General features: G+C 40.3%; 53 protein-coding genes and 1 tRNA gene (2 of these 54 cut by a window edge). 19 read left to right on the plus strand and 35 right to left on the minus strand.

The genetic code is table 11. From position 1 onward, the window contains the following. The 8 genes from pnp to PSR9079_RS20075 all read right to left on the minus strand — a co-directional run. Nucleotides 1–819, minus strand: the 5' portion of a protein-coding gene (pnp, locus tag PSR9079_RS20040; RefSeq protein ID WP_145240442.1) for a polyribonucleotide nucleotidyltransferase. The gene continues 1,308 nt to the left of window position 1, outside the view; the window shows 819 of its 2,127 coding nt (coding positions 1–819); it begins with the start codon at nt 817–819; its stop codon lies beyond the left edge, outside the window. Nucleotides 820–1,172: 353 nt separating this feature from the next. Next, on the minus strand, nt 1,173–1,442 hold the full coding sequence (gene rpsO, locus PSR9079_RS20045; protein ID WP_016707659.1) for a 30S ribosomal protein S15: 270 nt from the start codon (nt 1,440–1,442) through the stop codon (nt 1,173–1,175). A gap of 108 nt (nt 1,443–1,550) precedes the next feature. Continuing rightward, nucleotides 1,551–2,501: a tRNA pseudouridine(55) synthase TruB gene (gene truB, locus PSR9079_RS20050; protein WP_149983005.1), complete on the minus strand. Its 951-nt coding sequence runs from the start codon at nt 2,499–2,501 to the stop codon at nt 1,551–1,553. Continuing rightward, on the minus strand, nt 2,485–2,943 hold the full coding sequence (gene rbfA / locus PSR9079_RS20055) for a 30S ribosome-binding factor RbfA (RefSeq protein ID WP_145240438.1): 459 nt from the start codon (nt 2,941–2,943) through the stop codon (nt 2,485–2,487). The genes truB and rbfA overlap by 17 nt, the downstream gene beginning before the upstream one ends. Before the next feature lie 111 nt (nt 2,944–3,054). Continuing rightward, complete coding sequence (gene infB, locus PSR9079_RS20060) at nt 3,055–5,712, minus strand: translation initiation factor IF-2 (protein ID WP_149983006.1); 2,658 nt, start codon at nt 5,710–5,712, stop codon at nt 3,055–3,057. A gap of 25 nt (nt 5,713–5,737) precedes the next feature. After that, nucleotides 5,738–7,237: a transcription termination factor NusA gene (nusA, locus tag PSR9079_RS20065; protein ID WP_145240434.1), complete on the minus strand. Its 1,500-nt coding sequence runs from the start codon at nt 7,235–7,237 to the stop codon at nt 5,738–5,740. Nucleotides 7,238–7,275: 38 nt separating this feature from the next. After that, the gene (gene rimP, locus PSR9079_RS20070) at nt 7,276–7,731 is read right to left on the minus strand and encodes a ribosome maturation factor RimP (RefSeq protein ID WP_145240432.1); all 456 of its coding nucleotides are present in this window, start codon (nt 7,729–7,731) and stop codon (nt 7,276–7,278) included. A gap of 320 nt (nt 7,732–8,051) precedes the next feature. Then, nucleotides 8,052–8,128, minus strand: a tRNA-Met gene (locus tag PSR9079_RS20075). Between the two features lie 335 nt (nt 8,129–8,463). Here PSR9079_RS20075 and PSR9079_RS20080 point away from each other — a divergent pair. Beyond that, a complete protein-coding gene (locus PSR9079_RS20080; RefSeq protein WP_149983007.1) occupies nt 8,464–8,928 on the plus strand; it encodes a globin family protein in 465 nt (154 codons plus the stop codon). Nucleotides 8,929–8,945: 17 nt separating this feature from the next. Here the strand turns inward: PSR9079_RS20080 and PSR9079_RS20085 are convergent, their stop codons facing one another. Beyond that, entirely contained in the window at nt 8,946–9,758 is an 813-nt protein-coding gene (locus tag PSR9079_RS20085; RefSeq protein ID WP_149983008.1) for a DUF4124 domain-containing protein, read from the minus strand. A gap of 111 nt (nt 9,759–9,869) precedes the next feature. Here PSR9079_RS20085 and PSR9079_RS20090 point away from each other — a divergent pair, with 111 nt between their 5' ends. From PSR9079_RS20090 to PSR9079_RS20105, 4 genes are all read left to right on the plus strand, one after another. Further along, nucleotides 9,870–11,423: a cryptochrome/photolyase family protein gene (locus tag PSR9079_RS20090; RefSeq protein WP_149983009.1), complete on the plus strand. Its 1,554-nt coding sequence runs from the start codon at nt 9,870–9,872 to the stop codon at nt 11,421–11,423. Between the two features lie 115 nt (nt 11,424–11,538). Then, nucleotides 11,539–12,552, plus strand: coding sequence for a phospholipase (locus PSR9079_RS20095; protein WP_149983010.1), 1,014 nt, complete (start codon nt 11,539–11,541; stop codon nt 12,550–12,552). 56 nt (nt 12,553–12,608) lie between these two features. Beyond that, on the plus strand, nt 12,609–13,742 hold the full coding sequence (locus tag PSR9079_RS20100; RefSeq protein ID WP_246175620.1) for a peptidylprolyl isomerase: 1,134 nt from the start codon (nt 12,609–12,611) through the stop codon (nt 13,740–13,742). Beyond that, nucleotides 13,739–14,281 (plus strand): hypothetical protein, encoded by a 543-nt coding sequence (locus tag PSR9079_RS20105; protein ID WP_149983012.1) that lies wholly within the window; start codon nt 13,739–13,741, stop codon nt 14,279–14,281. The genes PSR9079_RS20100 and PSR9079_RS20105 overlap by 4 nt, the downstream gene beginning before the upstream one ends. A 140-nt stretch (nt 14,282–14,421) precedes the next feature. On the opposite strand, the gene PSR9079_RS20110 is transcribed toward PSR9079_RS20105, so the two are convergent. Beyond that, entirely contained in the window at nt 14,422–14,868 is a 447-nt protein-coding gene (locus tag PSR9079_RS20110) for an Hsp20 family protein (protein ID WP_145240418.1), read from the minus strand. 286 nt (nt 14,869–15,154) lie between these two features. On the opposite strand from PSR9079_RS20110, the gene PSR9079_RS20115 reads away from it, so the two are divergent. The 4 genes from PSR9079_RS20115 to PSR9079_RS20130 all read left to right on the plus strand — a co-directional run bounded on the left by PSR9079_RS20115 (nt 15,155) and on the right by PSR9079_RS20130 (nt 20,265). Further along, entirely contained in the window at nt 15,155–15,652 is a 498-nt protein-coding gene (locus PSR9079_RS20115; protein ID WP_145240416.1) for a TlpA family protein disulfide reductase, read from the plus strand. A gap of 123 nt (nt 15,653–15,775) precedes the next feature. Beyond that, entirely contained in the window at nt 15,776–17,854 is a 2,079-nt protein-coding gene (locus tag PSR9079_RS20120; RefSeq protein WP_149983013.1) for a TonB-dependent receptor plug domain-containing protein, read from the plus strand. Nucleotides 17,855–17,993: 139 nt separating this feature from the next. After that, complete coding sequence (locus PSR9079_RS20125) at nt 17,994–18,257, plus strand: GrxA family glutaredoxin (protein WP_149983014.1); 264 nt, start codon at nt 17,994–17,996, stop codon at nt 18,255–18,257. A 160-nt stretch (nt 18,258–18,417) separates the two neighbouring features. Then, nucleotides 18,418–20,265: a DEAD/DEAH box helicase gene (locus tag PSR9079_RS20130; protein ID WP_145240410.1), complete on the plus strand. Its 1,848-nt coding sequence runs from the start codon at nt 18,418–18,420 to the stop codon at nt 20,263–20,265. 159 nt (nt 20,266–20,424) lie between these two features. On the opposite strand, the gene PSR9079_RS20135 is transcribed toward PSR9079_RS20130, so the two are convergent. The 5 genes from PSR9079_RS20135 to PSR9079_RS20155 form a co-directional block, all read right to left on the minus strand. Then, nucleotides 20,425–21,738, minus strand: a complete 1,314-nt coding sequence (locus PSR9079_RS20135) for an ABC1 kinase family protein (protein WP_149983015.1) — start codon at nt 21,736–21,738, stop codon at nt 20,425–20,427. 153 nt (nt 21,739–21,891) lie between these two features. After that, on the minus strand, nt 21,892–23,451 hold the full coding sequence (locus PSR9079_RS20140; protein WP_149983016.1) for an AbgT family transporter: 1,560 nt from the start codon (nt 23,449–23,451) through the stop codon (nt 21,892–21,894). A 162-nt stretch (nt 23,452–23,613) separates the two neighbouring features. Then, nucleotides 23,614–23,889 carry a YfcL family protein gene (locus tag PSR9079_RS20145; RefSeq protein WP_145240403.1) on the minus strand — a complete coding sequence of 92 codons (276 nt, stop codon included), beginning with the start codon at nt 23,887–23,889 and terminating at the stop codon, nt 23,614–23,616. A 36-nt stretch (nt 23,890–23,925) separates the two neighbouring features. Continuing rightward, nucleotides 23,926–25,041, minus strand: coding sequence for an ATP-NAD kinase family protein (locus PSR9079_RS20150; protein ID WP_149983017.1), 1,116 nt, complete (start codon nt 25,039–25,041; stop codon nt 23,926–23,928). After that, entirely contained in the window at nt 25,031–25,585 is a 555-nt protein-coding gene (locus tag PSR9079_RS20155) for an elongation factor P hydroxylase (RefSeq protein ID WP_149983018.1), read from the minus strand. Before PSR9079_RS20155 ends, PSR9079_RS20150 begins: the two co-directional genes overlap by 11 nt. Before the next feature lie 260 nt (nt 25,586–25,845). Between PSR9079_RS20155 and PSR9079_RS20160 the strand changes: the two genes are divergently transcribed. After that, entirely contained in the window at nt 25,846–26,550 is a 705-nt protein-coding gene (locus tag PSR9079_RS20160; protein ID WP_149983019.1) for a 2'-5' RNA ligase family protein, read from the plus strand. Between the two features lie 13 nt (nt 26,551–26,563). Here PSR9079_RS20160 and PSR9079_RS20165 read toward each other — a convergent pair whose 3' ends face one another. Next, nucleotides 26,564–26,917 carry a DUF4112 domain-containing protein gene (locus PSR9079_RS20165; RefSeq protein ID WP_145240395.1) on the minus strand — a complete coding sequence of 118 codons (354 nt, stop codon included), beginning with the start codon at nt 26,915–26,917 and terminating at the stop codon, nt 26,564–26,566. A gap of 34 nt (nt 26,918–26,951) precedes the next feature. After that, nucleotides 26,952–27,602, minus strand: coding sequence for a glutathione S-transferase family protein (locus PSR9079_RS20170; protein WP_149983020.1), 651 nt, complete (start codon nt 27,600–27,602; stop codon nt 26,952–26,954). Nucleotides 27,603–27,711: 109 nt separating this feature from the next. Between PSR9079_RS20170 and PSR9079_RS20175 the strand changes: the two genes are divergently transcribed. Beyond that, a complete protein-coding gene (locus PSR9079_RS20175; RefSeq protein ID WP_149983021.1) occupies nt 27,712–28,557 on the plus strand; it encodes a LysR family transcriptional regulator in 846 nt (281 codons plus the stop codon). A 17-nt stretch (nt 28,558–28,574) separates the two neighbouring features. On the opposite strand, the gene PSR9079_RS20180 is transcribed toward PSR9079_RS20175, so the two are convergent. Then, nucleotides 28,575–30,575, minus strand: coding sequence for a winged helix-turn-helix domain-containing protein (locus PSR9079_RS20180; RefSeq protein ID WP_149983022.1), 2,001 nt, complete (start codon nt 30,573–30,575; stop codon nt 28,575–28,577). A gap of 128 nt (nt 30,576–30,703) precedes the next feature. On the opposite strand from PSR9079_RS20180, the gene PSR9079_RS20185 reads away from it, so the two are divergent. Further along, nucleotides 30,704–32,713, plus strand: a complete 2,010-nt coding sequence (locus PSR9079_RS20185; protein ID WP_149983023.1) for a fused MFS/spermidine synthase — start codon at nt 30,704–30,706, stop codon at nt 32,711–32,713. Nucleotides 32,714–32,794: 81 nt separating this feature from the next. On the opposite strand, the gene aroC is transcribed toward PSR9079_RS20185, so the two are convergent. Both aroC and prmB read right to left on the minus strand, forming a co-directional pair. Further along, entirely contained in the window at nt 32,795–33,892 is a 1,098-nt protein-coding gene (gene aroC, locus PSR9079_RS20190) for a chorismate synthase (protein ID WP_149983024.1), read from the minus strand. Nucleotides 33,893–33,959: 67 nt separating this feature from the next. Further along, nucleotides 33,960–34,895 (minus strand): 50S ribosomal protein L3 N(5)-glutamine methyltransferase, encoded by a 936-nt coding sequence (gene prmB, locus PSR9079_RS20195; RefSeq protein ID WP_145240383.1) that lies wholly within the window; start codon nt 34,893–34,895, stop codon nt 33,960–33,962. 147 nt (nt 34,896–35,042) lie between these two features. Here prmB and smrB point away from each other — a divergent pair, with 147 nt between their 5' ends. Together smrB and PSR9079_RS20205 are read left to right on the plus strand one after the other, a co-directional pair. After that, nucleotides 35,043–35,600 carry an endonuclease SmrB gene (smrB, locus tag PSR9079_RS20200; protein ID WP_145240381.1) on the plus strand — a complete coding sequence of 186 codons (558 nt, stop codon included), beginning with the start codon at nt 35,043–35,045 and terminating at the stop codon, nt 35,598–35,600. A gap of 36 nt (nt 35,601–35,636) precedes the next feature. Further along, on the plus strand, nt 35,637–36,560 hold the full coding sequence (locus PSR9079_RS20205) for an AEC family transporter (protein WP_149983025.1): 924 nt from the start codon (nt 35,637–35,639) through the stop codon (nt 36,558–36,560). Between the two features lie 3 nt (nt 36,561–36,563). Here PSR9079_RS20205 and PSR9079_RS20210 read toward each other — a convergent pair whose 3' ends face one another. The 4 genes from PSR9079_RS20210 to sixA all read right to left on the minus strand — a co-directional run bounded on the left by PSR9079_RS20210 (nt 36,564) and on the right by sixA (nt 38,685). Beyond that, entirely contained in the window at nt 36,564–37,301 is a 738-nt protein-coding gene (locus tag PSR9079_RS20210) for an SDR family oxidoreductase (RefSeq protein WP_149983026.1), read from the minus strand. 28 nt (nt 37,302–37,329) lie between these two features. After that, nucleotides 37,330–37,803, minus strand: a complete 474-nt coding sequence (locus PSR9079_RS20215; protein WP_149983027.1) for an ASCH domain-containing protein — start codon at nt 37,801–37,803, stop codon at nt 37,330–37,332. Next, on the minus strand, nt 37,784–38,134 hold the full coding sequence (locus PSR9079_RS20220) for a RidA family protein (RefSeq protein WP_149983028.1): 351 nt from the start codon (nt 38,132–38,134) through the stop codon (nt 37,784–37,786). Before PSR9079_RS20220 ends, PSR9079_RS20215 begins: the two co-directional genes overlap by 20 nt. Nucleotides 38,135–38,208: 74 nt before the next feature. Next, nucleotides 38,209–38,685, minus strand: coding sequence for a phosphohistidine phosphatase SixA (gene sixA, locus PSR9079_RS20225; protein ID WP_179959228.1), 477 nt, complete (start codon nt 38,683–38,685; stop codon nt 38,209–38,211). Nucleotides 38,686–38,865: 180 nt separating this feature from the next. Here sixA and PSR9079_RS20230 point away from each other — a divergent pair, with 180 nt between their 5' ends. Together PSR9079_RS20230 and PSR9079_RS20235 are read left to right on the plus strand one after the other, a co-directional pair. Next, complete coding sequence (locus PSR9079_RS20230) at nt 38,866–41,586, plus strand: insulinase family protein (protein ID WP_149983029.1); 2,721 nt, start codon at nt 38,866–38,868, stop codon at nt 41,584–41,586. A gap of 157 nt (nt 41,587–41,743) precedes the next feature. Then, complete coding sequence (locus PSR9079_RS20235) at nt 41,744–43,876, plus strand: putative bifunctional diguanylate cyclase/phosphodiesterase (protein ID WP_246175623.1); 2,133 nt, start codon at nt 41,744–41,746, stop codon at nt 43,874–43,876. An 8-nt stretch (nt 43,877–43,884) separates the two neighbouring features. Here PSR9079_RS20235 and PSR9079_RS24290 read toward each other — a convergent pair whose 3' ends face one another. Beyond that, entirely contained in the window at nt 43,885–44,193 is a 309-nt protein-coding gene (locus PSR9079_RS24290) for a hypothetical protein (RefSeq protein WP_149983031.1), read from the minus strand. A gap of 86 nt (nt 44,194–44,279) precedes the next feature. On the opposite strand from PSR9079_RS24290, the gene PSR9079_RS20245 reads away from it, so the two are divergent. Beyond that, complete coding sequence (locus PSR9079_RS20245) at nt 44,280–44,756, plus strand: DUF4234 domain-containing protein (RefSeq protein WP_149983032.1); 477 nt, start codon at nt 44,280–44,282, stop codon at nt 44,754–44,756. Nucleotides 44,757–44,803: 47 nt separating this feature from the next. On the opposite strand, the gene PSR9079_RS20250 is transcribed toward PSR9079_RS20245, so the two are convergent. From PSR9079_RS20250 to efpL, 7 genes are all read right to left on the minus strand, one after another. Continuing rightward, nucleotides 44,804–46,123: a DUF58 domain-containing protein gene (locus PSR9079_RS20250; RefSeq protein WP_149983033.1), complete on the minus strand. Its 1,320-nt coding sequence runs from the start codon at nt 46,121–46,123 to the stop codon at nt 44,804–44,806. Then, entirely contained in the window at nt 46,120–47,103 is a 984-nt protein-coding gene (locus PSR9079_RS20255) for an AAA family ATPase (RefSeq protein ID WP_149983034.1), read from the minus strand. The genes PSR9079_RS20250 and PSR9079_RS20255 overlap by 4 nt, the downstream gene beginning before the upstream one ends. After that, nucleotides 47,100–48,245, minus strand: a complete 1,146-nt coding sequence (locus PSR9079_RS20260; protein ID WP_149983035.1) for a hypothetical protein — start codon at nt 48,243–48,245, stop codon at nt 47,100–47,102. Before PSR9079_RS20260 ends, PSR9079_RS20255 begins: the two co-directional genes overlap by 4 nt. Beyond that, entirely contained in the window at nt 48,235–49,701 is a 1,467-nt protein-coding gene (locus tag PSR9079_RS20265) for a hypothetical protein (protein ID WP_149983036.1), read from the minus strand. Before PSR9079_RS20265 ends, PSR9079_RS20260 begins: the two co-directional genes overlap by 11 nt. Continuing rightward, complete coding sequence (locus PSR9079_RS20270; RefSeq protein ID WP_149983037.1) at nt 49,691–50,635, minus strand: stage II sporulation protein M; 945 nt, start codon at nt 50,633–50,635, stop codon at nt 49,691–49,693. The genes PSR9079_RS20265 and PSR9079_RS20270 overlap by 11 nt, the downstream gene beginning before the upstream one ends. Further along, nucleotides 50,632–51,360: an RDD family protein gene (locus PSR9079_RS20275; RefSeq protein ID WP_149983038.1), complete on the minus strand. Its 729-nt coding sequence runs from the start codon at nt 51,358–51,360 to the stop codon at nt 50,632–50,634. Before PSR9079_RS20275 ends, PSR9079_RS20270 begins: the two co-directional genes overlap by 4 nt. Before the next feature lie 402 nt (nt 51,361–51,762). After that, entirely contained in the window at nt 51,763–52,335 is a 573-nt protein-coding gene (efpL, locus tag PSR9079_RS20280) for an elongation factor P-like protein EfpL (RefSeq protein ID WP_145240366.1), read from the minus strand. A 202-nt stretch (nt 52,336–52,537) separates the two neighbouring features. Between efpL and PSR9079_RS20285 the strand changes: the two genes are divergently transcribed. Beyond that, nucleotides 52,538–52,924, plus strand: coding sequence for an MmcQ/YjbR family DNA-binding protein (locus PSR9079_RS20285; protein WP_149983039.1), 387 nt, complete (start codon nt 52,538–52,540; stop codon nt 52,922–52,924). Between the two features lie 53 nt (nt 52,925–52,977). On the opposite strand, the gene PSR9079_RS20290 is transcribed toward PSR9079_RS20285, so the two are convergent. From PSR9079_RS20290 to fadI, 3 genes are all read right to left on the minus strand, one after another. Next, nucleotides 52,978–53,496 carry a GNAT family N-acetyltransferase gene (locus PSR9079_RS20290; RefSeq protein WP_149983040.1) on the minus strand — a complete coding sequence of 173 codons (519 nt, stop codon included), beginning with the start codon at nt 53,494–53,496 and terminating at the stop codon, nt 52,978–52,980. A 145-nt stretch (nt 53,497–53,641) separates the two neighbouring features. After that, the gene (gene fadJ / locus PSR9079_RS20295; RefSeq protein ID WP_149983041.1) at nt 53,642–55,936 is read right to left on the minus strand and encodes a fatty acid oxidation complex subunit alpha FadJ; all 2,295 of its coding nucleotides are present in this window, start codon (nt 55,934–55,936) and stop codon (nt 53,642–53,644) included. Continuing rightward, nucleotides 55,936–57,246, minus strand: coding sequence for an acetyl-CoA C-acyltransferase FadI (gene fadI, locus PSR9079_RS20300; RefSeq protein ID WP_145240359.1), 1,311 nt, complete (start codon nt 57,244–57,246; stop codon nt 55,936–55,938). The genes fadJ and fadI overlap by 1 nt, the downstream gene beginning before the upstream one ends. Before the next feature lie 285 nt (nt 57,247–57,531). Here fadI and PSR9079_RS20305 point away from each other — a divergent pair, with 285 nt between their 5' ends. Further along, nucleotides 57,532–57,671 carry the beginning of an AAA family ATPase gene (locus PSR9079_RS20305; RefSeq protein WP_064667661.1) on the plus strand. It continues 817 nt past the right edge of the window, so only the first 140 of its 957 coding nucleotides appear in the window; the start codon lies at nt 57,532–57,534; the stop codon falls past the right edge of the window.

Below are 57,671 nucleotides of genomic sequence, written 5' to 3' on the forward strand. Positions count from 1 at the left end.
TTTAGCTACGCCAAGTGCTTCTTTACGAGCCACTTTATCAGTGATGCGGTAAGCTTCGCCTACTTTATCAGCTGCGATTGCTGCTACTTTATCTTCTAAAGCAACGTTCTTTTCAGGTGCTGCCCAATCCCATGTAGGCTTGCCAGCTTCTGCTTTGAATTCGTTGATTGCGTTGATGATAGCTTGAGATTGCTCATGACCATATACAACCGCACCTAGCATAACGTCTTCTGCAAGTACGTCAGCTTCTGATTCAACCATAAGTACTGCGTTATCAGTACCAGCAACAACTAAATCAAGTTGGCTTTCTTCAAGCTCTTTTAGCGTTGGGTTAAGTACGTATTCGCCGTTAATGTAACCAACGCGCGCTGCACCTATTGGACCACTGAATGGGATACCAGAGATAGCAAGTGCTGCTGAAGTACCGATCATCGCAACCATATCAGGTTGAATTTCAGGGTTAACAGAAACAACAGTAGCAATAACTTGTACTTCGTTTACAAAACCATTTGGGAAAAGTGGACGAATTGGACGGTCAATAAGACGTGCAATAAGTGTTTCACCGTCGTTAGGACGACCTTCACGCTTTAAGAAACCACCAGGGATACGACCTGCAGCGTACATACGCTCTTGGTAGTTAACTGTTAGTGGGAAAAAATCTTGGCCAGGTTGTGCTTCACGCTTACCAACAACAGTAACTAATACTGATGTGTCGCCAATACTTGCTAGTACTGCGCCGTCTGCTTGACGAGCGATTGCACCGGTTTCTAGGGTAACTGTATGTTGACCTAGTTGAAATTCTTTAATAATTGCTTGCACTTAAAATGTTCCTTAAATGTGTTCTAATAAGTTGCCATCAAAGTACCAATTACAGTACATAATTGTATTCAGTTGGAAATCAATTAAGTACTACAATTGGCAATGATGTGAATAAGCGTAGATAAACCTTTTTATCCACGCGCATAGTATATAACAAAGTAATGCAAAATTGCGAGCTTAGTCCCTAGATAAAAGTGGTGATAATAGGCGCGCTAAAAAGTGTGCTTTGCTGTCACTAACTATGTGGCTTTTATTTGATATTTCAAGAGAATTAATTGTTGTGGACAGAGAGAGTGAGAAATTTCAGGCACAAAAAAAGGAGCTATAAAGCTCCTTTCTATGTAATCTAGTTCTTAGCGACGTAGGCCAAGTTCTTGGATTAACGCAGTATAACGTGCAATGTCTTTACCTTTAAGGTAATCAAGCAGTTTACGGCGAGTGCTTACTTTACGAAGCAGACCACGACGTGAGTGGAAGTCATGCTTGTGATCAGCAAAGTGACCTTGAAGCTTGTTGATATCAAAAGTAAGAAGTGCAACTTGTACTTCAGGTGAACCAGTGTCGCCTTCTGCACGTGCGAATTTTGCGATGATATCGATCTTTTCTTGATTGCTTAGTGACATAGTAACTCCAAAAATAAAATTTAAAAGGTGTCTTAGCCGATCACTAATTCAGCCAAAACGATTAGCGGGCGTATTCTACCAGCTACGGCAATAACTACAAGCTAAACTTTACGCTGTTGTTTCTTGCTGATTTGATAAGCCACGTTTTGACTTTAAATGGCCATCAGGATTACGTTCACCAGTGCCAATAAACACACCATCAGCGAGCACTTTAATTGCCCCTTCTGGCAGTTCAATATCAAGTACAACCGCCTGACCATGGCTAAAAGAACTACCTTGCTCTTTACTGAGCTTAACCACAGGTAGACCAACTAATGCGGTGTCCATTGGCAGTAATAGTTCATCAAGATAAGTAGAAGGCGTAAGCTCTTCTTGTTTCGCTTTTACCAATAACGCTTCTAACTGCTCAAGTGACACCATTTTGTCAGCAGGGTAATGCCCTACCGCACTGCGATGCAACATGATCACATGCGCGCCACAACCCAGATTTTCGCCTAAGTCATCGACGATAGTACGAATATAAGTACCTTTTGAAACGTGGGCGGTCATTTGCACTTCGTTACTAGCTTCATCGAACTCATCTAGTGTTAAACTAAATACGTTGATTTTTCTGCACTTGCGAGGTACTTCAATGCCTTCACGCGCATATTTATATAAAGGTCGGCCTTCATATTTTAACGCTGAATACATTGACGGGTATTGATCTGATTCACCTAAAAACTTAGCAATTTCTTCGCTAAGTTGCTCAGCCGTCACATTGACATCTTTAGTACTGACAATTTCACCATCAGAATCTGATGTTGTCGTACGTTCACCTAATTTAGCGCGAACTACATAGGTTTTGTCAGTATCGAGTAAAAACTGAGTAAATTTAGTCGCTTCACCAAAACAGATAGGCAGCATACCCGTTGCAAGAGGATCAAGGGCACCGGTGTGCCCCGCTTTTTGTGCAAAATACACACTTTTAGCTTGCTGTAGCGCTTTATTTGATGAAATGCCTATTGGTTTGTTTAACAACAAAATACCGTCAACTGGACGGCCTTTACTGCGCTTTGCCATCTGTATTAGTGCCTTCTTCGCTGTCTGTTTCGTCGATATGCTCTGCATCATCTACGCTATCAACTTCGTCATCTACATGCTTTGCTTTATCTTCACGAATAATAGAATCAACAAGGTTTGAAATACGCATGCCTTCCATCAGTGAATTATCAACCACAAACTTAAGCTCTGGCATAATACGGGCACGAATGCGTTTGCCAAGTAGTGAGCGAATATAACCGGTCGCTTCATTTAATACTTTAGCACTTTGCTTTGCAGCATCTTCATCTTGGGTGTTAAACACAGTAATAAAGATTTTTGCATAAGATAAATCACGTGATACTTCTACAGCAGATACTGTAACCATACCTAAACGTGGATCTTTAATTTCACGTTGCAAAATAACAGCAATTTCTTTTTGAATTTGCTGAGCAACACGATCAGTACGAGAAAACTCTCTCATTAGACTCTACTCTAAAAATTATAACTCATTGAGAAATATAAATAAGTTATTTAAATAATGGATACACAAATGGGGGCTGAGCCCCCATTTATTATCTTAGCTTACGAACAATTAAAGTGTACGTTGTACTTCAACTGTTTCGAATACTTCGATTTGGTCACCAACGCGAACGTCGTTATAGTTCTTAACGCCGATACCACATTCCATGCCGTTACGAACATCAGCAACGTCGTCTTTAAAGCGACGAAGTGACTCAAGCTCACCCTCGTAGATAACCACATTATCACGAAGTACACGAATTGGTGCGCTACGTTTAATAACACCTTCAGTAACCATACAACCAGCGATAGCGCCAATTTTAGGTGACTTGAACACGTCACGAACTTCAGCTAGACCAATGATCTCTTGCTTGAACTCTGGTGCTAACATACCAGACATAGCTTGCTTCACTTCGTCAATCAAGCTATAGATAACGCTGTAGTAACGTAAGTCTAAGTTCTCAGACTCAATTACTTTACGTGCCGATGCATCAGCACGAACGTTAAAGCCAACCACGATTGCATTAGATGCTGCAGCAAGGGTTGCGTCAGTTTCAGTGATACCACCTACGCCTGAGCCTACAATCTTCACTTTAACTTCATCTGTTGACAGTTTAGTCAATGAATCAGAGATTGCTTCGATTGAACCTTGAACGTCTGCTTTAAGTACCACATTAACTTCAGATACATTGCCTTCAGTCATGTTAGTAAACATGTTTTCAAGCTTCGCTTTTTGCTGACGTGCTAGTTTAACATCACGGAATTTACCTTGACGGTAAAGTGCAACTTCACGGGCTTTACGCTCGTCTTTAACTACTGTTGCTTCGTCGCCCGCTGCTGGAATACCAGATAGACCTAAAATCTCAACTGGGATTGAAGGACCTGCAGACTTGATGTCTTTACCGTTTTCATCGCGCATTGCACGAACACGACCATACTCAAGACCACATAATACAATGTCACCTTGGTTAAGCGTACCAGATTGTACAAGGATAGAAGCAACTGGACCACGGCCTTTATCAAGACGAGATTCAATAACAACACCAGCAGCCATACCCACAGTTGGAGCAGTAAGTTCTAACAACTCAGATTGGTTTAATACCGCTTCAAGAAGGTCATCAATACCTAAACCAGTTTTAGCAGAAATATGCACATACTGTGTATCACCGCCCCACTCTTCAGGAATAACGTCTAGTTGAGCAAGCTCATTCTTAACGCGATCTGGGTCTACGCCTTCTTTATCCATTTTGTTAACAGCGATAATCAAAGGAACGCCAGCTGCACGCGCATGCTGAACCGCTTCTTTAGTTTGTGGCATTACACCATCATCTGCTGCAACCACTAAGATTACGATATCTGTCGCTTTAGCACCACGAGCACGCATTGACGTAAACGCCGCGTGACCTGGAGTATCCAAGAAAGTGATCATGTTACCATTTACGTCAACATGATAAGCACCGATATGCTGTGTGATACCACCGGCTTCGCCAGAGGCCACTTTTGCTGAACGAATATAATCAAGCGTTGACGTTTTACCATGGTCAACGTGACCCATTACAGTTACTACTGGTGCACGTGGCTCAGATTTACCATCTTCATGACGGTCATTTAGTACTGTTTGCTCTAATTCGTTTTCTTTAACAATGATAACTTTGTGGCCCATTTCTTCTGCAACTAACTGTGCAGCTTCTTGGTCGATCACTTGGTTAATGGTAACCATGTCACCCATTTTCATCATTGTTTTTACAACTTCAGCGCCCTTAACGGCCATGCGTGATGCAAGCTCAGCAACTGTAATTGTTTCGCTAATACGCACTTCGTTTTTCACGTCAACCGTTGGCTTTTGGAAGCCATGTTGTAATGAAGCTGGTGCTTTTAGCTTGCTTTTCTTGCCTCTCGAAGGAACAAATTTCTCCTTCGCTGGGGCTTTTTTCTTTTTCTTCGCACGGCGTGTGCCTTGCTCATCACGCGCATCAGCAACATCTTCTGCTTCACGTGCGTAAGTAGAAGTCGTAAGGTGGTGATCAGCGGTTTCTTCGCGCTTCTTACGTTCTTCTTCTTCTTTCTTCCAGCGAGCTGAATTTTCTTCTGCTAGCTTTCTTGCCTCTTCTGCTTGACGTTTCGCTTCTTCTTCAGCTTTCTTCAATGCGGCCTCTTCTGCTTCTTTTTGCAGACGCTCAGCTTCAACGCGATCTTTTTCAGACTTCGCGGTTTGTTCTGGGGTCATCTGCTTCTGTTTTGCTACACGTTCAGCATCTGCTTTACGCTTAGCTTCTTCTTTCACTTTACGGTCAGCCTCTTCTTTGGCTTTACGCTCTGCGTCTTGTTTTGCTTTAAGCTCAGCTGCTTCTTTTGCAGCTTGTTGCTCAAGTTCACGACGAGCGGCTTCTTCTGCTGCTATACGTGCTTGCTCTTGCTCTTGCTCAACCGCGCTTTTCTTCACGTAAGTACGTGTTTTACGTACTTCAACTTGTACTGACTTTGCTTGACCTGTAGAACCCGTAACACTTAATGTGCTTTTGCTCTTACGTTGCAATGTCATACGCGCTGGGCCATCTGAGCCTGTGCCGCCGTGTTGCTTGCTTAAGTGATCAAGTAACGTTGCTTTTTCTGCTTCAGTTACATTATCACCCGCTTGCTTAGTGATACCGGCTTGCGATAATTGTTGAAGCAATTTATCAACAGTTGTACCAATATCCCCGGCTAGTTTTTCAACATTTACTTCTGCCATAGTCTCTAATACCTCCGTTAATAAATTACTCGTCTGCGAACCAACAAATGTTGCGCGCAGCCATAATTAGCTCACCCGCTTTCTCTGGAGAAAGCTCTGTGATATCGACTAATTCATCAATACCTTGCTCTGCTAAATCTTCTAGCGTAACAACCCCTTTGCTTGCCATAACAAACGCAAGGTGACGCTCTAACCCTTCAAGTGCTAATAAGTCTTCAGCAGGCTCTGCACCATCAAGGCTTTCTTCTGTTTTAAGTGCTTTAGTCGTTAATGCATCTTTTGCACGTGAGCGTAACAAATCAACAGTATCTTCATCTAAGCCATCAATTTCTAAAAACTCAGACGCAGGCACATAGGCAACTTCTTCAAGGGTTGAGAAACCTTCGTTGATAAGTAATGTTGCAAAGTCTTCATCGATGTCTAAGTTTTCAGTGAATAAGTTAATTAACTTATCAGATTCAGCTTCGTTCTTAGCGCGCATCTCTTCAACTGTCATTACGTTTAGTTCCCAACCAGTTAACTGGCTAGCAAGACGTACGTTTTGACCGTTACGACCAATTGCTTGTGCTAGGTTATCAGCTTCAACAGCGATATCCATTGAATGGGTGTCTTCATCCATTACAATTGAAGCAACTTCAGCAGGTGACATTGCATTAATAACGAACTGGGCTGGGTTGTCATCGTAAAGTACGATATCAACACGTTCACCACCTAATTCGGTAGAAACAGCTTGTACACGTGCACCACGCATACCAACACACGCACCAATTGGGTCGATACGTTTGTCGTTAGATTTCACGGCGATTTTAGCACGTGAACCTGGATCACGTGCCGCTGCACGTAGTTCAATCATCTCTTCGCCAATTTCTGGCACCTCAATGCGGAATAATTCCATCAGCATTTCTGGCTTAGAGCGTGTTACAAATAACTGTGCACCACGCGCATCAGGTTTTACTTCATAAAGTAAACCACGGATGCGATCGCCAGGACGGAAATTTTCACGTGGTAACATGTCATCACGGTAAATAACCGCTTCAGCATTGTTACCTAAATCTAATACGATTGCGTCACGCGTTGCTTTTTTCACAACACCTGTTACTAACTCGCCTTGTTGATCTTTATAAGCTTCTACAACAAGTGCGCGCTCAGCTTCACGTACTTTTTGTACGATTACTTGTTTCGCCATTTGTGTAGTAATACGGTCAAATTTAATTGACTCGATTTGCTCTTCGATGAAATCACCAATCTTAAGATCTGGGTCATCAACCTGAGCCGCTTCTAACGTGATTTCGCTGTAAGGGTTTTCCAGTGAGCCATCTTCAAGTACTGCAGCAATCTGCCAACGACGGTAAGTGTCGTAGTCACCTGTTTTACGGTCAATTGCAACGCGTACTTCAATTTCACCAGTGTGTTTTTTCTTAGTCGCAGTCGCTAATGCGAACTCTAACGCTTCGAAAATCTTTTCTTTTGGAACCGCTTTCTCATTGGAAACGGCTTCAGCAACCAATAATATCTCTTTTGCCATGGGTTATGCCTCGCTTGCCCTATTCCTTCGCACTCGGATTAAAACTTTGCGATGATGTTCGCACGTTCAATGTTGCTGAGCATAATTAACTGCTCAGTACCGTCATATGAAAGTGTGATCATATCACTGCTAACTGCTATTAGATCGCCTTTAAAATTACGACGACCATCTTGTGGAAGCTTAGTACGCACACGTACTTCCTCTCCTTGTGCCTTCTCGTAGTGATCTTGTTTGAATAATAGACGATCAACACCAGGAGACGATACTTCCAAATCATATTCATTTGTAATCGGGTCTTCGACATCTAAAATTGCGCTTATTTGACGACTTGCATCAGCACAATTATCAACCGAGATCCCCGCTTCGTGATCGATATAGACCCTAAGCGTAGAATGGCGACCCGCTTGCACAAACTCTAGACCATGTAATTCAAAGCCTAACATTTCAACTGACGGTGAAAGCATGGTTAATAAATCTTGCTCAAGTTTTGTCACGAAAATTCTCCATACAAACAAAAAAAGGGCTTATAGCCCTAAAATACTTAGCTTTTACCTTGATTTAAAATCAAGAGGTGCAGATACAACAACGCCCCGAACCAAGCGGGGCGTCACACCTAAAGCATAAAACTGTGTGGCCATGGGCCAAGCTTGGTTGCGGATAGCTAACACCATCTAAATTAAACCCAAAGGCTTAAACGCAAAACGCGCATTACATAGAATGCGCGACTTCAAATCAGTAACTAAAATCGCTACTCAAAAGCATGGCTTCAAGAATTGAGAAACACCAATAAAATTAATGACTTATCTCAAAAGCTTGGTTGCGGGAGCCGGATTTGAACCGACGACCTTCGGGTTATGAGCCCGACGAGCTACCAGGCTGCTCCATCCCGCGCCAACTGGTATCAAATATCTGATACTTGCCTAGCAGCTAATTAAGTGAGCTAGACAATGGCGGCTATTATAAAGAGGCTTGGCGGAATTAGCAACCAAAAACTGGTAAAGAATGACTAGATTATAAAGTACAAAATTATAGGTCAGAACAATTCGCTATAACTGAACACCAAGTGCGATTTTTAAAAACCAACATAAAGGCCCTAGCCTTATTGGCATTAATAAAGCACGCTATCGCGCAATTTCCATCGATTTACTCACTCTTTCCTACACAGCGTCTATACTAAGTTTTTAATGGCAATCTGCATATTTAAGGCTATTTAGAGAGGGCTTATTATGAGTATTTCTGCTCATCATCAAAAAATGTTATTACGAAGTATCGCAATAATAAAACCCAACTTTCACTGTTTTACTGTTACCTTTCATGTGCAATTAAAACGTCATGCATTGACAATGCAATGGCCTAGCAGTGATGAAATAAGTGAAAAAAGTTATTTGTTGTATTGCTCATTGGAACGCACTATTACCCACTTAGATCGCTTATTGTCTGTATTACCTTTTATTCATTATCATGCCAACAACCTAAGTAAATCTGGCCTCACTTGTCAGGATGTTGATTTATTATGTGATGCTTTTATAGCTGCGCTAAAAATTCATTTGGGCCGAGAATTTACGCTAAACCTAGAACAAGCGTGGCGTTATGCACTCAGGATGTTTAACAGCATAGTGAAAAGCTATTTATTTAATACCAGTAATATTGTTGCAATTAACAAGTCCGTGCAGCAGCAAGTGAATTCATAACAAATAACCTATATGCATTATTCTATACTGGCTAACTCTTGTAGAAGACGATCTATTTGGTGCTGTTCAACATCGATTAAAGTTGCATATTTTGATGTTAACGCACTCATTTTTCTAGATAAGGAGTTATCAAAAGTCGCATCAGTTAAGTTATTCGGTTGCTCTTTAGCCTGAGCTTCGAGGGCTGCTATTTGGCGATCCATTTGAGCTTGGTAAGTATCTATTTTTGATTGTCGCTGTTCAACATCTCGTTTGATTTCTTGTGCCCGAATGAACGAATCAATACCTTTGCTCTGGGTTGATTGTTGGTCAATTTCAGACGTGTTTTTCGACGCAGGCAAAGCGTGTTTTTCTTTTAAGAGTCGATCAATATCCCGCTGTTCACGTGCAATTAAAACGTTATAGCGCTCTGAAATACTGGTCATTTGATTAGCTATTGCAGTTTCTTTTTTTGCACCAGATAAATTATTTAACTGCGCATCTGATTGCTCACCTAAGGCGGCAATTTGCTGATTCATTTTCTCGCTTAAGCTATCAATTTTATCTTGATGCTGTTGAATATCAGCATCAATTTGCCGAGTCCGAATATAACTATCAACGCCCGAGGTATCAATATTTTCATTAGCAACAATCTGACTAGATAAGCTTGGGTTTTGCTCTTTTACAGAGATTAGTTTCGCATCATCACCACATGGAAATTGACTAAATTCCACGACGCCTTTTTTTTCACACTGATAGACTGTGGCATGCAAAGAACTAACATGGCAAAGTGCAATGAGACAAGGTAAAACAATTTTAAATTTGCAAATAGCATACTGATATTGATTCATAAGGCGACACTCCTTTGTTTACGTATTAATACCTATACCACGACTATCAGTATTAATAAATGCGATCTAATCGACAATTTAATTCGTATAAAACAATTTTGAGCAAAATTAATGATCTATAAAACTCTGAGATTTATTTTTGGCGACCAACTTAATGCCAATCACAGTTGGTATAAAGAAGAGGATCAAACACAATACCTTTATGTCATTGCTGAATTAAAACAAGAAACAGATTATGTAAAACACCATATACAAAAGGTAGCGGCGTTTTTTGCGGCAATGGAGAACTTTGCGACTGCGCTCAAACAAGCACAATTAAATGTGCTTCATTTAACACTCGATGATACCCACGATGACGCATGCATTACCTCATTGCTAACACGCTTGGCGAAGCAATATCAGTGTCAACAAATCCAATATCAGTATCCTGATGAGTATAGATTAAAAACTCAACTGCAAGAGTTTGCAAACAGCAGTGACTTTAATGTTAGTGCCACAGACAGCGAACATTTTTTATTACCTTTTGCTGATATCAGCGACCATTTTAAAAAAGATAAGCATGTGAAAATGGAATTTTTTTATCGCATGATGCGCAAGCGCTTTAACATATTGATGCAAGATAATGCTCCACTAGGCGGGCAATGGAACTTTGACCAAGACAATCGTAACAAATTAAAAAAAACTGATTTAGCTGCTATCCCTGAACCAAAAATATTTACCAATAATATTGAAGCTATTTTACAGCGCATAAAAAAACACCAGGTAAATACCCTTGGCCATTGTTCAGCAACTTTATTATGGCCAACCAGTCGTGCTCAAGCAAAACAATTACTCGATTACTTTTGCACTCATCTACTCCCATGTTTCGGAAAATTTCAAGACGCGATGACCTGTCAGAGCTCATACAAATGGAGCTTGTATCATAGTCGTATCGCGTTTGCACTTAACACAAAAATGCTGCACCCAATGCAAGTTATTAAGCAAGTACTGGCTGAGTTTGCGGCACGCCAAGAACAGATCACGCTTGCCCAAATTGAGGGGTTTATTAGGCAAATTTTAGGTTGGCGAGAATATGTAAGAGGTATTTATTGGCAAAATATGCCTGATTACGCGAGTAAAAATGAACTTGAGGCTGCTCGTCTGTTACCAGATTATTTTTGGAGTGGCAAAACAAAAATGAACTGTATGAAACAGGCAGTCACGCAGAGCTTAGAGACCGCCTACGCGCATCATATTCAACGCTTAATGATCACCGGAAACTTTTGCTTATTAACCGGTATTGATCCAAATGAAGTTGATAGCTGGTATTTGGGCATTTACATCGATGCCATTGAATGGGTAGAAATGCCTAACACCCGTGGTATGAGTCAATTTGCAGATGGCGGCCTAATCGCCACAAAACCGTATGCCGCAAGCGGTAACTACATAAACAAAATGAGTGATTACTGCACCAGCTGCCACTATAACGTAAAACAAAAAAGTGACGACACGGCTTGCCCTTTTAATAGTTTATATTGGCAATTTATGCACACCCATGAAGCCCGCTTAGCTCGTAACCCACGTATTGGCATGGTCTATAAAAATTGGCAAAAACAAGATACATCACAACAGCACGCTATTTTAGAGCGAGCGCAATGGTGCCTAAATAATATAGAAAAACTCTAACAAAAGTATCATATCAGGTAATGTTGTTAATTAAATGTTTAATTAATTTGTAATTATAGTGTAATCACCCTACTTTCTAATATTAGAAATTACTCCACAACACTATGAGAACACGATGAAAAAACAGTTTTTAACGGCATTATTACTGATCAGTACAAGCCAAGCACAGGCATTTAGCCAAGAAACACATAAACGTATCGTCATCGATGCAGTGAACTATATGCAGCAGCACCCAAGCAGCACACAGTTTTCGGCATTAAGCAAATACGCTCAACAAAATAATATGACGGTAACCCAGTTAGCCGAAGTACTAGGCCAAGCAGCCTATGATGTGGATGACTTTGAAGACACCTTCTTTTGTGGTGCTGTAACGGGGTCATGTGTTCAAGCACCAATATGGGGAGCAGCAGAGAGTATTGTTAAATATACCAGCTATTGGCATTTCCAAAACCATACCCAAGGGGCTGATCAACACGGTAACGACTTTGGTGGCTACAATTACCAAAAACTCACGGTATGGGGCACCGTTGATAACTTGGCTTCAAGCTGGTTAAAAGGTGACTACCTTGATGACGGTCAAGGCGGTGAAACAGGCTGGTTTAATGCCGATTCATCAAAGTACAACTGCTATGGTATTACTGAAGCTAATTACCGAATTGACAGCCAATCAAATTACAACATGTACGATGACTTTGAAGAAATGCCTTTTCAGCCAATTGATAATTTAGGTCAATACTGGTATCAAAGCTATTTGCAAAGTGGCAACCCACAAGTGTTAGGTTTTGTTTTCCATACCACTGACTTACTACAACCACACCATACTTGGACCACATCTGATCTCAATCATTCAAGCTGGGAAAGCTGGGTAAAAGACTACTATGATCAGGAACAACTCAATGACTCTGCCCTTATTACACAAGCCATGCAAACATTTTCAGCACTGGATATAAACAGTCAAGACGTACGCCCTTTACTGACACAAGGTGGCGCTTTTTCTTATGCTCAAGGCGGTATTGTGCTTAATTCACAAGACCATTACGACCGCTTAAATACGGCAAAACAAGTGATCCCACATGCGATTGCCATGGTTGTGCACCTACTTAATCATGCCATGGTCGTGCGCCAATGAAAGCGCTGAGCAGTTGTATTTTGTTATTATTAGGACTGCTTTATAGCAGCCTAACAATGGCATCATTTAACCAATATAACGATGCTGAAGTGCGTTTAATGCAGCAAGTTTATCAACAACACAATGCCAACATTAGTCGCAAAGACGTTCGTAAACATATGTTTGAAAATCAATTTTTATTATATCAAGCAGAACAACATATGCCTGAGCTGCTTGAACGTCAATCTGCGGTAGGCTTTAGCACGCAGTACCATGTTGAGCGTTATTTGATGAACATATTTGACACGCAACTAAGTTTATCAACATCCTATGTTAAAGGAGGTAATCTCACACAATATAATGCCCAGTGGCTGCTCAAAGTATTGCCTAGCTACCCTGCTGATGGCCAATACAACGCTGAACAAATCAATAAAATGCAGCGCACCGAGCTCAGAGGGCTCTTTACAACCGCCGTCAATCTTTATGAGTTTATAGCCCCTTTATCTATGCAAGTACGCTTTCGACTGCACCAAGGTGAAAGTGACTTATTCAAAACTGAAGTAATAAAAAAGCAACAATTTGAGGCGTTGCTTTTAAAAGCAACGCCATTACTTTTAAAGCAAGGGGTCAGTATCGCGCACCTAGAAGAACTAGCAAAAGGCGATATTTTAAGGCCTTCGATTCAAAGTTGGCTAGGTATTAAAGACATGATGCACGTTCAAAGCCCAATACTCGACAGTCTTGAACAACAAATATCCGATAAAGAAATAAAAAATTATTATCAGGCAAATAAAGCGCGCTTTAAATACCTTAGTGAAGTGACAGCTTACGGCGCTGCGTTTACTGAGCGAGAGCAAGCGGTTCGCTTTAGAAATACAGTACAAGCAAGCTCTTTTACAGATGCATTATATATATCACAGCAAACCGACATTTATGCTAAGTATCACAATAAACTAACTCGCAAAAATAAAAGTAATTGGGCTGTGCAACTGGCTTATACGCTAAAAGCAGAAGAATTATCTGCGGTGATGCGCTCACCTGAAGGTCTATGGGTCGTCATCATTAGTAATAACCATCAGTATAACTACTTTAGCGCTACTGACGAAACGGTTCGCTATCAAGCTAAAAAAGCCATCGCAATACAAAAAGCGCAGCAACGCTATCAGCAAAATTGGCTGGCTTGGCAACAACAAAATGCAGTAAAACTATGAATAAAAAAGCTATCTACATAATTACAGGCGTCGCTTGTTTAGGTTTTTTAGTAATAAATTTAACAACAGAGCGAAAACGTGAAATAGCTCCCATCCGCGCTGCTGATGATTTAACGCCAGTAACGCCCGCACCACAAATAAATAATGCGTTGGCACCGACAGCTATTAATCCAGATATGACTGCTGAAGCGGCGATTGATAGTCACACCTCATTAAAAAATACTAATGCCAGTCAACAACTGCCGCCCATTACTACACCGAGTTACTTGCCTGTCATCGCAAAAAATCCAATCAGTGCGAGTCAGTTTCAAGGCGACTTAACCGATCATCAAGCTTACCTCGATTTTCATAAACAGCAGCAAACTCAGCTCGAGCAACGCTTTGTAATAGCTGCTCAACAAAAAATAACTAACCTTGAAAGCTTGCTCGAAAAAGGCCGTCAAAAAGGCCTCCCTCAACGGCAGCTGCAAGTTGCTATTGATAAAATTGCCGCCTTAAAAGACATGCAAGCCAAATTAAAAAGTAAAGATACAAACTGAACACAGCATCATTAATCATCTGCGATTAATGGTGCGCTAAGCGGATCCGATGTTTAAGCAAAGCTAAAAAAGCCGCCTCAACTGAGGCGGCTACTAAAAGTAACAAGTAAATTAGGGGAAAAACACTGTCAAAGGGATGGTTATTTACCTTCTAGCAAGTTACCACTGCCAATTTCAATTTTACGTGGTTTAAGTGCTTCAGGGATCTCGCGTTGCAAGTCGATACTAAGTAGCCCATTGGCTAAATCAGCGCCGAGTACTTTAACGTGGTCACCTAGCTGGAATTTGCGTTCAAAGTTGCGCTCAGCAATGCCTTGATGAATAAATTTGCGCTCTGCGCTGTCATCTTTATTGGCTTTAATGCCAGCAACTTTTAAGGTGTTATTTTCTGACTCTATCGTCAGCTCATTATCACTAAAACCGGCAACAGCCATAGTAATGCGATATTTGTCTTTATCGAGTGCTTCGATGTTATACGGAGGAAAACTTGGCTGCTTGTCAGTGCGAGCGGCCGCATCCATTAAAGATGCTAAATGATCGAAGCCAATGAATGAACGATAAAGTGGTGATAAATCTACTGTACGCATAATAATATCCTCATATTTAAGCGATATTTTGCATGTGCTTTTCGGTTGAACAAGCGCAAGCAAAGTTTAATTAATAATATAAATTTCAATTACTTCTGTTTAGTTGGGACCCATCAGGCGTCCTCACTAAACTATATATGGACGGCAAAATTGTTTTCAAGATTATTTTTGAAAAAAGTTTTATTTTTTTCAAAATCTCTTTTTGCCTACTCAATAAAGTGAGGACTCAAAGTTTGCTTTTCAAGTCTTTAAATAGTAATAAGGGGAATTAGCTTTAGAGGTCGATATGAAAAAAGTAACGAGTTTGCTGCTCAATATAATTATGTTAGTTGTGGTGTTTTTTGTAGTGACTACATATCAGCAACGCAATTTACTCAGCTCAGATAGCAGCCCTGCTCCATATTTTAATTTACCTGTGCTCAATGACAGCGAACAACGTATTGATATTGCGATGCTCAAAGGTAACACCACCGTGGTTTATTTTTTTGCGCCATGGTGCACAATCTGTCGTTACAGTATGCCAAACCTAGAAGCGGCATTGGTTGATTCTAATATCAACGCCATTGGCATTGCACTTGATTATAAAAATGAACAAGCAGTTGCGCAGTTTGTTAGTGAACTTAAACTCACAATGCCCATTTTACTAGGCGATAAAAATACCCAGAGTAATTATAAAATCAGCGCCTTTCCTACTTACTATGTAATTGATCAACAACTGCGAATAACCGCACGCTCAATGGGCTATTCAAGCCAATTAGGTATTACTATCAGAGCTCAAAACTAAATGTAACAGCTTGTAACACCTCCCTACATTTGCCTACATTTTCGTACAGTTTACTACGTATTTTTATATATTTTCTCATTACTATAGGTCGCAGTCACACTTACTCATAACCATGGAAGAATCATGTTAGCCACCTGCTTGCCATCACTTTACCGTTTAACGCCACTGGCGTTGTGTTTGCCATTTTTAACGCACGCCAACGTTGATGCTAATGAAGAAATAATAGAGCGTCTTGAAACCGTTTATAAACGCAGTAGCATTACCAGTGAAATAACCGAAAATACTGAAAAACTGATCACTATGCCCGGTGCTATGGGCGATCCACTGCGGGCAGTATTTGCATTACCAGGCGTTGTCGCCGCTGGCGGCTCAATGAGTGAACCGGCGGTACGTGGCTCATCGCCCGATGATAATTTGTTTGAAGTGGATTTTATGCCTGCAGGCTATATTTTTCATGATTTCGGCAGTTCTATTTTCAACAAGTACATTATTCAAGATTTTCAACTTTACTCAGCAGGCTATGGCACCAGTTACAGCAACGCCACCGGTGCTGTATTTGACGTAACACTGCGTAACCCTAAATATCAACCGATTACTACCACGCTTGATCTTACAATGTTTAATGCCGGTGTCTTTGTTGAAGGGCAACTCACGCAGAACACCGCGTTTTATTTATCAGCACGTAAAAGTACATTACCACTGTTCTTCTCTAAAGATGAAGAGCTTGAAAACGACGATGGTGAACTCAGTGGTATCACCATCAATGATCCCCCAGATGATCATGATTACCAAGGCAAATGGATCTGGGATATAAACAATCAAAACGCCCTAACAGTGTCATTTACAGGCGCAAAAGACTCGGTTGCAGCAGGCTTTAATCAACGCGCTGAACTTTCACTAAAAAATCCTGAGTATCAAGGCGATGCTGATTTTATTCGTGAATTTACCAGCCAAAGTATTTTATGGGATCACTTTAATAAAGACTTTCATTTACGCTTAGGCGTTGGTTCGCTCGAACATTCTGGCCGATTGGAATACGCTAAACGTGCCACGCTAAGTGATGGCTATTTTGATGAAGAACAACAAAAGCAAATCACTTATAAAGGACGATTAAATTGGCGTGTTACTAAAGCCCAGCAACTGGTTTTTGATGCCGCCTATTTTGATAACGACAGTACTTACAGTTACGATAGTTTTCAATATCTTTGTACCGAGCTCGATCCTGATTGCGATCTAAACAAAGGTGAGCGAATAACTGGCAAAGACAAGCTAGCCCTTGATAAGTACTTTGTTGGTGTTAGCCATGTTTGGGTTATTAACGAACAATGGCAAAGCGAAGTCGGCGTGCAATATCAAAGCAATGATTACACTGATGAAGATTTTGTGATGCCGCGCCTTGCGCTTAGCTACTTTATTAATAATCACAATAGCATCAATGCTAAATACGGGCATTATAATCGCATGCAAGATATTGACACTCTATTGCCTGAACACGGCAACCCGAATTTACGTTCGCAAACCTCAAAACACAGCAGTTTGGGTTTTGCACAAGAACTTGCCGATGAATGGACATGGTCTATTGAAGGGTATTACAAAACCATGGACGATTTACCGTTGGCATTAAACAATTATTCCGATGCAGCAATTCGTTACAGTAATGATGTAACTGGGCGAGCTTACGGTGTTGATCTATTAATAAACAAAAATAAAACTGATAAATGGTATGGCTGGCTTGCAGTTAGTTATGCCAAAAGTGAACGTACTGACCAACGCCAAAATATCACTCGGGATTATTACGCTGATACCCCTTTAGTTGTCAACATGGTGTTTAATTACCAAATCAGTGAAAAATGGCAAGGGGGCTTTAACTTTACTGCCCGCAGCGGTCAAGCTTACACCCCGATTGTTGGCGTCACAGAAAATTCCGAATTCGAAGGACGTTTTTTACCACAATATGGTGATCCATTTTCTGAGCGTTTCGATGTTTATCATCGGCTTGATCTTCGTTTTGAACGTCAAACCGACTTTTGGGGCTTAGACGGTGTGTTAATTTTAGAATTAATGAACGCCTACGGCCAAGCAAACACCAGTAGCATTGATTTAGATTATCAGAAAGTAACCTCGACTAATGATTTAATTATCAAAGAAAACGAGGATGATTTTGAAATGCGCCCTTCAATTGGCTTTAGTGTTAAGTTTTAATTAGCCACCCCACATACACCTTTAATACTGATTAAAGGTGTATGCAATCATTAAAATAGAATTCATCAATCGTTTTTTTACGCTGTTTATTTTTTCTCAATTAGTTAAGATGAATGTAAATAAAATCGAGGAGAGCGATATGTTAACTGTAATTTTTGGCCGTGAAGGCTGCCCTTATTGTGTACGTGCTAAAGATGTTGCTGAAAAACTAGCAAATGAACGTGATGATTTTAAATACCGTTATGTTGATATTATTAAAGAAGGCGTTAGTAAAGCCGATTTAGAACAATCAGCAGGTAAGCCTTGCCCAACCGTGCCACAAATCTTTATTGACCAAGCACACATCGGTGGTTTCACTGAGTTTGAAGCTTACGCTAAAGAGAATCTTGGACTTTATCAATAAGTTCTGTATAAAATTTGTTAATCAATTTGATTTACCCATAATCAAATTGATTAAATTATGACCAACATCAACTACATACAAATTAGTTTCAATTTATACAAGCATTTGCCTCGTAAATCCTATACAATGCGCGCCTCTTTAAATTCGTTGAGGCGTATTAATGTCAGAACCAGTCACGTTTGAATCTCTAAATCTTTCTCCTGCAATTTTGAAGGCAGTTGAAGAGTTGGGTTACAAGACACCATCTGAAATCCAAGCTCAATGTATACCGTTATTGCTAGAAAGAAAGGACGTACTGGGACTAGCTCAAACGGGTACAGGTAAAACCGCAGCATTTGCACTGCCATTACTTAATAATATTGACCCGTCTGTGAAGCAGCCGCAGATCCTTGTACTCACACCAACCCGTGAGCTTGCGATCCAAGTAGCTGAGGCATTCGAACAATATGCTAAACATGTTCGTGGTATTGAAGTATTGGCACTTTATGGTGGCCAGAGCTACAGTATCCAATTAAGTGCACTTCGTCGTGGCGCGCAAGTTATTGTCGCTACTCCAGGTCGCTTAATCGATCATATTAACCGTGGCACTATCAAGTTTGACAGCTTACAAGCTCTTGTACTTGATGAAGCCGATGAAATGTTACGTATGGGCTTTATCGATGATGTTGAAAACATCATGGAAAAAACGCCGCGCGAAAAGCAAACATGTCTTTTCTCTGCGACCATGCCTAAGCAAATTCAAAACATCAGCAGCAAATATATGAATAACCCTGAACAGGTTCATATATCTGCGCGTAACTCAACGGTATCATCTGTTGAGCAAGTGTTTTGGAATGCCAGCGTACACAAGAATAAAGCGATTGTTCGCTTTTTAGAAGCTGAACAATATGAAGGCGCGATTGTTTTCGTACGTACACGTAACGATACAGTACAACTTGCTGAGTTATTAGAGCGCGAAGGTTTCTCTGCAGCTCCACTTAACGGTGACATGAACCAGCAAGCACGTGAACGCACAGTAGAACGCTTAAAAAGTGGCATGCTAAACGTTGTTATCGCAACAGACGTTGCAGCACGTGGTCTAGATGTTGACCGTTTAAGCCTTGTTATCAACTACGATATCCCACAAGATTCTGAAGCTTATGTTCACCGTATTGGCCGTACAGGTCGTGCTGGTCGTACCGGTAAAGCGATTCTTTTCGTAAAACATAACGAACGTTATTTACTTAAAAATATCATTCGTCATACGAATTCAGATATTGTACAAGTTGAACTACCAACTGCAAAAGTTGTTGAAGAAAAACGTATCGAAGCGTTACAAGCTAAATTAGCTATTGCGCTTGAAAATAAAGATATTACTTTCTTTAATGAAGTAGCAGCTAATATGGCGCAAAAGCTTGAACTTGCTCCTGAAGACCTAGCAGGTGCGTTACTGTGTTTAGCACAGCAACAATCACCAATTAAGGTTGAAGAAGTTAAGATCCAACAACGTGAGCGTAGCGAACGTAATGACCGTAACCCACGTGAGCGTAATGATCGTGGTGACCGTGGTCGTCGTAATGAACGCAGCGAACGCCCTGCACGTGACCGTGATGCTAAACCACGTGAACGTAATAGCCGTGATGCAGGCCCTATGGATACTTACCGTATCGAAGTAGGTCGTGAACATGGTGTTCAAGTTAAGAACATTGTTGGCGCTATCGCTAACGAAGCTGACATCTCAAGCAAGTTTATTGGTGATATTCGTTTACACGACAATCACAGTACGGTTCAATTACCGCAAAACATGCCTAAAGATGTACTTGATCATTTCCAAAAAGTGTTTATTTGTAAACGTCCAATGGGCTTAACATTAACACAAGATCAAGGTCCTGCTGAACCACGTGCTGAACGCTCTGAGCGTCCATCAGGTGACAAAAAACGCAGCTTTAACAAAGATGACAGTGCACGCGGTGATAAGCGTAGCGGTCCTCGTAAAGAACGTCGCCCAGTAAGCTTCACAGCTAAATAAGCAACGACTCTTTAATAAAAAAACCTTGCCACGAAAGTGACAAGGTTTTTTTGTGTTTGGAATAAAGTAAATATTCGTGAGGGGAAGATTTTGTGAAGTCACAATAGTCGTTGATAGCAATTGCATTGAATGAATGAGTATTTGAATTCGCTAAAATAATCATGTTTTTAATAAAATTGGCATAAATAACGCTCTAACATCTATTTTTGCTTCTAAGCGAGCCGCAATCAAATATAAACCAGCAAGTTTACGGTGAATAAATAATGCATCCACTGGTGGTGTATGCCATTGCTGTGCTTGTGCACTAAGTTGCAACCCAGCATCTTTAATATTTGCTGCCAGTTGGCTATTTTTAAAATCAAAATCACCATCGTGACGCAGTGGCTCACACGCCATTAAAAATAGCTCTATGACATTATCTTTATAACTGTCACGCAATGTATCTTTAAAATAACCAATCTGAGTGGCCGCATTTAATACCCCATCACGATTATTCTCACTGCCTGCTTTAAATAAAGCTAGATAAGCTTGGCTCAACTGAGGCGAAATCTCACGGGTTGCCCCAAAATCAAATAAAACGATTTTTTGTGTGGCTGGTTGATAATGAAAATTAGCAAAGTTTGGATCTGTTTGTATCAGTCTAAATTCAAACATTTCTTTAAAAAATAACGCAATAAGTTGCTGTGCCACAAAGCTTTGCTCTGCTTTGGGTAGATCGGTAATTCCCTCTATAGGCTGAGCCTCAATATACTGCATCGTTAATATTTGTTTAGTACTGTGCTCTTTATAGACGTTAGGAACAATAAAGTGTCGGTTATTTGCCAATGCATTTTTATAACGTAATAAATACTGCGCTTCACGATGATAATCAGCTTCCGCTAATAATTGTATTTTAGCCTCTGCGACGAGTGGCTTGATATCAAGATCTTTAGGTAATAAACGAGACAGTGTAAGCAGCGATATAACATTATCAACATCACTGACCACACTTTTTGCGATCCCCGGGTATTGAATTTTTACAGCTAATTGCTCGCCGTTTTCATGGTAGGCCAAATGCACTTGACCAATAGAAGCGGCAGCAAATGGCCTAAGCTCAATATGTGAAAAACGCGATAACCAGTCATCTCCCCACTGCTCTTTTAATACAGTAATGAGTTGTTTGTGTGGCATGGGGTTAGCGTCTGATCGAAGTAATGCAAGTAATTGAGCAAGCTCTGGACTGAGTAGATCCCCAGCATCCATTGACAGTAGCTGCCCTAATTTCATTGCCGCACCGCGTAAGTGTGATAGTTCTGTCGCTAGGTTTTTTATGTTTTTAGGCTGCAGTAATAAGCTCTTATTATCCCAACCCTTTCCTGAAAGAGTACTTTTGGCTCCCTCAAATAACATATTACTCGCGACACTGGTTGCTAATGAGCCTAACTTTGCAAAGCGTGAAAATCGAGATGTAGGAACAGCGCGTTCATTGGCCATACTAAAACCTAGTTAACGAATATATTTACCAGTTTATACGTATCAAGCTGGGTATACGATCGAATTGACAACTGGCTGGATAAAACTAACCACAAAAAAACCTCGCCATTATAATGACGAGGTTTTTACACATAAATATTTAGCCGTGATTTATTAAGGCGCGACTGCTGGGTACACGTAACTTGCGTCTAATCCAAGCGGGATACCCAGTGCCCAGTAACCGAGTAAAAATAAGCTCCAGCCAATCATAAAAGCGATTGAATATGGCAGCATCATCGCGATAAGCGTGCCAATGCCCGTGCCTTTGACGTATTTTTGGCAGTACACCACAACTAATGGGAAATACGGCATTAAAGGAGTGATGATGTTTGAACTAGAATCGCCCACGCGATAAGCCGCTTGAGTTAAATCTGGCGAGATACCTAACTGCATTAACATAGGCACAAACACCGGGCCCAGTAGCGCCCACTTTGCTGAACTTGAGCCAACAAACAAGTTTACAAAACCAGTTAAAAAGATGATACCGACAACAGTCACCGCACTTGGTAACTCCATGGCTTTTAACAGCTGTGCGCCTTCAATTGCCAGCAGAGCTCCCAAGTTTGATTTACTAAATGCAGCAATAAACAAGGCACAAAAGAACGCCATTACAATATAATACGCCATGCCGCCCATTGCTTTACTCATGGCATCTATCATATCTTTAGAGCTTTTAAAGGTGCCAACGGTAAAACCATACACTGCACCAGGTATCCAAAACAGTAAGAAAATTAGCGGTACGATAGATTGCATTAAAGGCGAGCGAAAATTAGTTAAAGAGCCATCTTCGCTTCGCATTGCAGAATCCGCAGGGGCTGACACATAGGCTAATAACGCAAGACCTGCAATCATCACTGTACTTGCAATAAAAAACGCGCGTTTTTCGTCGCTACGAGCATCTTCAAATGCTGGTAAGTCTTCTTTATTACCATCTAATTCGGTATTTTTTAACCGTGGTTCAATAATTTTATCGGTGATGTACCAGCCTAATAAAATAATGAATAAACTTGAAGCCGAGGTAAACGCCCAGTTATTTAATGGGTTAATCGACATCGCGGGGTTAATAATTTGCGCCGCACTTTGGGTAAAGCTTTGCAGTAGTGGATCAATCCCCGACGGAATAAAGTTTGCACCAAAGCCACCACTGACTCCCGCAAATGCCGCCGCAATACCAGCTAGTGGATGGCGCCCTGCGGCATAAAATATAACACCAGCTAACGGAATGACTAACACATAACCTGCATCGGTTGCTGTATGGCTGACGATGGCGACTAAAATAATTGACGGCGTTAAAAGTTTTTTAGGTGTCACCTTTAACATTAACTTAAGGCCAGTATTAATAAAGCCAGAATGTTCAGCAACCCCTACACCCAGCATGGCCACTAACACCACACCTAACGGTGCAAAACCGGTAAAAGTTTTTACCATTGATGATAAAAAGGTCGCTAACGAATCACTCGCCAACATATTATTAATAATAATGGCTTCACCGGTACGAGGGTCGATAGCGTCAAAAGTAACACCTGAGAACCACCACGACAGTAGCCAAATTAGTAACATGGCAAACAAAAAGATGATTGCCGGATCAGGCAGTTTATTTCCTACCCGCTCAACAAAATTTAAAAATCGCGCAACTATGCCCGAGGGCATTGCCGCATCTTTATTATTATTCATTTCACTTGTTCCCTAGAGTTTAGTCAGTGGTACTTTAGCGTATCTAGGGAATGAGGTAAATTTTAAGTGAACAGAAAATACATTTTATAGGAACTAAATAGGCTCAATGCACAAAAAAACGGCACTATTGCCGTTTTTTTAAATAACTTTTTATTTAGTCTTTTAAGCGAGTGCTTTTACTTCTTCCCATAATCTTACTACTAGGGCTTTATCTTCTTCGTTAAGCTCACCATTGCGATACGCTTTCACTAAACTTTTTTCAACGGTTTCATTGAGCTCATCTATTTCAAGATTAAGCTCTTCAACTTGCGCATAGCCTACTGCTAAATCAAAATGGCCTCGTAAATAACCACCGGCAAATAACTCATCATCAGTGGCTTTGATCACTAAGTCATCAAAATACTGTTGGGCTGCGTCAATATAATTTACTAAACTCACTTCTACTTCTCCTGATTTTGCAGGGTCTTCTACCAATCAATCTTGATGGCCTACTGCATACATAATATGGTCGTTAAATCCGCAGGTTACACGAATATAACCGCTTAATTCATCATCCAGCTCACTATCGCCTGTATCGCAAATGAGCGGGCGGCCGTTTAAAGCCTGTAATTTAGTTTTGGTAGCCACCACAATAATATTATCCAGCCCTATCGCGCGAATAAGTGCTGGGCTTAACTGTTGATTGCCACGGCCAAAAATATGGCCTTGGCCACCAATTAGCGTGATCACTAATTTAGTGTCGCGCTGATGGGTCATCGCTAATAATTGTTCAGCTGTAAGATCTTGCGCAATTAAGCTTTGATCTGCAACTAAATCAACACCTAATAAGGTATTTTCAAGTCCCATTTCTTGCATAATAGCTGCAACTGTTGAGCCACTGCCCATTACATATAACGTATCTTCATCCATTTCACTGACGACATAGGCGGCAATATCAGCAAGTACCAGCTCGTCGGTTTCTTTACCGCCATTTTTTACCGCTTGTACATAACGTACTTCACTGGGTACTTGCATTTCACCATAACGTTTTGCTTTAACTGTGCCTTGACGAAACGCATCTTCGTCAATATCCATCACATCGGCATCGCCTAAGGTAACTAGTTCACCTTTGACCAGCATTTCGACTACCCGCCCTGCGGCCTTTGGCGTGATTGCATAAACCCCTGAATGAATTTTACAGCCAGCAGGAATGCCAAGTGCCGGTACGCTATCTTCAACCGCATGACAAATATTGCGCGCAGTGCCATCGCCACCAGCAAATAAAATTAAATCAACACCTAGCTGTTGCAATACCTTGGCTGCACGCTCAGTATCATCTGCACTACTGGGGTGCTCGCTTTGATACACAACTTCGGTATTAAAACCAAGATCTGTCGCGGTGCTTTCACCCATTGAGTGATTAACAGTATAAATTGTTATTTTATCTTGATAAGGCAATAACACCTCAAGCGCTGCTTTAGTGCGTAAATTAGCTTTTGGCTCAGCGCCAAGGGCCAGAGCTTTAGCCGCAACACCATCACTACCTTTGAGCGCCACACTGCCACCTAAACCAGCAACTGGGTTTACAATTAGTCCTAACTTAAACTGCATTACTTAACTCCTGAGGATGTTGCCATACAAACTGCCCAGCATTCAATGGCCATGGCGTATTGTAAAATTCGCTTAATGCTTTTAAAAGTGCAGTAGTACGAGGATTAAAGCCTATTTTTAGTAACTGTAAAAGTTGCTTGTGTACTCGCGCCTGAAAATCAAAACGACAGGTTTGCTCACCATTTAAATTATCAACCGAAACATTAAACTCAAAACCTGTAGCAACACTCAACGCCCACTCGATTGCTTGCGGTTTTACTTCAACGGCTTCAAATTCTGCTTGCTGAGCTTTATCACGGCCATCTGGGCAATACCAATAACCGTAATCTTCGAGTAAACGACGTTTATCACCCGCCACTAGCCAATGAGCTATTTCGTGCAGTGCACTGGCATAAAAACCATGGGCAAACACAATTTGATGATACGGCGTTTTAACATCAGCGGGAATATAAATAGGCTCATGCTCACCTTTGACCAAGCGTGTATTATGGCTGTGGTAAAAAGTGCGTTCAAAAATAGATGTTAAATCGGCTATTTGATGCATAAAAGTCTGATTAATTCGCCTCGGTAAAATGCAACAAATGCACATTAAAATCGAGGCGAATTGTACGGGCTTTTAGCAAGAATGTAAAAGTTGATAACGACTAAGCAGCCATGCGTTATTGTCTTGCCTTTACTTTGCAAATTTAGCTAAGCCAAAATTATGTATTCGCTGCAATCTAGCTCCTTTTATTTACTGTTCAAGTAATAACCCTTATCCTCTTTACACTTACTATCCGAATTTAAGAATAAAATTATAAACCCATGTTCAAATTACTTTTTATAAAACGACCGAAGCTTTTAGTTGTTACTTTAATTACGCTGATAAGTATCCCCCTGCCCTCATTTGCAAAAAGTGTCAGCATCAATGTGTTTGCAATCCCTTCCAAATCAATCATTAACTTAGTTGAGCAAACTAGTGATGCATTAAAAAAAGAAGGGATCATGAGTTTTTATGAAAAAGGCAAGCCAGTGCACGCTACTTTGTATTTAACTGACTTTGTTGAAGGCTCAGAAGAAGACATTAAACGTGCTGTAAAAAGTATCACCGAGCAACATCAAGAATTTGCTATAACAGCGCAAGGCTTTACTGTCACGCAAAGTAATTGGGCATTTATTAACTTACAGTATTCGCCTAAGCTGCAAAGGCTATCGGACGAAGTAACACTGGCTCTTGAGCCATTACGTGATACAAACGCAGTCATACCTAGCTGGGTTAAAAACTACCCCAACAAATTAACGGCCTTTGAGCGCTATGGTAGCCCCAATGTATTTCAGAACTTTCAGCCGCATTTAACATTATTAGCTAACGAGAAAAGCCCTAAGCTCGTTATTTTAAATAAACAAATGCAAGCCCACCCGCCTGAAGCGCAGGGTAAAATAATCGGCATTGGGATTGGCATTTCAGACCCGTTTGGCCAACAGAAACAAGTGATCGCAGAATACTTTTTTAATAACGATAAAAACTAACTTATTTTTATCGTTATTGTTTTACTAAGTAGCGTTTCAGTAGACGGGTATTGCGGGTATTTGCTTTAAAGTAAGCGTCAAAAATATCACCGACAAGCGGAATTAGGCCACCAAAAAAATCAATCAACATATTTATTACGATACGTAATTTTATACGCTTACTAACTCCTAGACGCTGGGCTTCAAATAGAATATAGCTAGATAAAATTAGCCCAGCTAGATCTCCAATACCAGGCAGAATACCGATCAGTGCCTCTACGCCAAACTTAAACCGAGTAAAAGGAATGCCAATACTGCTGTCGGTAAAGCGACTAAACCTTTCTAGCCGCTTTAATGTATCTTGGTGTGATAGCTTAATCTGTTCCATACGTCCTCATAACCTTATCGCATGGCAAGTTACTTTAAGTAACATCAACCCCTGCTTCATCGCAAGCAACAATATCAGTTTCTTTTAGCGCTTCGGTGATCCACTGTTGTAATGTAGGGCAACTTAAAACATGCTGACAATAATGCTCCGCCAAAGCTGAAAGTGAAATTTGGTAGGTTTTTAACCTAAGTACTACAGGCGCATACATAGCATCTGCGATACTAAACTCACCAAACAACCACGCATTTGGGTAACTACGTTGTTGCTGGCTGAATATTTCATCAATGCGGCTAATGTCTTTTTTAGCCGCCGCAGATAACTCAATTAGGCGAGTTGCACGAATATTCATTGGCATTTCATTACGCAGCGCCATAAAGCCGGTATGCATTTCAGCGCTTAAACTGCGGGCTGTCGCTCGCTGCGCAATATCAATAGGCCAAGCTGTATTTGATAAATAAGCATCATTGATGTATTCACAAATTGCCAATGAATCCCATACCTGCAAGTCGCCATCGACTAAGGCGGGTACTTTCTGTACTGCAAAACTGTTTTTAAGCGTTTCATAAAACTCAGGGGTGTCTAATACGAGTTGTTTCTCAGTAAAAATAACATTGAATTTACTCATTAAATACCATGCTCTAAGCGACCATGTCGAATAGTTTTTATTACCGATAAATAATTGCATTTGCGTTCCTTAGTAGTGTTTAATATCCCTAATATAGAGCAGTAGTAAATTAATTACTTACCAATAGTTTTTATACAATACATAAATAAAATTGATAGATGAGTTAAATATGGATTTAGACGCCCTACGTACTTTTTGCGCTTTTGTTGAAACGGGCAGCTTTACTCGCGCTGCTCAACAAGTATACCGCACCCAATCGGCAGTGAGCATGCAAATGAAAAAGCTCGAACAAGAGCTGGGTAATCCATTATTTATCAAACAAGGCAGGCAGCTTGTACTATCGTCAAGTGGCGTTCACTTAGCCAGCTACGCAAAACAATTATTAGCACTGCATGATGAAGCCTATAAACAACTTAAAACCGGTGGTGGGCAAACTCGCGTGCGCTTAGCATGTCCTGACGATTATGCAGGCACAGTATTACCTAAAGTTGTGGCTTTATTACATAAACATATACCGCAACTTGATTTACAAATCAGTTGCGCGCCGACCAACCAGCTCAAAACACAGCTAGATCAAGGCTTGCTAGACATGGTGATTGCGACGCGCTCGCCCAGCTCTGAAGAAGGTTATTTTTTACAATCAAGCAAAGGTGTGTGGGTTAAAAGTGCCGAATTTAACTATCAATCCGCTATGACCCTGCCGGTTGCAATATTTCAACGAGATTGTAAATTTCATCAAGCGGCTATTGAAGGGTTACTAAAGGCTGAACGCCCATTTAACATTGTTGCTTGCTGCGGCTCGCTCAGTGCGCTCACAGCATTAGTAAAAGCCAATCTAGCCGTTGGTGTGATGGCTGAGGTAAGTAACACTCAGGAGCTGGTGACGGTTACTGACTCAACTCTGCCGCCCTTGCCCGTTATTGATATCGTGCTATTACACGCTAACCACGCTCATAACCCGATAAAACGAGAGTTAGTAAAGCTAATAGCAGCAGACTATGCACTTACCTTGTGAATCTTGGGTTTTAAAGACTATCGCAGCCTTACTAAGGTGCGTTTTCGCTTTGGCTCAGTAAGATATAAAAGTTGCGTATTATCGTGTGAAGCATTAATTAACATATTGCCTTTCTCGTTCGCAATATGGCGTATTTCTGAGTGAGCGCTTTGTAAATCAAGCATATTAAGCTCATAACCATCTTCTTGCTCTAAGGTAATACTCAACGTTTGCTCATCGACCGCCAGACCAATAATATCACTATCATCTGCGTGCCATACTTGAGCAAAATTGCCATCTTGATCGAGTCGAAATACCTGTTTGTTATTTGAAAAATAAATCTGATCGTGTTTGTCTAAAGCCATTGCATAACAAGCCAGCCGCTCTCCTTGGCCAGTGAATGGCGATAAACTTAATGTTTGCATGTCTAATTTTGCTGGGTGAAATGTAACGCCATCGTCAGCGCGATATGAAACCAAGATCGCATCTTCATTATAAAACTTCTCTCTGAGATAAAACGAATGATGATGGTGGGCTATTTCTTGATAATCGCCACTTTTTAAATCAATTCGAAACAGTTTATCTTTGCTTGCGGTGATCACTTCTTCGCCATTTTTTGACCAAACAACCCCAAACAGTTCTTCATTATTAGGGTTTGCAAAAATCAGCGTTTGTTTACCTTGCTCATATAAAAATAGCTGTTTTAAACCAAAACGATGGGATTCAAAGACAAACTTAGTTGAATCAGGTGAGAACACCGGTAAAAAATCAACCGACGAGGTATCGACAAGCTTTTCATACTGCTGAGGAGCGGTATTTGTTGCCCGTAAAATATCAACATCAATATTTACAAGCTCCATCAATATCTCCTCACCAGATGGCGTGAATGCAGCATCTCGAATAACTTGATAATTATTAAAGGCGATATCAGTTGAGTTACCCTGACGATCAATAAGTAATAGATTATTTGTGCTGCTTATCAGCAAGTATTCACCACTTGGGTGCCAACTAAGCCCCTGAATACCATCTTCAATAACGGCAATTGTTTTACTGCTATTATCCGTTAAATTCAGTATTTCAATACGGTAGTTATTTTGTCCTGCTTCATAACCAAGCGCTAGTTGCGTTTGATCTGGCGACAACGCATGTAACTTTAACCAGTCTTGACCCATTGAGGCTTTGATTACCTGTTTTTGTTTAGTTTCTATATTGACGGTCGAAAGCTGCGTATCATTTTTATGTTTTCGTTGCTCAATAAAATAAATCTGATTGTTATTAGTCCACTGCAATTGCTGGCTGGTAACTAAATATTCTTTAAACTCCAGTACCATGGCGTAATTTAAACTCGTTAGAGTTACCATATCTAAATTAAAATACGCTAATTGGCTAACATCATTTTGTTTTTCTATAAAAGCCAATGCGCGATTATCCGCACTCCACCCTAGACTATAGTAGGTCGATGGGTGCTGGGATAATTGTACCTCTTTACCTGTCGTTAATTCTTTTAGCCAGATATGCTGATTATCATTGTCACCGCGAACAAATGCTAAATAATTGCCGTTATTAGATTGCGATTGAGAGGATTCATTGGCTTCATTTGATGTTACAGGCACCAACGCAGAGAAATCAGTTTTAACAACCTGCGTTGCAAATGCGAACCAACCACCAACCAAACATACAATTGTCACGGCGATAAAAGCCAACAACGGCCACTTTACACAGTGAGAACGTGTTTGTTCGTTAAGCTCAAGGCAATAACCCCGTTTCGGGTGGGTAATGATGAATTGTGGATTTTTAGAATCTTCATTTAATGCTTTCCTAAGCAGTGCAATATTGCGTTGCACATTACTTGGGCTAAACACTGAATTAGGCCACACAGCTGCAAAAATTTCTTCCTGGCTAACCACATTGCCCCTATGAGAGTACAAAAATTGGAGCACATCCATAACCTTAGGTTCGACAATTTGTACGCCTTCAGCTGAGGAAATTTTACCACGGCTAACATCGACGTCAAAATTCCCGATTCGAAACCTACCCACTTACAACTCCAATAAATTCATACAAATCATAGATTAAGATTTTCTTAAGATAAACTCAAGGGTTATTACATTGCCGCATTAATTAGTTCAGTTAATGGTTAGGCACCATTTACTAAGTAATAAAAAAGATGCAACGGATATTATCGACATTCATTATTTTTGTGAGCGCGTTTCTACTCTTTCAAATTCAACCTATCTTATCTAAAGAGCTACTACCCGAGTTTGGCGGTGGCGCTTCGGTTTGGTCAACCAGCCTATTTTTTTATCAAAGCATGCTGTTACTCGGCTATTTATATGCTCATTTGTTAAGCCGTTATCAGCTCAAACGACAATTATTTATACACACATTGTTAGTGGCTGTATCGAGCATCATTACTTTTAACACAATTGAAGTCAGTCTATTTTTATCACTAACACCAGCGTGGTCAGTGATTGCTAAATTGTTTTTACAGGTTGGCTTAGTCTTTATGTTACTAAGTGCCACCAGCGTACTATTGCAGCGCTGGTATATTGAATCGACCGCTATGACTGTACCTTATCAATGGTATTCGCTTTCGAATCTGGGTTCACTACTTGCTTTGCTGAGTTACCCATTTATTTTTGAAGTTTTATTTTCAATCGATGAGCAAAAGAGCTATTGGACAGTGGGGTTATTTGCATACTGCATACTGTTATTGTGCCTAATTTATGTATTATTTAGTAATGGCAGTATCGCTGATAAAGCTATTACTAAGTCAAAAACGACTTTGCTCGTCAAACCTAATTGGCTGTGGATTGCGTTCTCAGCAACCAGTTCAATGATGTTGATCGCGACAACTCAGATGATCAGCATCAACATCCCGCCTATGCCTCTGATATGGGCTTTACCATTGGTAATATATTTGCTGACCTTCAGTTATGCGTTTGCATCCGCAAAAAGCTATAATCGCGCCCATTGGACGTACTTATTAATATTTAGCGCATTCGCAGGGCTGATGATGTTTTTCCTTGGCAGCCAATTTAATGCTTTAGCTCAACTGGTGATCTACAGCTTTATTTTATTCATTGTTTGTATGATCTGTCATGGTGAACTTCGAAAACTCGCGCCAGATGGCTCACTGCTTACTGTATTTTATTTATATATCGCTTTAGGAGGAGTGATCGGCAGTTTACTCAGTGCCTTAGTCGCACCGCTACTGTTTGAACAAATAACAGAATTCATTGTGGCGTTAGCTGTAGCGCTTTCATTATTTATATACACGCTACTCACCCAGACGACGAAAACGTCCTCTTGCTATAAAATAGCTTTACTGGCTACGCTGGTTATTTGGGGCACAGGATATAGCTATCTTTTTGTTAATTTTAATCAATACAACTTAGCGTCTGAGAGAAATTTTTACGGTTATGTCACTGTCAAAGACATTACAACGTCTGATCTTGCTGAACGACGCCTAATCGATGGCACAACGATTCATGGCTCACAGCCACTTAATAAACAAACTGAACTCACAAACAGCTATTACCATCACCATACTGGTATCGCTAAATCATTGTCAGCATTAAAAAAGCAACAAGATTTAAATATAGGTATTATTGGTTTAGGTGCTGGAGTTTTAGCAAAGTTTGGCGATAAGTTCGATAAAATCCGCTTTTATGAACTTAACCCTGCGGTTTATAACATGGCCATGAATTATTTTTCATATTTAACAGATAGTCCTGCACGCATTGATGTGGCTATTGGCGATGGCAGAATCACCTTAACTGAAGAGCAAAAAAATAATGCACCGTTAATGAATGCGTTAATTATTGATGCTTTTTCAAGTGATGTTATTCCTACCCATTTACTGACTGAAGAAGCTTTTCAGTTATATTGGCAGCGACTAACAAAAGGCGGCTTATTAATTATCCATATATCCAATAATCATATTGATTTGATGCCAGTGCTCCAAGCTCACAGTAAGCGCTTCGATAAATCTCTGATCAAATTTAACTATAGCGGTACGCAGTTAGGCTCACAATGGGTCGTAATGACGAATAACCAAGCATTTTTAAATTCGATAGCCATGACAGACTTATCACCGATAACACCTTATTCAACAGTACATTTGGCGCAATGGACAGATCAAAAGCACAGCCTGATCCCGCTCCTGAAACTTTGATGTCTATCTTAAAATAACCACAACAAAAAAGCGCGATTAACATCGCGCTTTTAAATAATTATAAATACTTTTAACTAAACCCTAAACAGAGCCATTTATTGGCCCATGCTCATGATGAACATGCGGGTTTTGACCGCGTTGACGTAGTAAATGATCCATTAAAGTAATGGCCATCATCGCCTCGGCAATCGGGATTGCACGAATGCCAACACATGGATCGTGACGGCCTTTGGTGATCATCTCAACCGATTCATTACTCGTGTTAATACTGTTGCCAGGGATGGTAATACTCGATGTCGGTTTGAGTGCAATTGACGCGATTATATCTTGCCCTGTAGAGATACCTGCAAGCACCCCACCGGCATGATTTGAGGTAAAGCCTGCTGGCGTTAACTCATCACGATGCTCTGACCCTTTTTGCTCAACCACATCAAAGCCGTCGCCAATTTCAACGCCTTTTACTGCGTTAATACTCATTAGTGAATGTGCAAGTTCTGCATCAAGGCGGTCAAATACCGGCTCACCTAAACCAACAGGTACATTCTTAGCCACTACTTTTACTTTCGCGCCGACTGAGTCACCTTGTTTTTTAAGGTCGCGCATATAGTCGTCAAGCGCGTCTAACTTGCTTGCATCTGGGAAAAAGAAAAGATTATTTTCAACTTCATCCCAATCGTAATTTTCAGCTTTAATTGGCCCTAATTGACTCAGACACGCACGTACTTCAATACCATGAAATTGCTTTAAATACTTTTTAGCAATCGCACCTGCGGCAACACGAATAGCGGTTTCGCGAGCAGATGAACGGCCACCACCGCGATAATCGCGTAGGCCGTATTTATGCCAGTACGTGTAGTCACCATGACCTGGGCGAAATACGTCTTTAATTTTGCCATAATCTTGTGAGCGTTGGTCGGTATTTTCAATTAATAAACCAATACTGGTGCCGGTGGTTTTACCTTCAAAAACACCCGCTAAAATTTTAATTTGATCGCTCTCACGGCGCTGCGTAGTGTAACGGCTTTGCCCTGGCTTACGACGATCTAAATCGATTTGTAAATCTGCCTCAGTGATTTCAAGACCTGCGGGCGTGCCATCCACAACACCGCCTAAGGCGACGCCGTGGCTTTCGCCAAAGGTGGACACTTTAAATAACTGCCCTATGCTATTACCTGCCATTAACTTTCCTCATTCCTAATGACTACTAAGTACCGAGCCTGAGGCTCGGCTTTGATTTTTGTGGTGATCAGTCTGCGAAATATGCAACGAGTTGTTTTTTGCTGATCACAAATACGCCAAATCCACCTTGCTCAAACTCAACCCATTCAAAAGGCGCATTTGGATAAAGGGCATCCATGTGTACCATAGAATTACCAACTTCGACAAATAACAAACCGTTATCAGTTAGATGATCGGCCGCTTCACTCAAAATAGTACGGGTTACATCAAGACCATCATGACCTGATGCCAAGCCAAGCTCTGGCTCATGGTGGAACTCACGCGGTAAATCAGCCATATCTTCGGCGTCTACATACGGAGGGTTTGCCACGATCAGGTCATATTTCTGCCCTGGTACACCGCTGAATACGTCGGATTGAATAGGTAATACACGGTCACTTAACTGATAATCAGTGATATTGATATCAGCAACTTCGAGTGCTTCATAAGAAATATCAACGGCATCAACCTGCGCTTCTGCAAAAGTTTGTGCTAATGCAATCGCGATACAACCAGAACCGGTACATAAATCTAAAATACGATTTACCGATTCAGGCTCAGCTAGCCAAGGTGAAAAGCGATTATGTATTAACTCTGCAAAAGGTGAACGTGGGATCAATACGCGCTCATCGACATAAAATGGCATATTAGCAAACCATGCAATATTAGTCAGATAAGGTACTGGCGTGAAATCATTTATACGTTCTGCAATTAATCCCGCAAGGCGGTTTTTTTCGGTGCTAGTTAACCGTGCATGCATTAATTCTTTTGGTGCATCAATGGGTAAGCTTAACGCGGGCAGTAACAAGTTGACTGCTTCATCCCATGCGTTATCAGTTCCATGACCAAAGAAAATACCACTGCTGGCAAATTGACTCGTGGTCCACCGTAGCCAATCGTGTAACGTTGACAGTTCTGCTACAGCTTCATCTAAGGTTGCTTCTTCTATTAATAATTCGCTCATATTCGTTATCTACCTGCTGCTTTAGAAAATATCAATTCAATCGAGGCGCAATTAAGGCCCCATGATTGCCCTATTGTAACGCTTTTTTACACAGTTTTTACTCTGTTTTCACTCGATTTCTAGCGTTTTTTTGTTTAGACTGCCGCTATGAAAAAAGATCCTCTCTCAAACGCAGATATTAGCCCTGACGACATCGATATGTTTCGTCAAAGTATTAATGGTGCCCGTGTATTTAAACAAGACACGCATCGCTTTGCTAACAAACCTAAAATCTCACAAGCTAAGCTGTTTGCCCAGCAAAAAAAGCAACATCAGGCAGAATTTTTCTTTTCTGATGAATATGTGCCAGATATTGATACCAACGGAACGGTTAATTATGTGCAAGACGGTCAAGATCGTTTTTTAGCAAAGCAGTTACGCCGAGGTGACTTTGTACCTGATTTAACCCTTGATTTACATGGTTTAAATAAGGAGTTGGCAAAAGATGAACTCGCAGGACTGATCCATGAGTGCAAAAAGAAGCACTACTACTGTGCGTGTGTAGTACATGGTATTGGTGGACATATACTCAGACACAAAGTGCCGCAATATTTAGTACAGCATCCAGATGTCATAGCAATACACCAAGCGCCACTTGAATACGGTGGTAAAGGTGCAGTACTTATTTTAATAAACTTACCACAAAGTGATGAATTTAGACGCTAAGCGTTAACGTTATCCCTATTTCAAGGCAACAGTGCAGTGCATATTTTCTCTATCATCTTTCCGCTGATTTTCATTGTTGCGCTTGGTTTTAGTTGTTGTAAATTAAAGTTTTTTGAACAGCAACACATTGCAGGGCTAAGTAAGTTTACTTTTTACATTAGCCTGCCGGCATTTTTATTTTTAAATATGTCGCAAATCGATTTACAGCAAAGTATTAGTTTATCGGCCTTTCTGAGTTTTTATATTCCTGTACTGAGCGTATTTGCCTTAGGTATTTTGGTTGACCGCTGTTATTTAGCTAAGCAAAAAAATTATCAACAACACAGTGTATTTGGCTTAGCGTCGAGTTACTCAAACATGGTGTTGGTGGGCATTCCTATCATCATCGCATCCCTTGGCAAAGAAATGATCGCCATCGCTTTTATGATCATTACCTTTCATAGCACATTGCTGTTTGCACTCACCTATTTAATCGGCGCAAAGGGCAGCGAACATGCATTTTCATGGTCAAGTTTTGCTAAGAGCATGGTACTGAATCCGATTGTATTGAGCATCGGCTGCGGACTAATATTAAATGTCAGCGGCATTGTTTTGTTTGATAACCTAGCAAAGAGTTTAGAGCTTTTAGCGACCCCCGCCATTGCCTGCGCGTTATTTGTATTAGGCGCCAACTTAGCGTTTTACAAAATTGCAGCTAACTGGCAACCCGCATTAATCGCCTCGTTAATGAAGATTTTTTTACTTCCTGCTGGGGTATTTTTAATCGGTGCATACGCATTTGAATTAGATAGAGAGATTTTGAACGTGTTAGTGCTATTAAGCGCCTCTCCTGTTGGTGTAAATGCTTACCTTATTGCCAGTCAAATAGGTCAACATCAGGTGACATTAGCCAGTGCAGTTGTACTGTCAACGGTTTTAAGTGTGATTAGCTTTAGTTTTTGGTTATCGGTATTGCTTTAACCTTTACAAACCGCCAGCTACATCAACAAAGCTACCTGTGGTAAACGATGCCTGCTCAGAGGCTAAAAAGTAAATTGCAGCGGCAACTTCCTCAGGTTGTCCACCTCGGCCCAATGGCAGCTTGTCTTTAAGACGCTCCACCCGATTTACTTCACCACCGTCGCGGTGCATATCGGTGTAGATTAACCCTGGGCGCACTGAGTTAACACGAATACCTAACTTGGCTACTTCTTTGGCTAAACCAATGGTTAACGTGTCCATTGCTCCTTTAGATGCGGCATAATCAATATATTCATTTGGTGAACCGGTTTTAGCCGCTGCCGATGATACATTAACGATACTGCCGCCACTGGGCATTCGCTTAATCGCTTCTCGGGCACATAAAAAAGCGCTTGTTACATTGGTGGTTAGCACTTCATTTATACGCGAGGCTCCCATCTCAAGTAATGGCATTTGCGGTTTCAAAATACCCGCATTATTTATAAGCACATCTAATTTGCCAAATAACTCATCTACTTTTGTAAACAGGGTCAGCACTTGCGTTTCATCAGACACATCTGCTTGCACTATTTCGGCTTTTACAGCAAAGCCGCGTGCTTGCTCTGCTATTTTTTCTGCGCTGTGTTGATCCGTTTTATAATTAATACAAACATCATAACCGTGACTAGCAAAATAAATTGCGGTTGCAGCACCAATTCCTCGGCTTGCTCCGGTTATAAGTACTACTGGGTTAGATTTCATTGTCTGTCCTTATCTATACAAAATAATATTACGCCACATAAACCAATTTAAATTGTTCACAAACTAAGGGCATCATATTACTACGTTCAAATTTAGTTTCGGCAAGTTCCCGCTGATAATACGTCCAGTGCACTTTTCGCCAATAGTGAAGACTTTTATCTCCTTCACCTTCTAACGCCGCATATTCAGCGGTTATTTCGTTGTAAGGCACGATTGCGACACTCGTTGTTTCAATAACCCCTAAAGGCTCACCATGCCAGTTAGTGAAAATGGCTAAATCACCAACTTTGGGGAGCGCTTCTTTACTATGCTCAAACCAATAAAGTGATGTTGTGGTTGCTTGCTTTATGCCCTTTAAAACCAGTGCTGCACATTCATCGGCATCAATTTGATTATCACAAAAGTACCAAACCGGGAGCTTTGTGATTGAACGACTGTAGGCGTGATTAAATTCATTTATAAGTCGTTCAATTGCTTGGGGGTTACTTGATTGCAGCAACAACTGAAATCTCAACTAACAAAGCATCGCGGGCCATTTTAGCTTCCACGCAGGCACGTGCGGGCGCATGACCTGCTGGTACCCACGCATCCCAAACCGCATTCATATCGGCAAAGTAATCCATGCTTTTTACATAAATAGTGGCGCTGAGCATATGCTCTTTTGAACTTCCCGCCTCATTTAAAAGTAACTCAACTTTATCAAGCATAGTTTGCGTTTGTTCGGTGATGCCCTGCTCTGCGTCAGCACATACTTGGCCACATAAGTACACCGTACCATTGTGCTTAACGATACGACTCATGCGAGTTGCGGTTTGAATACGTTCAATTGTCATAAAATTGTCTTTGCTAAATTAGTGTGTAGCTAATTTAGCAAATTTAAAAAGGAACGCAAGGTTTGGGTATGAGGCTAAACTGCTACGTTATTAGGTGCATGAATACTGAGGTATTGGCTTTTATGGCGACTTTCATCGTAACTCAATACGGCAACCGCTCCAGTGTTAAATATCGGCATATTCCCAGCACTCAATTGGTCAACTAAATAACTAACTATTGGCATGTGAGCTACGACCAACCAGGTATCGCATTGTGGATGCATCGCGATGAGAGTTTCTAGATAATCGGCGGCAATTTGTGGATTGCCTTCAGGGATTATATCGCTGCAAGTTTCTTCGAATAAAAAAGCGTTATGCTTTTTTACTCCTTCCGCTGTTTGCTGAGCACGAATGTAAGGGCTTACTAACAATGCCGTTGGGGTATGCGTTGCTTGCAACCATAAACCCATTTTTTCGGCCTGTTGTTGGCCAACCGAGGTCAAATTTCTACTTGCATCGTCAGCTTGCATCGGTGTTGCTTCGCCGTGGCGCATTATTAAGATTGTTTTCATAAAAAATCAACCGATTAAAGAATATAAAACAGTAGCCAGTTTGCCTGTTTGTCCGCTATATTAAAACAACGTCACACATTTCGCTTATGATATTCAGGTAAAAATCGCCAAGCAATTTAATCGCAGCCCTGAAGTTATCATTGTTGTTAACGAGTAAACTTAACGTTTCAGGAGCATCATTTGAATATCAGCCGCAATGATAACAGAACATACCGTGCCCTCACACTGGACAATGGTCTAAAAGTCCTGTTAGTGCAAGATAAAGATTCAACTAAAGCCGCTGCATCGATGGCCGTGAATGCTGGTCACTTTGACGATCCTGTTGATAGACAAGGGCTCGCACACTTTTTAGAGCATATGCTTTTTTTAGGCACAGACCAATTTCCGGAATCCGGCGGGTTTGGTAATTTTGTTTCCCAATCCGGTGGCAACACCAACGCATGGACCGGCACCGAGCACACGTGTTATTTCTTCGATATTAACAATCAAGAGTTTGCACAAGCACTGAGCCAATTTAGCCGGTTTTTTATTGCACCTTCTCTCAACCCTGGCGAAACTGAAAAAGAACGTAATGCCATTGATGCAGAATTTAAATTAAAAATAAAAGACGATGGCCGACGCATCTATCAAGCACACAAAGAAACCGTTAATCCTGCTCATCCATTTGCTAAATTTTCAGTGGGTAATCAGCAAACCTTAGCGGATCGTAATGGCTGTGTAAGCAAAGAATTGCGAGATTTTTTTAACACCCATTATCAAGCCCAGTGGATGAGCTTAGTGGTCTGCGCTGATGCAGAAATTGACACTATGGTGCAATGGGTAACTACATTATTTAATGATATTAAAGGTCAGCAGCAACCAAAACCAGTCATTGAGGCATCACTTTATCGCGCGCAAGATCTTTGCAAAGTACTGCATATAGAACCGCATAAGCATATGCAAAAACTCATAGTAAGTTTTGCGATGCCTAATATTGATGATTTTTATCGCCATAAAACCGTTAGTTTTATTGCGCATTTATTAGGGTATGAAGGGCAAGGGTCGCTTTACTCTATTTTAAAAGCGCAAGGTTGGATCAATGCCCTCTCTGCTGGAGGTGGCATTAACGGTAGCAACTTTAAAGATTTTAATATCAGCATGGCACTGACCGATGAAGGAATTGAATACTATGAAGACATCGTTGAAATGGTGTTTGAATATATTTGTTTAATTAATCAAAACATCGATAAATTACCGCGCTTATATCAAGATAAAAAAAATCTATTGCAAATCGCCTTTGATAACCAAGAAAAAGCCCGCTTAATCGATTGGGTCAGTAATTTAAGCATCAACATGCAACACTACGATGAAGCCAATTATGTGCAAGGTGACTATCTCATGGATGGTTTTAATCAAACGGCTCATGAAACTGCAATGCAATGGTTAACGCCGCATAATATGCGCTTGGTGTTGATCCATCCTGATGTTGAACCTGAGCATACCACTCAGTGGTATCACACGCCCTATCGGATCGAAAGTATTTCTAGCTGTTGGCTGGAAGCGCTGTGCGAAATTAATACTCCACTACCAGAAATGCTATTACCTACAGCAAACCCTTATCTAACCAAAGAAGTGTCATTGTATGACGTTGAGCAGCCACAAAATCACCCACAATTATTAGTAAAAGAACCTGGCTTTGATTTTTGGTTTAAACAAGACAACACTTTTCGAGTTGCCAAGGGGCACTTTTATTTGGCGATGGATTCTGACTTTGCTGTTAAAGATATCAAACACATGGCACTTACTCGTCTATTTGCAGACTTATTTATGGATAGTGTTGCAGAACAATTTTACCCAGCAGAGTTAGCTGGTTTAAGTTATCACTTAACCTCACATCAAGGTGGCTTAACCCTGCACACTGCGGGACTCTCATCGAGCCAATTAGAATTAGTTGATGAATTACTCCAAGCGTTATTTAACGTCGATATTTGCGCTAAACGTTTTGCCGAGTATAAAAAACAGTTAGTCCGCCATTGGCGTAACAGCAATCAAAATAAACCCGTTGGTGAATTATTTAGCGTGCTGGGTGCAAAAATAATGCCGTGGAATCCAGAACCAGAGCAGCTTGCTGTGGCACTTAAAGATACCAGCTTTCATCAGTTTAATTGTTTTCGCCGCGAGTTTTTTAATGCCTTGCATGTAGAGTCATTTTTGCACGGTAATTGGCGAGAAAGTGATGCAATTGAGTTTCAAAAAAAGATTGCTCACCACTTAGCTAAATCAGCAACGATTGAAGATCTAACCCGTCCGTTATTTGAAATAGACAAAATAACCCGCTCGCAACTGACCCTAAATTGTAGCGATCATGCGATGGTTATTTATTACCAAGCACAAACCGATGACGTTGTTGAAAAAGTAAAAATGATGGCGCTAAACCATCTTATTAATCAAGATTACTTTAATGAACTTCGTACCAAACAACAGTTAGGCTACCTTGTGGGCGCAGGTTATGCGCCCTTTAATACTCGTGCGGGCATCGCCTTCTACGTGCAGTCACCTAACTACAGTGCAAGCGCGATTTTTGAGCGTCATAATGCGTTTATTGAGCAATTCCTTGCTTCATTAGAGCAATTAAATGAAGAGCAATGGCAGCAACAAAAACATGGCTTAACCACCCACATCGCCGAAAAAGATAAAAACCTCCGGCTGCGTTCACAACGCTTGTGGCTTGCCATTGGTAATCAAGATCATCACTTTCATATGCAACAAAAATTGTTAGAAGCATTGGAAAACCTTAGTCTTGTGCAGATAGTTACTTATATTCGCGAGACATTTGCAGAACATAGACCAAGATATGAGCTACTAAGCGTACCTAAAACAAACAAAACGACAAAAAAGCTGATTTCTTCTCATTCTCTTTGACACAACACCGTGCTTCAATTAGATTATCAAGTGCAAAATACAGAAGTGCCCTATGATAATAATAAAAATAATATTCAACACATTCATATTCGCCTCATTATTACTCTGCTTTAGCCCATTGGGCTATAGCGAGCAATTAGTCGATCAGCAAACTTTAATGCTTTATTTACCGAGTGCATTTGTTACGTTAGTGCTGCCTTACTTATTATTCACAATCTACAAATTACGCCGCTCACGACGCCAATTATGTATTTCTGAACGGCGTTTAAAAAGCACGGTTGAAGGCAGTGGTGACACACTTTGGGATTGGAATATCAAAACTGGTGAAGTACTGCGCATTAACGATAAATACATGATGGATAGAAATACCATCATTGATATTCCACCTAATAAAGCCCTTATTCACCCTAATGATATAGCGCAAGTTGAATTACTGTTAAAGCAACACTTTGCGGAGCAAACCGCTTTCTTTGAAGCCAGCTATCGCATTAAAGACAGCTTTGATCGCTGGCATTGGGTACTCGACAGAGGCAAGATCATTGAAAAAGATACCAATTTAAACCCGCTAAGAATGACTGGCACGGTACGCGATATCACGCAATTAAAATCAACCGAGGCACGCCTTAACTTATTCGCTAAATGTGTTGAATCACTCACTGATGCATTAGCCATTTACGATAAAAACTTTAACCTGGTTGATCTTAATCCCAGCTTTTTATCGCAGTTTGGTGGGAACCGAGATAACTATTTAAACAAGCCATTTACCTTACCAGGTTACGAGCAAAGTTATATTGATGATATTAAAAATACTGTTCGTCTTACCGACCATTGGCAACAAGAAGTTAAACTGCGCAACAGTGAGCGAAAACTACTACCGATTGAAATCTCAATCGATGAAATTAAGAATGAACATAATCAAATTTGTAACTATGTCATTGTATATTCAGATTTAACCGAGCGTAAAAAAGCCGAATCACAACTACATAACTTATCAAATCGCGATCGTACAACTGGCTTACCTAACCGAAATCTATTTTTTACCGATCTTAAAAAGCTGGCAAAACAAGACAGCCACCATGCATTACTAGTATTTGATTTAGATAACTTTAAAAAAATTAATGACTCATTAGGGCATCAACTAGGCGACAGTTTACTGGCAAAACTAGCAATGCGGTTGAGTAAACTCACCCGTGAAAAAGATGTGTTTTACCGCTTAGGTGGCGATGAATTTGCCTTAGTTATGTCTGGCACTAACGATATTCATACCATTACCAGAATGGCAAAACAGTTTTTAGCCGCCATTGCCACGCCATTTAAAATGGCAGGTCACGAATTAGTGATCACTTCAAGTGTCGGTATTGTGTTATTCCCAGAAGATGGCAATACCCCAGAACTACTGCTTAAAAATGCCGATACTGCGATGTACCATGCGAAAAAGAAAGGTAATAGCTACTTATTCTTTAACGACACCATGAACCGCCAAGCAGTAAAACGCCTGCAAATTGAAAACTTAATGCGATTTGGTTTAAAAGAAGATCATTTTGAAGTTTACTACCAACCAAAAATGAATATCCGCACCGGTAAATTCACTGGAATGGAAGCCTTAGTGCGTTTTATTACTCCGAAAAAAGGCATTATTAGCCCTGGTGTGTTTATCCCCATCGCAGAAGAAACCGGGCAAATCATCGAAATTGGTGAAGTGGTACTTCATAAAGCATGCCGTGATGTTAAAGCCTGGCTGGATGCTGGCTTATTTAATGGCCGAGTTGCGGTAAACTTGTCTGCTAAACAATTTAGCCTACCGGATCTAACTACTCGTATTGATGTGATTTTACAAAATCACGCCTTGCCATCGTACTTTTTAGAACTTGAAATTACTGAAGGTACGGTAATGGACGACCCACAAGATGCTATTTCGATCATGCGCTCTCTCAGTGCCCGTGGTATTCATTTAGCCATGGATGACTTTGGCACTGGCTACTCATCACTTGCATATTTAAAGCAGTTTCCACTTAATACCCTAAAAGTTGATAAAGCGTTTATTGATGATATGCAAACAGAGCGAGGCCGTAATATGGTTGACTCAATAGTTACTATTGCACATAACTTAGATTTACATGTGGTGGCTGAAGGGGTTGAGCAAGCAGAGCAAATTGCAATCTTAAAAGAGCTTAATTGCGAAACGATGCAAGGCTACTATTATTCAAAACCTTTATCGCGAGCTGAATTTACAGAATTTTTGAAGAAACAACAAAACCAAGCGGCACTTAGTTTAGTACAACAGGCGTAAATGACAGCCTAAGGTCGCCATGTGCACGCTTGTATACCCACGCAGCGCACTAATGCACGACGATAATGTAAGTTAAACAAGCACCATGCAACGGGGCCTAACAACCCTGCTAGCAGCAACCAGCGTTTAACTGGCATACCTTTTTTAATTGCCTGTGCATACATAACGACAATAGATACAACACTGATCAATAAATATTGCAAATTCACCACACCCATACCGCTTAAAATTAACCTGCAATGTACAATAATTAGTTCTTTATTTTCACTAATAAAATCAGAATATTTAATTCTTTCAGTAACAAGAATGATATACAAAAACTATTACTGTTGCTATTATCTATCCGTGTATTTGCGTGTGCAATACACATTTAAAGGATAATTAAATATTTCTAGGAGATATCATGTCAGAAAATACTTCAAATGTATACGAAGCACCAGCAGCAAACCTAACCAAAAATAATGAAAGCGGAGATAAACCTGTTTTAAATTTTGATCGTTTTTCGGCTTGGGGAGTGTTCTTTTTAGCAGTCATTACTTTTGGAATTTATGGTGTATATTGGCTAATAAGCAGAACCAATAAAGCCAATGCATTAGCAACTAAACAAATTAGCCAAGGATTGATATATGGTTATTTAGCTTTATACGTAGTGAATTTAATTCTCTCTTTTACGGGAGCACTGCCAGTGTTGTCAATTATTATTTCGCTAGCTTCTATCGTGGTCGGATTAATCTTTATTTTTTCGTTACGTTCTTCTATTTCAGAACTAATCAATAAAGGTAGTAGTGAACCCGTTAAGCTCAATGGCGTTTTAACCTTCTTCTTTAATATAATTTACTTCCAGTACAAAATTAACGAAGCAATTGATCAACAGAAATAAAAAGTAAAAAGGCATTATTTTAATGCCTTTTTCATCTCAACCTGTTTCTAAAGCACTCCTGAGTGCTTTACATTCAAATATGTATTTAGCACATTAGGAAGCAACTTTTGTGGTTGTGTATCAATTGCGATAACGCCTTCTTTTTTAAGTCTTGCCATATTAGCTTTGTGCGTATTTAATAAATCTAATGCAGCACAATAGGTCATAGCATAATCATAATTCTCTATTGGCTCTGCAAGTACTTCTGTCAATGCATGATTTGAGAGGTTAATAACTGCAACAAGGTGATGCTTTTGCAATAACTTTATAGCTGGAAGCACCTCCTCTAAGCTTTGATCATCAAATGTCGTAACAAGTAATACTAAAGAACGCTTACTTCTTTTTGCGATTAATTGATTAGCTGCAACAAGGTAATCGCTGCTACTTTGGTCAGGGTACAGATCATAAAAATGATTCATCACACGCGATACATTCTGTGCACCTTTAACATTAGGTAACCAGCGAATATCATGATTAAAACTTTGCATGCTAAACCAATCCCCTTGTTTGAGTACTGTATGAGCAAGTAAGAGCAAAGCATTTAATGCGTGATCAAAGTGAGTACCCGCAATGGTATCTATATTCATCTTCTTCGATGCATCAAGCATTACAACAACGTGCTGATTTTGTTCTTCTTGGTACTCTTTAGAAATTAGTTTGCGACGTTTACTTGTAGCCTGCCAGTCTATCTGTTTAATACTGTCACCTTGTCGGTATTCCCTAAGTTGATGGAATTCAATACCATCACCTCGTTTTTTTGTCAGTTTTAAACCACTTATTGGTGTGTTTGTCACCCCATTAAGCGCTTGATTTTGAGCAACTCGACTAAAATCTGGGTAAACTTTTAACGCTAAATCTTGCGGTATTATCCAATTTGCCTGCCACAGCTTTAACCGTGAACTAATTCTAAGCTCAACGGCAGCCAATTGCGCATCTCCGCGTTGATGTGCGCACATACTCCATTGTAAACGAGCTTGCTCATTTTCTGCCAGAGTTACGCTGGTATATAATTCAGATAGCTCAATCGCATTGCTTAGGTGCAAACTTATATCAGTAATTAATAATTGCTCTGAAGTATTTTTAATACTTAGTTTTACTGGTTGCCAACGCCCCAATGACATGTTTTGATTGGTGTTTATCTCAATACTTAATTTATGTTTGAAGCGAGTAGGCAAATAATCTAATAACGCTAGTACAAGCAGTCCAGCAATGAGTACTGTAGTTAATAAACTCGCTGTCTCAGTAAAGATTAATATGGGTAACAGCAAAACTAATGCGCAAACCAGCTGCAACAAACGCTTTGCTGGTCGTAACTTAGTGCGGATCATGATCTAGGCGCTTCAACACTGGCTAGTATTGCTGAAATCACTTCATTAAAAGACACCCCTTCTAACTCTAGATCGGCTGAAAGTATCAAGCGGTGGCGTAAAATGTTAGGTACCACTAGCTTAACGTCATCAGGGATAACAAAATCTCGGCCATTCATCAATGCCATTACTTTTGCTGCTTTAATAATGTTGATTGATGCTCGCAGTCCAGCACCATGTAATACTCCTTGCCATGTTCGCGAACTACGAACTAACTCCACCGCATAATTATAAATCTTTTCATCTACTAAAATGTCAGCACATAATTGCTTAATCTGAGCAATATTACTGACGCTTAATACTGCCGGCAATTGGCTAACTTCTGACTCATTCGAAACAACTTTGGTGTTGAGCTTTAACAATTCAACCTCGGCCTCTAATGATGGAAAACCCAATTCAATTTTCATCATAAAGCGGTCTAACTCAGCTTCAGGCAGTGGATAAGTCCCCTCTTGATCAAGCGGATTTTGCGTTGCAAGTACCATAAACGGTGAGTCAATAGATAAGGTTTCGCCATCAATGGTAATTTGTTGTTCTTGCATTACTTCCAATAAAGCTGACTGAGTTTTAGCAGGTGCTCGGTTGATTTCATCAGCAAGCAAAATATTGGTAAATGCTGGGCCTTTTTTTATATTGAAATCGCCTGACTTCATATCATACATACTGTGTCCTACGACATCAGACGGCATTAAATCGGGTGTAAATTGCACTCGTGAAAACGACACACTTAAGCTCTTCGCTAATGCTCTTACAAGTAAAGTTTTGCCAAGGCCCGGTACTCCCTCAAGTAATACATGACCTCCTGCAAATAACACAGTTAACACATCTTCAATAATGGCATCTTGTCCAACTAACACACGGGAGATATTATCCTTAACTTGCTTAACTGCTTGCGCCGCATCCGTTAAGCTTATTTGTCCTGTTGCAAATTCGGTGCTCATAGGGCATTCCTTAATTGTTTAAATAGTTTAATATACTCTGTTCGTTGTTGCTGAGATTCTGGCAATTCAACACTTAGAAGCTCAGCTACCTGTTGCTTATCAAAATGCACTAAGTTGGCGATTATCTCTGCTTGGCGAACTTCGGTTAGTGATTTGAAGTGAGGGATCCTAGTTTCTACTTTGGCGTTAAAATCTTTTTTTAATGCAGTAAACAAGCGTTGCTCAAAACCGTGCTTTATATAAAAATTAGCAATCGCTCGAATGTGGTGTTTAAAGCCTACGGTTAAAATTAAATCAGGCGCATAAGCGCGACCAATACGACTACTAATATGCCAAATAAATAATAACATCAATAGCATCACACAGATCACCCACTGCCAGCTCCATTGCCATAACTTAGCAAACCAATTAGGGTAACTTAAATAAGGAACATAAGTTATTACATCAACCCCCTGACTCAACCAAACCAGTAAACTGCCATGATCTAAATGGCGCAACTGATAGTTTGTAAAGGGAGCTAGAGACGGCATCACAATAATACGGCCATCACCAAATTTAAAATCACACATGATAACTTGATCATCACTATTTTTGGTGGCTATACCTGGGCAGTTTTCAATTTCAAATGCCTGACTCAATTCTAAATCCAGTTGGGTATTTTCATTGAGCGTTAACACGCTATTTTTCTGCCCCTCTTTTACCATCACAAAATGATTTTCAAAAATCCCTTCACTCGTGTTTACACTAATCCCAAGATCTTGAAAGGTAAAAGTATTGTCTAAACCAAGTTCATCCCTTTGCTTATTTAATATATAAACAAGACGCCCACCTTCACTCACCCATTGGGACAATTGCTGATCAAGTGTGTGCGAATTACTAAGCGCCGCTTCATCGACAATTAACATGCTGCGGTGATCAATAATAAGTGGTTGTTGATTATTGTTATCTAATTGCTTTTCTTTTTTCCATAGCACCCCATGTTCAGCTAATAATCTCTGCGCCATTGTGAAATTATCTTTGCTAACTTCGGAGTGAAAACCTATTTCAATCTCTTCTTTTTGCCAGTCAGCTGACAACAACGCTGAGCCAATAAAAAAAACTAACACACAGCACAAAAAAACCACCACAAACTTAAGCTTCATTTATTTGCTCCTTGTTTGCTGATGCCATAGCCTCTATTTGTGCTATTAATACGTTAAAATCAAAATTAAGTGATTGATGGCCCCAAGCCACTTTTACCCAAGCTGAAAAAAGTTGAGTAAAAACATCTTTGCTTTGCTCAGTGACTTTTGCATCAATTGCTGATTTACACTCTGTTTCGGTCATCGAACGGTGTAATTTTACTTGATGAGTGCTCTGCGCCCAGCGAAGCGAAAAATGCAGTAAATAAGCAAGCGCTAGACGCTGATTATTCTCCTGATATGCTGACCTTGCTGCTGCAATTAAATCCTCAGGTAAGTCTTGCGGTTTAATATCAGCAAACATGGTTGGGATTATATGTTCTCGATGCTGATTTTTTTGTCTTTTCGGTAATTCTAGTGCTAAGAAGAAGCCACGCTTTTTAACTAATAAATACACCAACCACAACACAAATAAAACAATTAGCAACCAAATAAAATAACTAAGAAAATTGCCTAAGCTCTTGAAAAAATTAGCAAGCCAACGATAATCACCATCCGCTGAAGAGTCCTTTTCTAAATCAAAATTTGGTACCCAAGTGGTTTTCTTTTCGATAACATCATCCTGCGCATAAAGTGTAGAAACTTGCTCTTTTATAATTAACTTATCTATTGGCTCTGCCATTGACTTACCCGGCACAGCAAACAAACAGCAAGCAAAAAACAAGCAAGCAATTGATAATAAAGTATTTAATCTGGCCCGCATATTTTTGAAGGTTAGCTCAATGTCCCAGCCTTCTAAATCTATACGGCGGTGCAAGTAGGCCATAAAACCTCCGGTGACAAATAATGGTGCGACTAAAGCGACACTGATCACATACACACTATTAATTGCAATTTCCATCCACAAAGGGCTTTCTAATATTTGATACAATGGCTCTTCAAGTGACAACGACGTTGGAATAAGGGTAAAAATAATCGCAGAAATACCGATCATTAAGATAAATTCAAAATGTACGCAAAACATCATCCAAAGCGTTTGTTTGGGCTTTGATGTTGCAAACAGCACCTGTTTTCGCATTTCTTTACGACGGCCATCTAGCCTTTCTAACTGTGTTACAGGTGCTAAAAAAGCTCTGTTAGGGCTCAGTCGATAAAGCGTCATATTGATGAATATGTCACCCGCTTGCAGCTTCAGGATTGATTTTAAACTACTCGAAATGGTTGCCTGTTGATTAAACACTACTTTTGACATGTAGTCTAAAATTGGCCGTTCAAATAACGGTTTTAAAAACCATACAATAAAGGCGCTCCATGACCAACCAAACAATACACCGGCAAGGATGAACACTGGCACAGCTAAACAAATATACAAACTAAATAACGGTAAAAAATGTTGTTTAGTAAGTAATACCGTCAAATCAAACGTTTCATAGGCGCCGCGTTTTCGAGGATTAAAGCTAAGACGATTAAGTTCCATAGCGCATACCTCTATACAATCGATAAATTACATATGTCCAACACACAGTACCTACGACGAATTTAATTTCATGAGCAATGGCACGGGGCGACCAAAATGCTTCAATAAAGGCAGCTAAAACTAACATAACAAAAGCACCAACAATTAATGGCAGTGCTGTTTGAGCCGCTTTTTTCATAGCATAACTGCGTGTAAATTGGCTTGGGTTTAATAACGCGTAGCCAATCTGACATCCTGCGGCAGAGGCAATAATAATCGCTGTTAATTCAAACGAACCGTGAGTAATAACAAACGAGAAAAATGTTTTTTCAAAACCAACATTGACAATATGCGCACCAATGGCGCCGAAATAAAAACTATTAAATAGCAAAAAGAATACAGCACCGAAACAAAGTAAAACTCCCCCTGCAAACATTTGAAAGGCAATACCGATGTTGTTATATATATAGACACCAAACATCAATATATCTTTGTCAGGAGCACGGGTCTCTGTTTGAACAGCTCCAGTTGGGTTATACATTTTTTCAATTTCAAGCACCGTACTTTGACCTAAAAAAGTATAAACGGCATCTGGATAAAGGGTGACCCAAATAAAAGCAATAACCGCCAACCCCCAAAATGCCAACAAATTAGCGCCTAACATGAAACGATTTTCGTACAAAGCACGAGGAAAAGCGGTGCGGGCTATTTGCCAAATTTCTGAAAATTGGTTTTTGCGGGATAAATACAGTGTTTTTTGACCCTGTTGTACCAGCTGATTTAGCTGCTGAATTAGTAAAGGACTGTACTGCCTACTTCTTGCGATGGCTAAATCGTTGCAAATTTTTCGATATAATTTAGGAAAGTCTTCAGGAAAAGTACTATTTAGTTCGCAATATGCTTGAAATTGTTGCCATATTTGGCTGTTTAAATTTACAAATTGAGTTTGCTTCATTGCTTACTCTCACTATTGGAGCGACCACTGTTGATATTATTCTGCCCAGCAAAATGCCTTGCGTAATTAAATAATGTTTCAACACTATCATTTTCTTCGATATTTAATGGCTTGGATAAAATATTTGCTATTTCTTGACGTCTTGCAGGAGAAAGTTCATGGGCACGCTCAGTAAAGTCTAAAACAGCTAATTGCTCTTCGGTACTAAACGCAATGCTAGGTACTTCAGCTGGCCCGTCTGGTAATAACTCCCGACTCATAGCGTCTTCTTCGTAAACTACGATAGTTCCTGCAGCCCAATCACCGATGCGTTTGAAACGGGGATTAAAACACATAACAATTAAACCAAGAAAATAACCAACAGGCAGCATATCTGCGGGGCGAATTAAGTTTCTTACAACAATTTGTGAAAAGGTTGGAGGTAAGCCATTATCTTGAACAACACGAATTTTTAGACGTTTTTTACCTGGGGTCTGGCCATTTTTAACTTCATAAAAGATGTTATACCCCCATGAAATTAAAAAATACATGACAAGTAAAATACCTTCCCCAAAATCGCCGAATAACATAAGCACAGTAGCGATAATGGCTATCAAAATTGTGCGAAGAATAAAATCGATGATGTAGGCGTAACTACGCGAAACCAATCCAGCGGATGTGATAGCTATATCCACACCTTCAGGTAATTTAACAAACGCCCTATTTTCCAATCCATGGTTTAGCATTACATTTACTACAAATTTGATGATTACATAAAGTTGAACGTATCGAAAGAAGTAACATTCAACCAAGGAAATGATGCGTTATAATGCGCGTTTTTGTGTTATTTTTCAATATTCCTTTAGTATAAAATGTTTAATCATGAAAAACATTAAGTAGCTGGACTTAACCGCTTCAGCCATTTCTAGTTTACTTTTGAGGTATTTATAAACTCGGTAAAAATAACAAAACATAGAGGGGATTTAAGTGTGGAGGGGATTGATTATTCAATTTAGTTCAAGAGTTTTTTCTCACCCTGCTTTAAATAAAGAATATACCTACGAAGTCCATCAAACACCCAAGCTACTTAAATTAATTAAATAGCTTGGGTGTTTGATGGATTAATACTGCAAAAGACGTAAAGATTATTATTTTTCAGCACGGCCCATAAATTTATGCTCTGCGGTATTAATACGGATACGGTCACCTGTAGAAATATGCTCCGGCACTTGAATGATCAAACCAGTTGATAATCGTGCAGGTTTAGAGCGAGCGCTCGCTGAAGCACCTTTAATTGAAGGGTCTGTTTCTTCAACCACAAGTTCAACACTTGATGGTAAATCTAAGCCTACTGGTGCGCCATCAATTACAATGACATGCACGCCTTGGGTTTCTTCGTTGACGAATAAAATTTCTTCGCTGATCGCTTCTTTATTAAGGTTATATGGCGTGTAATCTTCGTTATCCATAAATACGTATTCTTCGCCATCTAAATACGAGAACATTGCTTCACGACGAGTTAAATCAGCTAGTTTTAACATGTCGCTATCTTTGAATGTTTCATCTACTTTGCTACCAGTTACTACATCGTACAAGCGCATACGGTACAAACTTCCACCAGCACGGCCTTGTGGTACAGAACGAACAATATCTTTAACCACTAAAACGCGGCCATTAAACTCAATCGCAGTACCTTTTTTAACTTCACTTGCCTTTGGCATCAGTGTATTTCCTATAATTTATAAATCCCCAGAAACATACCACGAACTGGATTTTCTTCAATAAGAAAATATCACATACCGCTATTTTTCTCGTAGGGCCTGTATTTACTCATAAATTTTACCTATTAATCGATTTTTCATGACTAAACTACGAAAAAGCTGCTATGGTTAAACTACCAAAAATGACCTCAAGGACTGGATCATGGATCAGCACACTGCACATGAGTATTTAGCAACAAAACCTCTGGTTATGGTTACCAAACCTTTCGGCCAAGAAGTTGATGTATATAAAGTAAACCATAAAATGTTTGCCACTTTATCGGTGGGCAACGAAGGGGAAACTGACGAAGACGGCAACCCTATTTGGTGGATGAATTTAAAATGCGACCCGGATGAAGCGCAATCACTTCGTGATATTTTTCCTTCAGTGATCCCAGGCTATCATATGAATAAACGGTTATGGAATACTGTTATTTTAGATGGCTCAATCCCGCAAGGTGAAATTGAACGTATGATTGATAATTCATTTAACTTAGTGGTTGCCAATATGCCGGAAAAAGATCGCAAAGCGATTGAAATTCATATGTAAGTCAAAATTTTAATGTTGTACTGCGCAAGCTACTTGTTCAGTACAACTTAGCCTTACTGCGTACACGTTAGTAAAAAATGATGATCATCAAATAATACCCCACCAATTTCGTAAGCTGACGGTTCAACGCTAACTAACTTAAAGCCACATTTAGTCAACACTTTTTCTGAGCCTACATTCCCTTTCGTAACCACAGCAGTAAATTGTTGAATGTTAAACGCTGTCGTCGCCCATGTTAAAAATGCTTGTAGTGCTTCAGTTGCATAACCTTGACCATAAAACTCAGGCATTAACAGATAACCAACTTCGGGAGTGTTTGATGAGGATGTTGTAAGCCCTGTAACGCCCACTTTTTTGCCTGTTTTTATTTCAATGATCATCAAACACAAAGACTGATTGGCTGTAGGGTGCCACGGCGCCAACCGCTGCATAAACTTATTACGTATTTGCGTATCAGAAGGCCTGTCAAAACATTTTTCAATAACGCATGGCTCATCATGCAAAGCTAAAAAAAACGCCCAATCGTCTTGTTCAAGGAGCCTCAATTGTAATCTTGCAGTGCTGATGTTCATTATTCGTCTTTACGCGGTATCAGTTAGGGATGCCCCTGTTATAACAACAAAGCAAAATGATTTCAGCAACTAAATTTTTTAAATTCTAGGCATAAAAAAACGCACTTCAAACTATCCGTGCGTTTTTATAACTAGCAATTAAATACTATTTCACTTTATCATCGCTTGCATCGGCTGGGGGCGTGTCGGTTACCGATTCAGCTTCAGTAGCTGGCGCTGGCGGAACAATAACTTCTTGAGCCTCAACCGCTTCGACAGGTTCTACATCGGTAACGTCTTGCGTAGCCGCCACGGTTTGTTCTACCACAACTGCTTTACTTGGCTGTGCAGACTCAGGCTGATAAAAGCTTGCACCAGCATCAGCCATCGAAACTAAAGCTGCACACGGCGCAAATACCGGGTTAAAGTTAGCAAAAGTAGCCATTTCTGAGCTTACTTTGTTTGCGCCAAGTTTATCCATATAGCTAAATGGACCACCTAAAAATGGCGGGAAGCCAATACCAAAGATTGCGCCAATATCACCATCACGAGGACTGGCAATAATGCCTTCGTCTAAACAGCGGGCAGCTTCGTTAAGCATTTGTGCCACACAACGTTTAGCAATTTCGCTTTTATTTAAACGTGGTGATGGGCTCACGCCGAGTAATTCGTAAACTGATTCGTCTACTTTTTTAGCTTTCTTATCGTAAAGATAAAAACCACGGCCAGTCTTCCGGCCTAAGCGTTTGGCATCAATTAAACGTGAAAACGCATCGGGTGCTTTAAAACGATCACCGAGTTCTTTTTCAAGAATTGGCGCAATCTTAGAGCCGATATCAATGCCGACTTCGTCTAATAGTGCTAATGGTCCAACAGGGAAACCAAACTCAACGAGTGCCGCATCAATCTTTTCAATTGGCTCACCTGCCAGTAATAAGTTAGCCGCTTCATTCACATAAGGCGCTAAAATACGGTTAACGTAAAAGCCTGCGCTATCTTTAACAACGATTGGTGTTTTACCTTGCTTACGGGCAAAATTTACAATCCGGGCGATAGTCTCTTCTGAGGTGCCTTCGTGTGGAATGATTTCAACCAATGGCATTTTCTCAACTGGTGAGAAATAATGTAAGCCAATTACATTCTCTGGACGGGCAGCTTCTGCCGCAATTTGTGAGATAGGCAATGATGACGTGTTACTAGCAAAAATTGTGTTTGCTTGGCATTCACGTTCTACATCTGCCACCATACCTTGCTTAAGGCTTAGGTCTTCAAATACCGCTTCAATCACTAAATCAATGTGTTTAAAACCACTGTAGTTAGTTGTACCAGTAATTCGGTTCATAGTTTGTTGCAGTTCAGCCTTAGATAAAATACGGCGCTTTTGCTTTTTATCTAAAATTTTATAGCTGTAATTCATGGCATTACTTATGCCCTGCTCTGCAACATCTTTGATACGAACTGGTACACCGGCTTTTACAGCACTAACATGGGCAATACCTGCGCCCATTAAACCGCCGCCTAGTACGGCTGTTTTAGTGATTGCTGGAGCGTCGTCGTTGCGCCACTCTTTTTTCATTTCAGTGGTGGCAAAAAATATCCCACGTAATGACTTTGATTCGCTGCTCATTACTAAAGTAGCAAAACCTTCCGCTTCTGTTTTATAAGCTTTTAGTTCATCCAGCTCAACACTTGCGCGTATTGCTTTGATAATAGCCAACGGCGCAGGATAATGACCACCGGTTTTTTTCAGTACATTTTCTTGTGCTTTTTTAAAGATGAAGTTTCGGCCAAACGGATTCGATTCTAATAATTGGCTAATACGATCAAGCTTAGGCTTGCCCGCTTTCGCTTTACCTTTTGAAGCAAATTCTTTTGCTACTTTTAGCAATACGGTCTGTGGTACACAATCATCTACCAAACCCGATTTTTTAGCTTGTTTAGCGCGAATTTGTTTACCTGTTAACGTCCACTCAAGGGCTTTTTGCAAACCAACCAGTTTAGGCAAGCGTTGCGTTCCACCACCACCGGGTAATAAACCAAGTTGTACTTCAGGTAAGCCTAGTTTAGTGATATCACTGTCTGTACATACGCGATAATCGCACGCCAAGGCAAATTCTAAACCACCACCCAATGCCGCACCATGAATGGCACTAACAGTTGGAAATAGCAGTTTTTTCATATCAAAAAATGCACGGTGGCATAATTCGCTGATCGCCAGTGCATCATCACGACTTTGCACGTTATCAAGCATTTTTACATCAGCACCAGCAATAAAGTTATCGCTTTTACCACTAATGAATACCATGCCCTTCACTGACTGCTGTTTTGCGTCATCAAGTAAGGCTGTTAAATCATCTGCAAAAGTGTCGCGCAGGGTATTCATTTTTTCGCCCGGCACATCAATGGTGACAACGGCAATACCGCTATCATCAACGTCTAAATTAAATACTGACTGTGTCATTACGCACTCTCCAATACAAAGGCTGCACCTAAGCCACCTGCGGCACACGCAGTTGTTAGTGCTAAGCCACCGCCACGGCGGTTGAGTTCATGTAAACTTTGGGTGATAAGTCGTGCGCCGGTGGCTGCAAATGGATGACCATATGCAAGCGAACCGCCTAAAACGTTAAACTTATCCATGTTAATTTCACCAATCGCTTTGCTGCGACCGAGTTTTTCTTGCGCAAACTTATCTGAGGCAAACATTTTCATGTTCGCTAACGTTTGTGCTGCAAAGGCTTCGTGCATTTCAATTAAATCAAGATCGGCAAGCGTTATGCCAGCTCTCGCTAAGGCAACAGGCGTTGAATGAGCCGGCCCCATTAGCATGTCTTCATTCACACCAATGGCAGAGAATGCAAAGCTACGTACATAACCTAAAATGTTATAGCCTAATGCTTTGGCTTTACTTTCGCTCATCATTAATACCGCTGCTGCACCATCAGTTAGCGGTGTTGAGTTTGCAGCAGTGACTGAGCCATGCTGACGGTCAAACGCTGGTTTTAATTTAGCGTACCCTTCAACCGTTGAATTATGGCGAATATTATTATCTTGTTCGATAAAACTTTTATACGGCGGTAAATGTGCAGTCATCACTTCATCAGCAAGTTTACCATCTGCCCATGCTTGGCTAGCAAGAGTATGTGAACGATGAGCTAAGGCATCTTGATCTTCACGGCTAATACTGTGAGTTTTTGCCATCTGCTCGGCAGTTTGGCCCATAGATAAACCAGTTGAATATTCTGCAACCGCAGGCGGTACTGGTAATAAATCTTTTAAACGCAGCTTAGAGAATATTTTTAAGCGCTGACCTAAGGTACGTGCTTTATTAAGATCAACAAGGCTACCTGCTAATTTTTTACTTACGCCGATTGGCAATACCGATGACGAGTCTGCACCACCAGCAATACCCACTTGCACCGAACCTGCCATGATTGATTCAGCCACATTAGCAATCGCCTGAAAACTAGTAGCACAAGCACGTGATACGGAGTACGCATCAACAGATACTGGCATGCCAGTACCCAATACGATTTCGCGGGCAATGTTTGGCGCTTCTGGCATTTGTACTACTTGACCAAACACTAATTGATCAATTTCAGATTTATCAAAGTTAAGGCGTTCAAGCATTTCGTTAACGACTAACTTCCCCATATCAAGGGCTGGTACATGATGAAATGCAGTTGCTTGTTTAGCAAATGGCGTACGTAAACCACTGACGATGGCAATACGATCGCCCTTTGCTGTTTTTAGTATATTTTGCTCAGACATTAATGCTCTCCCGCTGACAGGTCTGACCTGTTTGTTTTCCTCGATTCTAAACAACCCGTGTGCTAAAGCCAATAGCGAAATTGAAAATAGTATAATTAGTTACCAACCATAGGCTTTTTTTAGCATATTTACAAAAAATACTGCGCTTTCTATGCTAGGGTAAAAATCGTTAAAAAATAACGAACTATTTTGAAAACTTGAGTCTAACACTTGTGTTATAAACTATTTACCCATATTACTAGTTAAGCTTTTATAAACCTTGCAAATCAGGACAGTTTTTTTACTATGGCCACTAACGTATTTTCACAATTAAAAACTTATTTAGATAGCCAAATTATTGGCCAGCCAGAATTAACGCAAGCACTACTTATTGCTATTTTAGCCGATGGTCACTTATTAGTAGAAGGCCCTCCAGGGCTTGCTAA

The organism is Pseudoalteromonas rhizosphaerae (assembly GCF_902498845.1).
Lineage (GTDB): Bacteria > Pseudomonadota > Gammaproteobacteria > Enterobacterales > Alteromonadaceae > Pseudoalteromonas > Pseudoalteromonas rhizosphaerae.

What these genes read in the sequence shown, in the direction of transcription:
- rpsO (WP_016707659.1), bottom strand. Translation starts at nt 1,442, where the DNA reads ATGTCACTAAGCAATCAAGAAAAGATCGATATCATCGCAAAATTCGCA.
- truB (WP_149983005.1), bottom strand. Translation starts at nt 2,501, where the DNA reads ATGGCAAAGCGCAGTAAAGGCCGTCCAGTTGACGGTATTTTGTTGTTA.
- rbfA (WP_145240438.1), bottom strand. Translation starts at nt 2,943, where the DNA reads ATGAGAGAGTTTTCTCGTACTGATCGTGTTGCTCAGCAAATTCAAAAA.
- infB (WP_149983006.1), bottom strand. Translation starts at nt 5,712, where the DNA reads ATGGCAGAAGTAAATGTTGAAAAACTAGCCGGGGATATTGGTACAACT.
- nusA (WP_145240434.1), bottom strand. Translation starts at nt 7,237, where the DNA reads ATGGCAAAAGAGATATTATTGGTTGCTGAAGCCGTTTCCAATGAGAAA.
- PSR9079_RS20080 (WP_149983007.1), top strand. Translation starts at nt 8,464, where the DNA reads ATGAGTATTTCTGCTCATCATCAAAAAATGTTATTACGAAGTATCGCA.
- PSR9079_RS20085 (WP_149983008.1), bottom strand. Translation starts at nt 9,758, where the DNA reads ATGAATCAATATCAGTATGCTATTTGCAAATTTAAAATTGTTTTACCT.
- PSR9079_RS20090 (WP_149983009.1), top strand. Translation starts at nt 9,870, where the DNA reads ATGATCTATAAAACTCTGAGATTTATTTTTGGCGACCAACTTAATGCC.
- PSR9079_RS20095 (WP_149983010.1), top strand. Translation starts at nt 11,539, where the DNA reads ATGAAAAAACAGTTTTTAACGGCATTATTACTGATCAGTACAAGCCAA.
- PSR9079_RS20100 (WP_246175620.1), top strand. Translation starts at nt 12,609, where the DNA reads ATGGCATCATTTAACCAATATAACGATGCTGAAGTGCGTTTAATGCAG.
- PSR9079_RS20105 (WP_149983012.1), top strand. Translation starts at nt 13,739, where the DNA reads ATGAATAAAAAAGCTATCTACATAATTACAGGCGTCGCTTGTTTAGGT.
- PSR9079_RS20110 (WP_145240418.1), bottom strand. Translation starts at nt 14,868, where the DNA reads ATGCGTACAGTAGATTTATCACCACTTTATCGTTCATTCATTGGCTTC.
- PSR9079_RS20115 (WP_145240416.1), top strand. Translation starts at nt 15,155, where the DNA reads ATGAAAAAAGTAACGAGTTTGCTGCTCAATATAATTATGTTAGTTGTG.
- PSR9079_RS20120 (WP_149983013.1), top strand. Translation starts at nt 15,776, where the DNA reads ATGTTAGCCACCTGCTTGCCATCACTTTACCGTTTAACGCCACTGGCG.
- PSR9079_RS20125 (WP_149983014.1), top strand. Translation starts at nt 17,994, where the DNA reads ATGTTAACTGTAATTTTTGGCCGTGAAGGCTGCCCTTATTGTGTACGT.
- PSR9079_RS20130 (WP_145240410.1), top strand. Translation starts at nt 18,418, where the DNA reads ATGTCAGAACCAGTCACGTTTGAATCTCTAAATCTTTCTCCTGCAATT.
- PSR9079_RS20135 (WP_149983015.1), bottom strand. Translation starts at nt 21,738, where the DNA reads ATGGCCAATGAACGCGCTGTTCCTACATCTCGATTTTCACGCTTTGCA.
- PSR9079_RS20140 (WP_149983016.1), bottom strand. Translation starts at nt 23,451, where the DNA reads ATGAATAATAATAAAGATGCGGCAATGCCCTCGGGCATAGTTGCGCGA.
- PSR9079_RS20150 (WP_149983017.1), bottom strand. Translation starts at nt 25,041, where the DNA reads ATGCAGTTTAAGTTAGGACTAATTGTAAACCCAGTTGCTGGTTTAGGT.
- PSR9079_RS20155 (WP_149983018.1), bottom strand. Translation starts at nt 25,585, where the DNA reads ATGCATCAAATAGCCGATTTAACATCTATTTTTGAACGCACTTTTTAC.
- PSR9079_RS20160 (WP_149983019.1), top strand. Translation starts at nt 25,846, where the DNA reads ATGTTCAAATTACTTTTTATAAAACGACCGAAGCTTTTAGTTGTTACT.
- PSR9079_RS20165 (WP_145240395.1), bottom strand. Translation starts at nt 26,917, where the DNA reads ATGGAACAGATTAAGCTATCACACCAAGATACATTAAAGCGGCTAGAA.
- PSR9079_RS20170 (WP_149983020.1), bottom strand. Translation starts at nt 27,602, where the DNA reads ATGCAATTATTTATCGGTAATAAAAACTATTCGACATGGTCGCTTAGA.
- PSR9079_RS20175 (WP_149983021.1), top strand. Translation starts at nt 27,712, where the DNA reads ATGGATTTAGACGCCCTACGTACTTTTTGCGCTTTTGTTGAAACGGGC.
- PSR9079_RS20185 (WP_149983023.1), top strand. Translation starts at nt 30,704, where the DNA reads ATGCAACGGATATTATCGACATTCATTATTTTTGTGAGCGCGTTTCTA.
- aroC (WP_149983024.1), bottom strand. Translation starts at nt 33,892, where the DNA reads ATGGCAGGTAATAGCATAGGGCAGTTATTTAAAGTGTCCACCTTTGGC.
- prmB (WP_145240383.1), bottom strand. Translation starts at nt 34,895, where the DNA reads ATGAGCGAATTATTAATAGAAGAAGCAACCTTAGATGAAGCTGTAGCA.
- smrB (WP_145240381.1), top strand. Translation starts at nt 35,043, where the DNA reads ATGAAAAAAGATCCTCTCTCAAACGCAGATATTAGCCCTGACGACATC.
- PSR9079_RS20210 (WP_149983026.1), bottom strand. Translation starts at nt 37,301, where the DNA reads ATGAAATCTAACCCAGTAGTACTTATAACCGGAGCAAGCCGAGGAATT.
- PSR9079_RS20220 (WP_149983028.1), bottom strand. Translation starts at nt 38,134, where the DNA reads ATGACAATTGAACGTATTCAAACCGCAACTCGCATGAGTCGTATCGTT.
- sixA (WP_179959228.1), bottom strand. Translation starts at nt 38,685, where the DNA reads ATGAAAACAATCTTAATAATGCGCCACGGCGAAGCAACACCGATGCAA.
- PSR9079_RS20235 (WP_246175623.1), top strand. Translation starts at nt 41,744, where the DNA reads ATGCTTTATTTACCGAGTGCATTTGTTACGTTAGTGCTGCCTTACTTA.
- PSR9079_RS20245 (WP_149983032.1), top strand. Translation starts at nt 44,280, where the DNA reads ATGTCAGAAAATACTTCAAATGTATACGAAGCACCAGCAGCAAACCTA.
- PSR9079_RS20250 (WP_149983033.1), bottom strand. Translation starts at nt 46,123, where the DNA reads ATGATCCGCACTAAGTTACGACCAGCAAAGCGTTTGTTGCAGCTGGTT.
- PSR9079_RS20255 (WP_149983034.1), bottom strand. Translation starts at nt 47,103, where the DNA reads ATGAGCACCGAATTTGCAACAGGACAAATAAGCTTAACGGATGCGGCG.
- PSR9079_RS20260 (WP_149983035.1), bottom strand. Translation starts at nt 48,245, where the DNA reads ATGAAGCTTAAGTTTGTGGTGGTTTTTTTGTGCTGTGTGTTAGTTTTT.
- PSR9079_RS20265 (WP_149983036.1), bottom strand. Translation starts at nt 49,701, where the DNA reads ATGGAACTTAATCGTCTTAGCTTTAATCCTCGAAAACGCGGCGCCTAT.
- PSR9079_RS20270 (WP_149983037.1), bottom strand. Translation starts at nt 50,635, where the DNA reads ATGAAGCAAACTCAATTTGTAAATTTAAACAGCCAAATATGGCAACAA.
- PSR9079_RS20275 (WP_149983038.1), bottom strand. Translation starts at nt 51,360, where the DNA reads ATGCTAAACCATGGATTGGAAAATAGGGCGTTTGTTAAATTACCTGAA.
- efpL (WP_145240366.1), bottom strand. Translation starts at nt 52,335, where the DNA reads ATGCCAAAGGCAAGTGAAGTTAAAAAAGGTACTGCGATTGAGTTTAAT.
- PSR9079_RS20285 (WP_149983039.1), top strand. Translation starts at nt 52,538, where the DNA reads ATGGATCAGCACACTGCACATGAGTATTTAGCAACAAAACCTCTGGTT.
- PSR9079_RS20290 (WP_149983040.1), bottom strand. Translation starts at nt 53,496, where the DNA reads ATGAACATCAGCACTGCAAGATTACAATTGAGGCTCCTTGAACAAGAC.
- fadJ (WP_149983041.1), bottom strand. Translation starts at nt 55,936, where the DNA reads ATGACACAGTCAGTATTTAATTTAGACGTTGATGATAGCGGTATTGCC.
- fadI (WP_145240359.1), bottom strand. Translation starts at nt 57,246, where the DNA reads ATGTCTGAGCAAAATATACTAAAAACAGCAAAGGGCGATCGTATTGCC.